At 67.5% G+C, this 57,671-nt stretch carries 42 protein-coding genes, 5 tRNA genes and 4 pseudogenes (2 of these 51 running past the window's edge); 37 read left to right on the top strand and 14 right to left on the bottom strand.

The annotated features are described in order from the left end of the window. Positions 1-88 (top strand): annotated as a pseudogene (locus JS528_RS11865) (helix-turn-helix domain-containing protein); its annotated part reaches 173 nt to the left of the window's first position; the annotation flags it as partial. A gap of 159 nt (positions 89-247) precedes the next feature. On the opposite strand, the gene JS528_RS03770 reads toward JS528_RS11865, so the two are convergent. Beyond that, positions 248-319 (bottom strand) — tRNA-Glu (locus tag JS528_RS03770). 68 nt (positions 320-387) lie between these two features. Next, positions 388-1,311 carry a tRNA (guanosine(46)-N7)-methyltransferase TrmB gene (gene trmB / locus JS528_RS03765; RefSeq protein WP_214357763.1) on the bottom strand — a complete coding sequence of 308 codons (924 nt, stop codon included), beginning with the start codon at positions 1,309-1,311 and terminating at the stop codon, positions 388-390. A gap of 340 nt (positions 1,312-1,651) precedes the next feature. Here trmB and galE point away from each other — a divergent pair, with 340 nt between their 5' ends. The 5 genes from galE to JS528_RS03740 all read left to right on the top strand — a co-directional run bounded on the left by galE (position 1,652) and on the right by JS528_RS03740 (position 5,918). Beyond that, positions 1,652-2,665: a UDP-glucose 4-epimerase GalE gene (galE, locus tag JS528_RS03760; protein ID WP_214357762.1), complete on the top strand. Its 1,014-nt coding sequence runs from the start codon at positions 1,652-1,654 to the stop codon at positions 2,663-2,665. A 388-nt stretch (positions 2,666-3,053) separates the two neighbouring features. Beyond that, a tRNA-Asp gene (locus JS528_RS03755) sits at positions 3,054-3,127 on the top strand. A 22-nt stretch (positions 3,128-3,149) separates the two neighbouring features. Continuing rightward, positions 3,150-3,225, top strand: a tRNA-Phe gene (locus JS528_RS03750). 164 nt (positions 3,226-3,389) lie between these two features. Further along, positions 3,390-5,384, top strand: coding sequence for a beta-N-acetylhexosaminidase (locus JS528_RS03745; RefSeq protein ID WP_214357833.1), 1,995 nt, complete (start codon positions 3,390-3,392; stop codon positions 5,382-5,384). 108 nt (positions 5,385-5,492) lie between these two features. Next, a complete protein-coding gene (locus tag JS528_RS03740) occupies positions 5,493-5,918 on the top strand; it encodes a nucleoside 2-deoxyribosyltransferase (protein WP_338069764.1) in 426 nt (141 codons plus the stop codon). A 7-nt stretch (positions 5,919-5,925) separates the two neighbouring features. Here the strand turns inward: JS528_RS03740 and JS528_RS03735 are convergent, their stop codons facing one another. Further along, positions 5,926-7,230 (bottom strand): class I SAM-dependent methyltransferase, encoded by a 1,305-nt coding sequence (locus JS528_RS03735; protein ID WP_214357760.1) that lies wholly within the window; start codon positions 7,228-7,230, stop codon positions 5,926-5,928. A 426-nt stretch (positions 7,231-7,656) separates the two neighbouring features. Between JS528_RS03735 and fucO the strand changes: the two genes are divergently transcribed. Beyond that, positions 7,657-8,808 carry a lactaldehyde reductase gene (gene fucO / locus JS528_RS03730; RefSeq protein ID WP_214311581.1) on the top strand — a complete coding sequence of 384 codons (1,152 nt, stop codon included), beginning with the start codon at positions 7,657-7,659 and terminating at the stop codon, positions 8,806-8,808. A 228-nt stretch (positions 8,809-9,036) separates the two neighbouring features. On the opposite strand, the gene JS528_RS03725 is transcribed toward fucO, so the two are convergent. Continuing rightward, the gene (locus JS528_RS03725) at positions 9,037-9,969 is read right to left on the bottom strand and encodes a glycosyltransferase family 2 protein (RefSeq protein WP_214357759.1); all 933 of its coding nucleotides are present in this window, start codon (positions 9,967-9,969) and stop codon (positions 9,037-9,039) included. 64 nt (positions 9,970-10,033) lie between these two features. Here JS528_RS03725 and JS528_RS03720 point away from each other — a divergent pair, with 64 nt between their 5' ends. The 9 genes and pseudogenes from JS528_RS03720 (at position 10,034) to JS528_RS03680 (ending at position 21,253) form a co-directional block, all read left to right on the top strand. Beyond that, positions 10,034-11,590 (top strand): AI-2E family transporter, encoded by a 1,557-nt coding sequence (locus JS528_RS03720; RefSeq protein WP_214357758.1) that lies wholly within the window; start codon positions 10,034-10,036, stop codon positions 11,588-11,590. Position 11,591: 1 nt separating this feature from the next. Continuing rightward, on the top strand, positions 11,592-12,818 hold the full coding sequence (locus JS528_RS03715; RefSeq protein WP_214357757.1) for a glycosyltransferase family 2 protein: 1,227 nt from the start codon (positions 11,592-11,594) through the stop codon (positions 12,816-12,818). A gap of 31 nt (positions 12,819-12,849) precedes the next feature. Continuing rightward, positions 12,850-13,698, top strand: coding sequence for an ABC transporter ATP-binding protein (locus JS528_RS03710; protein WP_214357756.1), 849 nt, complete (start codon positions 12,850-12,852; stop codon positions 13,696-13,698). After that, a pseudogene (locus JS528_RS03705) lies at positions 13,695-15,357 on the top strand (ABC transporter permease). The gene JS528_RS03710 and the pseudogene JS528_RS03705 overlap by 4 nt, the downstream one beginning before the upstream one ends. A 55-nt stretch (positions 15,358-15,412) precedes the next feature. Beyond that, the gene (locus JS528_RS03700; RefSeq protein WP_420838176.1) at positions 15,413-16,870 is read left to right on the top strand and encodes a D-alanyl-D-alanine carboxypeptidase; all 1,458 of its coding nucleotides are present in this window, start codon (positions 15,413-15,415) and stop codon (positions 16,868-16,870) included. A 55-nt stretch (positions 16,871-16,925) separates the two neighbouring features. Next, on the top strand, positions 16,926-17,489 hold the full coding sequence (gene hpt / locus JS528_RS03695; RefSeq protein ID WP_214357754.1) for a hypoxanthine phosphoribosyltransferase: 564 nt from the start codon (positions 16,926-16,928) through the stop codon (positions 17,487-17,489). Next, complete coding sequence (gene ftsH / locus JS528_RS03690; RefSeq protein ID WP_214357753.1) at positions 17,486-19,582, top strand: ATP-dependent zinc metalloprotease FtsH; 2,097 nt, start codon at positions 17,486-17,488, stop codon at positions 19,580-19,582. Before hpt ends, ftsH begins: the two co-directional genes overlap by 4 nt. A gap of 667 nt (positions 19,583-20,249) precedes the next feature. Further along, a pseudogene (locus tag JS528_RS11510) lies at positions 20,250-20,717 on the top strand (2-amino-4-hydroxy-6-hydroxymethyldihydropteridine diphosphokinase); the annotation flags it as partial. Beyond that, complete coding sequence (locus tag JS528_RS03680; RefSeq protein WP_214357752.1) at positions 20,717-21,253, top strand: DUF3180 domain-containing protein; 537 nt, start codon at positions 20,717-20,719, stop codon at positions 21,251-21,253. The pseudogene JS528_RS11510 and the gene JS528_RS03680, both read left to right, overlap by 1 nt. Before the next feature lie 109 nt (positions 21,254-21,362). On the opposite strand, the gene JS528_RS03675 is transcribed toward JS528_RS03680, so the two are convergent. Then, positions 21,363-22,274 carry an acyl-CoA thioesterase gene (locus tag JS528_RS03675; protein ID WP_214357751.1) on the bottom strand — a complete coding sequence of 304 codons (912 nt, stop codon included), beginning with the start codon at positions 22,272-22,274 and terminating at the stop codon, positions 21,363-21,365. A gap of 192 nt (positions 22,275-22,466) precedes the next feature. Beyond that, a complete protein-coding gene (gene ettA / locus JS528_RS03670; protein WP_214357750.1) occupies positions 22,467-24,143 on the bottom strand; it encodes an energy-dependent translational throttle protein EttA in 1,677 nt (558 codons plus the stop codon). Between the two features lie 563 nt (positions 24,144-24,706). Here ettA and JS528_RS03665 point away from each other — a divergent pair. Both JS528_RS03665 and JS528_RS03660 read left to right on the top strand, forming a co-directional pair. Then, on the top strand, positions 24,707-25,597 hold the full coding sequence (locus JS528_RS03665) for a DUF1684 domain-containing protein (RefSeq protein WP_214357749.1): 891 nt from the start codon (positions 24,707-24,709) through the stop codon (positions 25,595-25,597). Positions 25,598-25,835: 238 nt separating this feature from the next. After that, a complete protein-coding gene (locus JS528_RS03660) occupies positions 25,836-27,353 on the top strand; it encodes an MFS transporter (RefSeq protein WP_214357748.1) in 1,518 nt (505 codons plus the stop codon). Positions 27,354-27,449: 96 nt separating this feature from the next. Here JS528_RS03660 and JS528_RS03655 read toward each other — a convergent pair whose 3' ends face one another. Both JS528_RS03655 and JS528_RS03650 read right to left on the bottom strand, forming a co-directional pair. Next, entirely contained in the window at positions 27,450-27,947 is a 498-nt protein-coding gene (locus JS528_RS03655) for a hypothetical protein (RefSeq protein ID WP_214357747.1), read from the bottom strand. 79 nt (positions 27,948-28,026) lie between these two features. Then, positions 28,027-28,359, bottom strand: coding sequence for a hypothetical protein (locus JS528_RS03650; protein WP_214357746.1), 333 nt, complete (start codon positions 28,357-28,359; stop codon positions 28,027-28,029). A gap of 146 nt (positions 28,360-28,505) precedes the next feature. Between JS528_RS03650 and rarD the strand changes: the two genes are divergently transcribed. Together rarD and JS528_RS03640 are read left to right on the top strand one after the other, a co-directional pair. Further along, a complete protein-coding gene (rarD, locus tag JS528_RS03645) occupies positions 28,506-29,483 on the top strand; it encodes an EamA family transporter RarD (protein WP_214357745.1) in 978 nt (325 codons plus the stop codon). Between the two features lie 187 nt (positions 29,484-29,670). Next, positions 29,671-29,747 (top strand) — tRNA-Asp (locus JS528_RS03640). A gap of 385 nt (positions 29,748-30,132) precedes the next feature. Here the strand turns inward: JS528_RS03640 and JS528_RS03635 are convergent. The 3 genes from JS528_RS03635 to JS528_RS03625 form a co-directional block, all read right to left on the bottom strand. Then, positions 30,133-31,083, bottom strand: coding sequence for an ROK family glucokinase (locus JS528_RS03635; protein WP_214357744.1), 951 nt, complete (start codon positions 31,081-31,083; stop codon positions 30,133-30,135). Between the two features lie 388 nt (positions 31,084-31,471). Continuing rightward, complete coding sequence (locus tag JS528_RS03630; protein ID WP_214357743.1) at positions 31,472-32,296, bottom strand: alpha/beta hydrolase; 825 nt, start codon at positions 32,294-32,296, stop codon at positions 31,472-31,474. 149 nt (positions 32,297-32,445) lie between these two features. Beyond that, the gene (locus JS528_RS03625; protein WP_214357742.1) at positions 32,446-32,850 is read right to left on the bottom strand and encodes a hypothetical protein; all 405 of its coding nucleotides are present in this window, start codon (positions 32,848-32,850) and stop codon (positions 32,446-32,448) included. A 385-nt stretch (positions 32,851-33,235) separates the two neighbouring features. Here JS528_RS03625 and JS528_RS03620 point away from each other — a divergent pair, with 385 nt between their 5' ends. From JS528_RS03620 to prmC, 5 genes are all read left to right on the top strand, one after another. Next, positions 33,236-33,928, top strand: a complete 693-nt coding sequence (locus tag JS528_RS03620) for a hypothetical protein (protein ID WP_214357741.1) — start codon at positions 33,236-33,238, stop codon at positions 33,926-33,928. A gap of 344 nt (positions 33,929-34,272) precedes the next feature. Next, positions 34,273-34,346: transfer RNA gene (locus JS528_RS03615), tRNA-Ile, on the top strand. 210 nt (positions 34,347-34,556) lie between these two features. After that, complete coding sequence (rpmE, locus tag JS528_RS03610; protein WP_214357740.1) at positions 34,557-34,769, top strand: 50S ribosomal protein L31; 213 nt, start codon at positions 34,557-34,559, stop codon at positions 34,767-34,769. A 138-nt stretch (positions 34,770-34,907) separates the two neighbouring features. Further along, entirely contained in the window at positions 34,908-35,996 is a 1,089-nt protein-coding gene (prfA, locus tag JS528_RS03605) for a peptide chain release factor 1 (protein WP_214357739.1), read from the top strand. Between the two features lie 197 nt (positions 35,997-36,193). Next, a complete protein-coding gene (prmC, locus tag JS528_RS03600; RefSeq protein WP_214357738.1) occupies positions 36,194-37,060 on the top strand; it encodes a peptide chain release factor N(5)-glutamine methyltransferase in 867 nt (288 codons plus the stop codon). 128 nt (positions 37,061-37,188) lie between these two features. On the opposite strand, the pseudogene JS528_RS11915 reads toward prmC, so the two are convergent. Next, positions 37,189-37,787, bottom strand: a pseudogene (locus JS528_RS11915) (sugar O-acetyltransferase). 394 nt (positions 37,788-38,181) lie between these two features. On the opposite strand from JS528_RS11915, the gene JS528_RS03590 reads away from it, so the two are divergent. The 3 genes from JS528_RS03590 (at position 38,182) to guaB (ending at position 41,660) form a co-directional block, all read left to right on the top strand. Continuing rightward, complete coding sequence (locus JS528_RS03590) at positions 38,182-38,829, top strand: L-threonylcarbamoyladenylate synthase (RefSeq protein ID WP_214357736.1); 648 nt, start codon at positions 38,182-38,184, stop codon at positions 38,827-38,829. Continuing rightward, the gene (locus JS528_RS03585) at positions 38,826-39,956 is read left to right on the top strand and encodes an MraY family glycosyltransferase (protein WP_214357735.1); all 1,131 of its coding nucleotides are present in this window, start codon (positions 38,826-38,828) and stop codon (positions 39,954-39,956) included. Before JS528_RS03590 ends, JS528_RS03585 begins: the two co-directional genes overlap by 4 nt. A 153-nt stretch (positions 39,957-40,109) precedes the next feature. Beyond that, on the top strand, positions 40,110-41,660 hold the full coding sequence (guaB, locus tag JS528_RS03580) for an IMP dehydrogenase (protein ID WP_214357734.1): 1,551 nt from the start codon (positions 40,110-40,112) through the stop codon (positions 41,658-41,660). A 115-nt stretch (positions 41,661-41,775) separates the two neighbouring features. On the opposite strand, the gene JS528_RS03575 is transcribed toward guaB, so the two are convergent. Further along, a complete protein-coding gene (locus tag JS528_RS03575; RefSeq protein ID WP_214357733.1) occupies positions 41,776-43,554 on the bottom strand; it encodes a glycoside hydrolase family 13 protein in 1,779 nt (592 codons plus the stop codon). Positions 43,555-43,826: 272 nt separating this feature from the next. On the opposite strand from JS528_RS03575, the gene orn reads away from it, so the two are divergent. The 9 genes from orn (at position 43,827) to JS528_RS03530 (ending at position 55,731) form a co-directional block, all read left to right on the top strand. Continuing rightward, complete coding sequence (gene orn, locus JS528_RS03570) at positions 43,827-44,474, top strand: oligoribonuclease (protein ID WP_214357732.1); 648 nt, start codon at positions 43,827-43,829, stop codon at positions 44,472-44,474. Between the two features lie 191 nt (positions 44,475-44,665). Next, a complete protein-coding gene (locus tag JS528_RS03565; protein ID WP_214357731.1) occupies positions 44,666-45,529 on the top strand; it encodes a Cof-type HAD-IIB family hydrolase in 864 nt (287 codons plus the stop codon). An 11-nt stretch (positions 45,530-45,540) separates the two neighbouring features. Beyond that, a complete protein-coding gene (locus tag JS528_RS03560; protein WP_214357730.1) occupies positions 45,541-46,956 on the top strand; it encodes a DEAD/DEAH box helicase in 1,416 nt (471 codons plus the stop codon). Between the two features lie 140 nt (positions 46,957-47,096). Further along, a complete protein-coding gene (locus JS528_RS03555; RefSeq protein WP_214357729.1) occupies positions 47,097-48,599 on the top strand; it encodes a polysaccharide deacetylase family protein in 1,503 nt (500 codons plus the stop codon). Positions 48,600-48,644: 45 nt separating this feature from the next. After that, positions 48,645-50,330 carry an AmmeMemoRadiSam system protein B gene (amrB, locus tag JS528_RS03550; RefSeq protein ID WP_214357728.1) on the top strand — a complete coding sequence of 562 codons (1,686 nt, stop codon included), beginning with the start codon at positions 48,645-48,647 and terminating at the stop codon, positions 50,328-50,330. Positions 50,331-50,361: 31 nt separating this feature from the next. Beyond that, on the top strand, positions 50,362-51,444 hold the full coding sequence (gene amrS / locus JS528_RS03545) for an AmmeMemoRadiSam system radical SAM enzyme (protein WP_420838179.1): 1,083 nt from the start codon (positions 50,362-50,364) through the stop codon (positions 51,442-51,444). A gap of 143 nt (positions 51,445-51,587) precedes the next feature. Next, a complete protein-coding gene (locus tag JS528_RS03540) occupies positions 51,588-53,393 on the top strand; it encodes a proline--tRNA ligase (RefSeq protein WP_214357726.1) in 1,806 nt (601 codons plus the stop codon). Positions 53,394-53,558: 165 nt separating this feature from the next. Then, a complete protein-coding gene (locus JS528_RS03535) occupies positions 53,559-54,710 on the top strand; it encodes a hypothetical protein (RefSeq protein WP_214357725.1) in 1,152 nt (383 codons plus the stop codon). Positions 54,711-54,966: 256 nt separating this feature from the next. Next, entirely contained in the window at positions 54,967-55,731 is a 765-nt protein-coding gene (locus JS528_RS03530; protein ID WP_214357724.1) for a single-stranded DNA-binding protein, read from the top strand. Between the two features lie 146 nt (positions 55,732-55,877). Here JS528_RS03530 and JS528_RS03525 read toward each other — a convergent pair whose 3' ends face one another. Beyond that, a protein-coding gene (locus JS528_RS03525) for a M13 family metallopeptidase (RefSeq protein ID WP_214357723.1) crosses the window boundary here: on the bottom strand, positions 55,878-57,671 show its 3' portion. The gene runs 438 nt beyond the window's last position; the window shows 1,794 of its 2,232 coding nt (coding positions 439-2,232); its start codon lies beyond the right edge, outside the window — the gene reads right to left on this strand; its stop codon occupies positions 55,878-55,880.

The raw sequence follows: 57,671 nt of genomic DNA, 5'->3' as shown, positions 1-57,671 counted from the left end.
TTCCTGGACCATCCAGGACATCGCCGCAGTGGCGGAATTCTTCAACGTCCCCCCGCTCTCCCTGCTGGATGCGTCGATGTACGAGCAGATGATGCGCGGAATGAACAGTGACGGAGGTGCATCTTTGGTGGCAGTGGCCACCGCCGGGTTTCCTGTGCGAGCAACTGAAGGCCAAGCTGGCGGCCTGAAACCGTTGGAAACAAAAGGCTCCGGGCCACGATACCTCGTGGAGCCCGGAGCCGGTGAGTACCCCCAGAGAGAGTCGAACTCTCGTTGTCAGATTGAAAGTCTGGTGTCCTAACCGTTAGACGATGGGGGCTGACAACTTGAGCAACATTACACAAGCCGTCGCGGTTGGGCAAGTCGGCCGGTGTGGCCGGCGTGTCGTCACGCCCTGCGGTAGGTGAAGTCGTGGATCACGCGTCCCGCGGCGATGCCCTTCTTCTCGAAGTTGGTCAGGACGCGTCCCTCGAAGCGCGCGGATTCGGCGAAGTCGGCGTGCGGCATGTCGGCGGCGAGGTCGGCGTTGCCCTTGCCGACGTGGCCGGTCGGCAGGCTGACCGTGACGCCGCCCTCGTTGCGCCAGCCGTCGAGGCCGTCCATCACCTCGTGCACGTGCAGCGCGTAGTCCTCGATGTCGGTCGCGATGCGCCAGACGCCGCCGTCGACCAGCGCGCGACGCACCTCGCCGGCGAGCTCGGGCTGGACGATGCGGCGCTTGTGGTGCTTCTTCTTGGGCCAGGGGTCGGGGAAGAACGTCCACACCTCGGCGAGGATGCCGTCGGCGCACACCTTGAGCAGCTCCGGCGCGTTGACCTGCGCCACGCGGATGTTCGTCAGACCCTGCTTGCCGGCGAGCAGCAGCGTGTGGGCGACGCCCGGATCGTAGACCTCGAGCGCGAGGAAGTTCTCGTCGGGTCGCGAGGCGGCAGCGGCCACGACGTTCTCGCCCTGTCCGGTGCCGATCTCGACGATCAGCGGGTTGTCGTTGCCCCACGTCCGGCGCACATAGTCGCGGTCGAGCGTGAAGCCGGGACGCACGTCGAGCGAACCCGCGCCGGCGTTGATGTCGAGCAGGTAGTCATCGGCGTAGTTGTCCCATGCGCGCTGCAGCCGTGCGTCGAGCCGGCCGGAGCGACGCACGAAGGACAGGACCTTGTGCATCGGATGCGCCGGGTGCGCGGTGTCCGTCGTGGAGGAGTCCGAAGTGGGGGCGGCATCCGTGATGGTCGTGTCCGCGGCGGTCGGGGCGATGCCGGAGGGCGATGCCGTCGTCGTTTCCGTCGTTGCCGTCGTCGTGATGTCGGTCATATGGTCGTGGTTCCTTTCCGTTCGTCGTTCGCCATGCGCCGCCGTGCGCGGCCGGTGGTCGAGTCCGTGTCTTCGGGGCCGTGGCCCCGACCTGCGGGGCCTGCGGTCCGCGCGTCGGCCTGGTCCGATGTGGCGTTGCCGCCGCCGTCGCGCCGGGTGCCCCGATTCTTCATATAAGTCCGTTCCATTATTCATCACGATTGCCGACGAATCGCGTGTGTTCGGTCCTGTTACGTGTTATACTCAAATTGTTCGAAAAGATAACAAATGTGAGCAGAAGCGAACAGCGGCTCGCGTCGTCGGACCGCACGCCACTCTCTCATCAAAGGAAAGGTCAGACATGACTGTTCTCGTCACTGGTGGGTGCGGCTACATCGGCGCCCACGTCGTCCACGCGCTTCATCAGGCCGGTGAAAAGGTCGTCGTCGTCGACGATCTGAGCTACGGCAAGCCCACCCGCATCGAGGGCTCCCGCCTGTACGGCATGGACATCTCCGCCCCGGGCGCCGGCGAGCGCCTCGCCGAGATCCTCGACGCCGAGGACGTCGACGCCGTCATCCACTTCGCCGCCCGCAAGCAGGTCGGCGAGTCCGTCGAGAAGCCGCTGTGGTACTACCAGCAGAACATCGGCGGCATGCTCAACGTCCTGACCGGCATGAGCAAGTCCAAGAAGACCAAGAAGCTCGTCTTCTCCTCCTCCGCCGCCACCTACGGCGTCCCGCCGGTCGACGTGGTGCCCGAGGACGTCGTCCCGATGCTCCCGATCAACCCGTATGGCCAGACCAAGCTGTTCGGCGAGTGGATGGCCCGCGCCTGCGAGGGCCGCTACGGCATCCGCTTCTGCGCGCTGCGCTACTTCAACGTCGCCGGCTGCGGTCCGGTCGAGCTCGAGGATCCGGCCATCCTCAACCTCATCCCGATGCTGCTCGACCGCCTCAAGAAGGGCAAGGCCCCGCTGATCTTCGGTGACGACTACCCGACCCCGGACGGCACCTGCGTGCGCGACTACATCCACGTCTCCGATCTGGCCGACGCCCACATCGCCGCCCTGAAGTACCTCGACCGCGACGAGCGCAAGTACGACGCGTTCAACGTCGGCACCGGCGAGGGCACCTCCGTGCGCCAGATCGTCGACGAGCTCAAGAAGGTCACCGGCCTGCCGTTCCAGGAGCACGTCCAGGGCCGTCGCGCCGGCGATCCGCCGCACCTCATCGGCGACCCGACCCGCATCAACACCGAGATGGGTTGGCACGCCAAGTACAACGTCGAGGACATCGTCGAGTCCGCCTGGAAGGCGTGGCAGGCGAACCCGGAGCACCACATCGACGTCGAGTCCTGGAAGCAGGCCGACTGAGACCGCTCGTCGCCGAATGTGACGCATGCGGTGATATGACGTCGTGATGGCATATGGAGACGCGACCGGCTTGTCCGGCCGCGTCTTCGTGTATTCGGGCGCGATGCGGGTCGGTGTGATGGGCGCGCCCCGGTTGGAGTGGATTCATCGGGTTCCGATTCGAATCGGTGTGATGGACGCGTTCCGGATTGGGGCCTGGCGGGAGTGATTCGGGGCTGGCGGGGAGGCTGTTTGAAACCCGCTTTGCCAAATGCTGGGAATCCTTGTGATTCCAACGATTTTCGGCATTGTCCAGTCGATGCGACCGGCGCGACACGCCGAGGATTTGCGTCGGTCGCCGATACGAGTAATATATCTACTCGTTGCCTCACGGAAACGCGAGAAACACGGCCCCGTAGCTCAGTTGGTTAGAGCGCCGCCCTGTCACGGCGGAGGTCACCGGTTCAAGTCCGGCCGGGGTCGCTCGAATGGGAAACCATTCACTGGCTCTGTAGCTCAGTTGGTAGAGCGAGCGACTGAAAATCGCTAGGTCAACGGATCGACGCCGTTCGGAGCCACCAAGCGGAACCCCGCAAGCGTAATGCTTGCGGGGTTTTCTGGTTTTCGTACGCCGACGGCGGAGGGTCGGCATCGCCGCGTCGCCTACGATGGTGCGTGACGTGCGATGACGCACCGTGACGGCGACATAGGGAGGAATCCGATGACGGATGCGATGGACGACCCGATGATTTCCGGTGGCGGCGAGGGCCGCGGCGGCGAGCGGCGATGGGTGCTGATTCCCGAACCGAAATCGATGCGCGAAGGGCGGGGTGCGTTGCTCCTGCCCGTGATCGGTCGGATCAACGAGTCGCGTGCGGTCGGCGACGAACGATACGTATTCGCCGGGCAGCTCGTCGACGACATCCGTGCGGCGACCGGGCTGGAATGGGATATCGTCACGGGCGATCGATGGCCCGGGTGCATCACCCTGACCGTCGATGGCGGCGAGGGCACGTCATGCGGGGAAACGACGTCCGGGGGCGACTCGGCCGCGCCGTCGCCGGGCGGGCTCGATGCACGCGCTTCCGGCGCGTACACGCTCGACATCACCAAGGACGGCGTGACCGTCAGGGGTGCGGACTTCGAGGGCGTGCGCAACGGCGTGCAGACCCTGCGCCAGCTCATCCGCCAATGCGGCGCCGCCCTGCCCCGCCTGCACATCGAGGACCAGCCCGCCTTCGAAACGCGCGGCTACTACCTCGACGTCACCCGCGGGCGCGTCCCCACCCTCGACTGGCTCAAGACCTGGGCCGACAAACTCTGCCTCTACAAATACAACCAGCTCCAGCTCTACGTCGAACACACCTTCGCGTTCGACGGGATGAGCGAGACCTGGCGCGGCTCCAGCCCGCTCACCCCGCGCGACATCCTCGAATTCGACGACTACTGCGCCGAACGCGGGCTAGAGCTCGTACCGTCCGTCTCCACGTTCGGCCACCTCTACATGGCCCTGCGCACCCAATCCCTGCGCGACCTCGGCGAATTCCCCGAAAGCGCCGACGAGCCGTTCGGATTCATCGACCGCATGCGCCACCACACGCTCAACATCAGCGACGACCGCGCCTTCGACCTATCCTGCCGGCTCATCGACGACTACCTGCAGCTGTTCCGCTCCGACAAATTCAACATCTGCGCCGACGAGACCTTCGACCTCGGCAAAGGCCGCTCCAAACCCCTCGCCGAGAGGATCGGCGTCGCCGCCATGTACGCCGACTACGTCACCCGCCTGTGCCGCCACCTCGAAACCCAAGGCAAAAAGCCGATGATGTGGGGCGACATCACCCTCGAACACCCCGAAATCCTGAAAAGACTCCCCGAAACCGTCACCCTGCTCAACTGGCAGTACGACCCGCAAGTCACCGACGAGAAGATCCGCACCGTCGCCCGATCCGGCGCCACGCAGATCGTATGCCCCGCCGTATGGTGCTGGAACGCGCTCCTGCCGCGCATCGACGACGCCTGGAACAACATCACCCGCATGGCCCGCTACGGCACGCAATACGGCGCGCAGGGCATGCTCGTCACCGACTGGGGCGACCTCGGCCACGTCAACGACCCGCGCATGGCCATCCCCGGAATGATCATCGGCGCGCAGGAATCATGGAACCCCGGACGCATCCCCGACGAAACCGACATGTTCCGACGCATCTCCCGACTCGAATACCACGACGTCGACGGCGGGCTCGTTTCGGTCCTCGCCGACGCGGATCGCGACGTGCGATTCGGCTGGGGCGATCTGGTCACATGGCTGGAGACCGGTGGGGCTCCGTCGGTCGCCGAAGGCTCGGCCGGAGGGGGACCGGGCGCCGCCGATGCGGCGCTGCGCGACCGCATGATCCGCATCGCCCCGATGCTCGCCCGGACCGGCGCATGCGGGGCGACGGGCATCGCCGCCGCCGGCGCCGTCATACTGCTCGCGCTCGAAGGCCAGCGGCTGCTCGAACGGGTCGGACGGCATGTCGCGCTCGCCGCCGGAACGACGGCGGGGGAGACACGCGGTGGCGGGATCCCGGTGCCGTCCGACATGGACCCGGACCGTCTCGCCGGCGAACTCGAACGGTGGATGGAGGCGTATGCGGCGCAGTGGCGTACGGTCAGCCGTGAATCGGAGCTGCGGAGGATCGAGGCCGTGGTCTGGCGGACCGCGGATCGTCTGCGTCGCGGCGTGTGGCGCGTGTAGCCGGCCAACTACCCCGCGCCGTTTCACATAGTGGCCATATCATGGCTGTCCGTCCGAACAGTGAACCTGCGGGGCGTGGTCGAGCCGCCCCGATGTTCAATGGTGCGCGTGAGTGAAAAGCAGTATGACTTCTACGTAGCAGGACCGTTCTTCGACCCCGAGCAGGCGCATAGCATGGAGCAGTTGGAGGGTGTGCTGGAACGTCACGGCAGGACCCTGTTCAAGCCCCGTTTCGCCAGCCAGATCGAGGAGGTCGGGCCGGAGGGGTGCTTCGAGGACGACATCCGGGGCATCCAGGCGTCGGACGCGGTCATCGCGAACCTCATGGACGAGGACGCGGGGACCATGTTCGAGATCGGCTACGCGCATGCGATGGGCATGCCGGTGTACGGCTATTCGGAGGGACTGACCCCGATGGGCCGCGTCAATCTGATGGTGGCGCAGGCCGTCGAGATGGTGTTCTCCGGCCCCGAGGATCTGGCGAAGTGGCTGGAGACCGGGGAACACGAGGAAATCGACTACATCCAGTTCTGAAGGCGGCTCAGGCCCTCCACCACGGACGCAGCGGGTACCACCTGCCGTCCGGGTGGCCCACGCGGTCGGGGCGGACGGCGAGGAACTGGTGGATCTGGATGCCGTCCAGCTCGAAGTTGAGCGCGCATGCGGCCATGTACAGGCCCCACACCTTCGCGCGTTCGAACCCGACCTGTCTGACCGCGTCGTCCCAATGCACGGACAGGTTGCGGTTCCAGTGGTGCAGCGTCAGCGCGTAGTGCTGGCGCAGGTTCTCCTGATGCACGACGTTGAACCCGGCGTCGTGGATGCACGACTCGATGAAGCCGGGGGCGCCGAGATCGCCGTCGGGGAAGATGTAGCGGTCGAGGAACTCGTCGGTGCCCGGCTTGCCGTTCGGCTTGTCGTGGCTGATGGTGATCTGGTGGTTGAGCAGACGTCCGCAGGGCTTCAGGAGCTTGTGCATCTCCTCGAAGTAGCTCCGGTAGTTCCTCACGCCCACGTGCTCCATCATGCCGATCGAGCTGATGCCGTCGAAATCGCGTTCGGGCACCTCGCGGTAGTCCTGCACGCGCACCTCGGCCAGATCCGTCAGGCCCTCGCGGGCGATCCACTCGTTCGCGTACGCGGCCTGCTCCTTCGAGAGCGTGACGCCGAGCGCCCTGATGCCGCGCCGCGCGGCCGCGATGACCATCGAACCCCAACCACAGCCGATGTCGAGCAGTCGCTGGCCGGGCTCCAGGCCCAGCTTGTCGAGGATGAGGCGCAGCTTGTTGGCCTGTGCATCCTCGAGACTCATGTCCTCGTCCTCGAACACCGCGCAGGTGTAGGTCATCGAGGGGCCGAGGAAGTCGGCGTAGAACTCGTTGGACATGTCGTAGTGGAAGCTGACCGTCTCGGAATCGGCCTTCTCGGTGTGGGGAAGCAGGCCCTCCTTGATGCGGGCGAACTTGCTCGGCCCCTCGGTGGCGGGCGCAGGCGGCCTTCTGAACCCGTGGCTCAGGATGCCCGCGGAGACGCGCGCCAGCGAGACCGGGGTCATCGGCTTGACGTATTTGGCCATCGACACCATCGCGCGCATCGCCGGGTACGGATCGGCGTAGTCGATGCCCTCCACGTCGAAGTCGCCCAGTACGTACGCGCGCACGACGCCGATCTCGTTCGGATGCGCGAGCAGCTGGTACATGCAGCGCGGGCTGGTGATGCGCACCTTGAGATCGGCGTCGGGCGAACCGAAGTGCGATCCGTCGAACGCATCCACGCGCACCGGTGCGTCGTCCCAGAGAAACAGTCCCACCATCTCGCCGACCGTCATAGCCCTGCCGTTTGCCATAGGTGAATCCCTCCCTGCTTTTTCCGTGTAGGGCATGTGCGTACCGTGGCGTGGGCATGTGCGTAGGCCGTTCGGCGTCCGTGGGCGTGCCCGCGCGTGCGTCGGCAGTCGTCGCGCGGAATGTGTGTGAACCCCAATTTTCCGTTTCATTGTAGTATCGTCCGTGTTATGGGGGAACGCCGTCGCATTCCCTCCCACACGCCGATGCCATGGTTTCGTTGCCATCGTTCGTATGGGTGGGTTTCGCCGGTATGGAGCCGTTTTCGCCCGATGACCGCTCATTATTCGAAGGAAAATGCGAAAATTTCCAACGCCGTGCTGGTGAACGCTCACAAGCGCGAGTACACTGGGGGAATGTCGGGAGATGCGACGAGCGCATCGGCCCTACGTACAATGACAGACACGAGCTTCAAAGGAGAGCTGCATATGGTCTACCGCATGATTTTCAACCAGACTGCCTACTTCGGTCGCGGTGCGATCAAGGAGATCCCGGCCGTCGCGAAGCAGCACGGCTTCACGAAGGCGTTCATCGTCACCGATCCGGTCCTGCTGGAGACCGGTACCGCCGAGAAGGTCACGAAGGTCCTGGATGAGGCCGGTCTGCCGTACGAGGTCTTCTCCAACGTCAAGCCGAACCCGCCGGTCGAGTGCATCAAGGACGGCGTCGAGAAGTTCGCCGCCTCCGGCGCCGACTTCCTGATCGGTCTGGGCGGCGGCTCGCCGCAGGACACCTGCAAGGGCATCGGCATCATCACCGCCAACCCGGAGTTCTCCGACGTGCTGTCCCTCGAGGGCGTGGCGGACACCAAGAACCCGTCCGTGCCGATCTTCGGCGTGCCGACCACCGCCGGCACCGCCTCCGAGACCACCATCAACTACGTGATCACCGACACCGCCAACAAGCGCAAGTTCGTGGCCGTCGACCCGCACGACATCCCGATCGTCGCGTTCGTGGACCCGGATCTGACCGACTCCATGCCGCGCGGCCTGAAGGTCGCCACCGGTCTGGACGCCCTGACCCACGCCATCGAGGGCTACATCACCCCGGGCGCCTGGTCGCTGTCCGACTGCCTGTCCATGCAGACGATCCGCATGATCGCCAAGAACCTCGCCAAGTCCGCCGACGGCGACGTGCCGGCCGGCGAGCAGATGGCGTACGCCTCCTACATCACCGGCATGGCCTACTCCAACGTCGGCCTCGGCCTGGTCCACGGCATGGCCCATCCGCTGGGCGGCCGTCTGGGCGTGGCCCACGGCGTCGCCAACGGCATCCTGCTGGCTCCGGTCATGGAGTACAACAAGGACTACACCGGCGAGAAGTACCGTGACATCGCCGACGCGTTCGGCGTCGAGGACGCCTACACCGGCGATCTCGAGAAGGTGCGCGAGGAGGCCGTCCAGGCCGTCCACAAGCTGACCGTGGACCTCAAGAACCCGACCACGATCTCCGAGGTGGGCGCCACCGAGGCCGACCTCGAGCCGCTTGCCCACGACGCGTTCAACGACGTGTGCACCCCGGGCAACCCGCGCAAGGCCACCGAGGAGGACATCCTCGCCATCTACAAGAGCCTGATGTGATCCGAACGGGTCGGGCGGGGGCGTCTCCGACCGACCCGCCGGTCCCTCGAAGGGGTGCGGAAGACCGTGATCCGGCCGCCGGGCCAAACCCGCGTACGACCTGATGCAATGCGATGTCCCGCGCCGATTCCAGGTCGACCGGACCACCGATGACAGGAGCCTGATCGGAAAAGTCGTCATGACCTTCCGATCAGGCTCCTTGTCGTTTCGCGCCGTTGTCCGGTTTCGCTACGCCCGATCCTCGTGCCGCTCGTCGTAGGTCTCGTCCGTGGGGGTCTCGTCGTACAGTTCGCGGCCCTCCTTCTCGGCGAGCTCCATCTGCTCGTTGATCCACGCGGCCTCGGCCGGGTTGATGTCGGCGGTGTTGAGCACCTTCTGCCAGACCGGATAGAAGAGGTGCATCGCCGGGTACATGGCCGTGAACAGGATCTCCGGCTTGTGCTTGCGCCAATGCTGCGGATGCGCGTCGAACGTGTTGCGGAAGCGGCGCATGTAGTTGAGGAACGAGGAGAGCGACGTGTCCATGCGGCGCGCGCTCATGCCGGCGATCATGCGCGGCGAGTACACGGTCTTCAGCCCCTTGCCGATCAGATGCAGGGAGATGTCGATGTCCTCGTGCATCACGTCGGCCCTGTCGCGGCACACCTCGCCGGAGATCTCGCGCCATGCCGAGGCGCGCAGGGCCATGTTCGAGCCGAACAGCAGCGGCTGGCCGCCGTCGGCGCGGTAGATGCGCTTGCGGATGCGGTTGTCGCTCTTGAGGCCGAAATGGCGCGACGGCATGTCGTAGTACATCACCGGGCCGGTGGCGCCCATCGCGTTCGGATCCTCGGTGAAGATCCCGGAGACGACCTCCACCCAGTCCGGCTTGATCATGCAGTCGGCGTCGAAACGACCGAGCACATCGCCGGTGGCGTGGTCCAGACCGTAGTTGCGGGTGGGGATGAGCCCCTGTTCGGCGTCCTGATGCAGCAGCTTGACCGGGGCCTCGGGGTGGTCGGCCATGAACCGCTCGACGACCTCGCAGGTGTCGTCGGTGGAGCGGTTGTCGACCACCAGTATCTCGTGTGGCATCACGGTCTGCCTGATCGTGTTGAGCAGACAGTCGGCGATGCGTTCGGACTCGTTCCAGGCCGGAATGACGATCGAGACGTTCAGCATGCCTTCAGGATAAATGGGTGGGCGTACACCCCTCCCGCACGCCCCGTCGCTACAATGGGGATCCATGAGCGAAAGCGCGCGTACGCACAACGAAACGGACGACACGGAGCAGCGGTGGGATTTCGGCACCCTGTTCCCGATGAAGGGCGATAGCCGCAGACCTCCGGATTGGTTCGGCAGGGGCATTCTGTACGTCGCGATCGGCGTCATCGTGTTCGCCTTCTGCTGGCGTTCGTGGGGCAAGATCGACTATCTCGTGCTCGACATCATCATCTCCCTGTTCATCGCGCTGGCGATCGAGCCGCTCACCCTGGCGCTGGTGCGCCACGGCTGGAAGCGCGGCGTCGCCTCGGCGTTCGGCATGACGCTGCTCGCCGTGGTCGTGGTCGTGCTGCTGTCGCTGTTCGGCAGCATGTTCGTCCAGCAGGTGATCGCCATGCTGTACGGCATGCCCGCGATGTACGAGCAGATCAGGGACCTCGTGGCGCAGTACACGTCGTTCGATCTGCCCGAGATCAACAGCCTCGGCACGGAGATCCTCAAGAACATCCAGACCTCGTGGGTCACCGACTTCGCCGGCACCGCGATGAACACGGTCGGCGGCCTGTTCTCGTTCCTGCTCAACCTCATGACCGTGGTGATGACCACGTACTACATCTCCGCCGCCGGCCCCAAGCTGCGCCGCTCCTTCTGCCAGTGGATGGCGCCCAGCATGCAGCGCCGCTTCCTGCTGGTGTGGACCGTCGCGCAGGACCAGATCTCGTCGTTCCTGTTCTCCCGCTCGATCCTCGCCCTGATCAACGCGGCCTGCACCGCGATCTTCCTCGAAGTGCTCCACGTGCCGTACTGGATGCCGCTGGCCCTGTTCTGCGGCGTCGTCTCCCAGTTCATCCCGACCGTCGGCACGTACATCGGCGGCGCGCTGCCCGTCCTGTTCGCGCTCGGCAGCCGCGGCTGGATGTACGGCGTGGGCGTGCTGGTGTTCATCATCGTCTACCAGCAGATCGAGAACCTGATCCTTTCGCCGAAGATCTCCCAGCGCACGATGGACATCAACGCGGCCATCGCGTTCCTCGCCGTGCTGGCGTTCGGCTCGCTCTTCGGCGCGCTCGGCGCGTTCCTCGCCCTGCCGGTCACCGCCTCGCTGCAGACGATCTTCCGCGCGTACACGCGTCGCTACGAGCTGGTCGATTCGCCGCTCATGTACGATCCGGAGACGGAGAGGAAGTCGAAGGTCGTCGAGGCGTCCGAGGCGTTCAGCGAGCACGTGCTCCACCCGATCGGCGACCACATGCCGCGCGCCGCGAAGGGATCGACCAACCGCGTGCCGATGAACGACGAGATCCGCCGCCTGCAGGAGCAGATCTACGCCATCCCGTCCGACTCCGCGGGGGAGGGCGACGCCGACGATTCGGCGACCGTCGCCATCCCCAAGGGCGTGCTGGGACGCGACGCCGCGGCCGGGACCGGGGTCGACGGCCTCGTCGGGACCGGTCCGGCGAGGGACGGGTCCGACGGGTCCGCCGAACCGGGCGGGTCCGCCGAACCGGACGAACCGGACGGGGCCGGATCCGCGACGGACGACTCCCCGTCCGACAACCCGCGTGCGAGGTGGCGCTGACATGGTCCTGCTCACCGTACTCGACGTCCTCATGTTCATCGTCGGCGCCGTCGGCATGGTCTACCAGGTCGCCTGCGTCGTGATGTCGCTGTTCTCCAAGCCCGTGCGCTTCCCCGACGCGCCGATGGACAAGCGCTACGCCGTGCTCATCTCCGCGCGCAACGAGGAGCAGGTCATCGGCAACCTCATCGGCTGCATCCGCGACCAGACCTACCCGTCCGATCTCATCGACATCTGGCTCGTGGCCGACAACTGCACCGACCACACCGCCGATCTCGTGCGCTCGCTCGGCTGCAACGTCGTCGAACGCCACAACGACCAGCTGATCGGCAAGGGGTACGCGCTGACCTACCTGCTCGACCACATGATCGACGCGGGCCTGTCCGACACGTACGACGCGTACTTCGTCTTCGACGCCGACAACCGCCTCGACAGGCACTACTTCGAGGAGATGAACAAGGCGTTCCAGTCCGGATTCAGGATCCTGACCAGCTACCGCAACTCCGTCAACCTCAACGACAACTGGGTCTCCTCCGGCTCGGCCCTGTGGTTCATCCGCGAGTCGCGCTTCCTCAACAACTCGCGCATGCTCTTCGGCTCCAGCTGCCACGTCGGCGGCACCGGCTTCATGTTCTCCAAGGAGGTCATGAAGCGCAACAAGGGCTGGAAGTTCCACCTGCTGACCGAGGACCTCGAGTTCACGATGGACTCCGTCCTGCACGGCGACCGCGTCGGCTACTGCGGCACCGCGATCCTGTACGACGAGCAGCCCGTCACCTTCGCGCAGAGCTGGCGCCAGCGTCTGCGCTGGAGCAAGGGCTTCCTGCAGGTGTTCCGCTTCTACGGCCCGTACCTCGTCAGACGCGCCGTGCGCGAACGCGACTTCTCCGCCGTCGACTTCACGCTGCTGCTGTGCCCGTTCACCGTGCTGAGCGTGTGCCGCATCGCGCTGGGCATGCTGTTCGCCGCCTTCGGCTTCGTCACGTGGAGCAGTCAGATCGGCGCGCTGACCAGTTGGTCGAACGGCATCGTGCTCGCCGTGCTCGGCATGATGGCGCTCGCGGGCCTGACGATCGTGGCCGAACGCGACCAGATCGGCGCCACCAACAAGGAGCTGTTCGCCTACGTGCTGAGCTTCCCGATCTACATGCTCTCCTACGTGCCGATCTCCTTCCAGGCCATCTTCTCCAAGGCGCAGTGGAAGCCCATCGCGCACAAGGGCGCGTGACGCCGCGTGCCTTCGGGTGTATGCTGGCGGCATGAGTTTCGACATACAGGCGCCGAATGTCGATTTCCCGCGGCCGGCGCCGGGATTCGTGCCCTTCGACCCCGCCGCTGCGGTCTCCATCCGCGGCCTGTACAAACGCTTCGACGGCAGGACGGCCGTCGACGGCCTGTCGCTCGACATTCCCGTCGGCTCGTTCTACGGACTCGTCGGCCCCAACGGCGCGGGCAAGACCACCACGCTCAACATGGTCACCGGACTGCTCGTGCCCGACGCGGGCGGTGCGATGATCCTCGGCCGCGACGTGTGGAGCGACGTCAACGCCGCCAAACGGGCGATCGGCGTGATGCCGCAGCCCGACCAGATCTTCGACCGTCTGACCGGCCTGCAGCTGCTGGTCTACTCCGGCATGCTGCGCGGCATGCACCGCGCCGAGTCGACGGCCCGCGCGCGCGACCTGCTCGCCGCGTTCGATCTCGTCCGAGCGTCGAACACGGTGGTCGCCGACTACTCCGCCGGCATGACCAAGAAGATCTGTCTGGCCTGCGCGATGATCCACAGTCCGCGACTCCTCGTGCTCGACGAGCCGTTCGAGTCGGTGGACCCTGTCTCCAGTGCCAATCTCAAGGACATCCTGATCGAATACGCGGCGACCGGCGGTACGGTGATCATCTCCTCGCACGTGATGGCGCTGGTCGAGCGGATGTGCACGCACGTGGCCGTCATCGACCACGGCCGGGTGCGCGCGGGCGGCACCGTGGAGGAGGTCGCCGCCGGAGAGGACCTCGAGGACCGCTTCCTCGAGCTGGTCGGCGGACGCCACGAAGCCGCGCGCATCAGCTGGCTCGACGGCGGCGCGCCTGCGGCCGGAGCGGCGCGATGAACGCCGCGTCCACGCTGGTGCGGTTGCGCTGGGCGCTCACCATGGCCGCCCTGCGCCGGTCCCCATGGCAGATCGTCGCGTTCGTCTTCGGCGTCGTCGCGGCTGTGGGCACGATCGCGGCCGGCGGGCACGGCCGCCTGGTTCCTCGGCGGGCTGCCGCCGCTCCTCCGGCCGCCGCGCGGCGGCGCGCCGATCACCATCCTCGGCCCCGGCGGCATCGTGCACATCGCCACGATCCTGCTCGGCGCGTTCCTGATGGCGATGGTGGCCCTCGTCCAGCTCATGCTGGTCGGCGAGGGATCCGTGATGAACCCGCGCGCGCTCGTGCTCTACGGCATCCCCGACCGGCAGCTGCAGCTCGGCCTGCTGGCCGCCGGCTGCTGCGGCATCCCGGCCATGACCGGGCTCGTCTCCATGCTGCTGTGGTCGCTCGTCTACCGGCGGATGGGCGTCGCGGCCGTCGTCGCGGCCCTCGTCGCCGCGCCGTTGTTCGTGCTCACGATGACGAGCCTGTCCAAGCTGCTCGTCTCGCTGTCCACCTCGCTGGTCACCTCCAAACGGGGCAAGGCCGCGTTCTACGTCGTCGTCACCCTGCTGTTCGTCGCCGTCTGCCAGCTGCCCAGCATCCTCGCCAACTCGGGCCTGTCGGCCGGGATCGACCCGAGGCTGGCCGCACGGTCCGCCTCGATCATCGCATGGACGCCGCTCGGGGCCGCCTTCCAGCTGCCGTACGACGCGTTCCTCGGCGACTGGGCGGCCCTCGCCGGACGGATCGCCGTGCTCGTCGCGACATGGACCGCGTGCCTCGCCCTGTGCGTGTGGTGCCTGAGGCGCGAACGCCTCGTCCACGGCGCCGCCGCGCGCGCCGCAGTCGCCAAGGGCATCGGCGCGTTCGCCTGGATGCCGGACGACGTCTCCGGCGCCGTCTCCGCGCGCCTGCTCACGTATCTCGTGCGCGACCCCCGTCGGGCGATGCTGTTCGTCATGCCGCCGTTCATCGTCGTCGTCTTCGCGCTGCAGGCGCGCGGCAACTCCGTCATGGTCTGGCTGGCGCTCGTGGTGTCGGGGTGGACGTTCGCCATCGCCGAAAGCAACGGACTGGCCTATGACGGCCGCGGCTTCGCGATGCAGGCGCTCGCGGGCGTGCCGGGACTGGCCGACCGCATCGGACGCGTGCGCGTGTACGCGGCGCTCGTCGTCGCCTACACGCTCGTCCTGTTCGTCGTCGTCGCCGTCATCACCGGCGACTGGCGGCGTCCGGACGGTCTGCTGTTCGGCGCGTTCATCGCCGCGCTCGCCATCGCCCTCGGCCTCACCGGACTGGGGGTGGCGGAGATCACCTCCTGCACGCTCCTGTACCCCGTGCCCCCGATGGACAAGCCGTTCTCCTCGCCGCAGGGGCGCGCCGCGGCCCAGGGCTTCTTCCCGTTCGTCTATCTGCTCGGCGGCATCCTGCTGCTGGCGCCCACCGGCGTCGTCGCGCTGGTCCTGCTGGCGGTCGGTGCGATCGCCGATCTGTACTGGGTGCTCATACCGGTCGCGCTCGTCAACGGCGTGGCCGCCCTCGCGCTCGGTTCATGGCTTGGCGGTAAGCTGTTGGACGCGCGGACGCCCGCCATCCTGCACACGCTCGACGGATTCGCGTCGCTGCAGCGCTGACGGACGGAACGCGGCGGGTCACACGGACCCGCAGACAAGACGCAAGACGTAAGGGATGGTGCCCATGGCGGCGAGAAGGTCCACGGTTCGGCGGAACGGTACGCATCGGGTGCTCGTATGCGCCGTCTGCGTCGCGCTGACGCTCGCCGCGGGACTCGGATACGCCGTCGCCGACGTGGCCGACGCCGCTCCGGGTCTGCTCACCCTCCAGTCGGTCGAAACGCGCCGATACACCGATCCCGCCTCGTCGCGAACCGCCGGGATCGTCTCGGGCGCGACGACCGGCGCCGCCGACGTGGACAAGGCCAAGGTCGACGCGCTCATCGCGACGCTCGGCCAGGCGCAGGGCGTCGGCACCGACTTCTCGGTCGTCGTCGCCGACGTGAACGGCAAGGTCATCGCCGAGCACGAGGCCGGAACCGTGCGCGAACCCGCATCCACCACCAAGACGCTCACCGCGTTCGCCGCCGCCTCGACGCTCGAGATGAGCTCCACGCTCGACACCGACGTCCACCTGACCCACACGGGCGGCGACGGCGTCCCCACCATCGTGCTCAAGGGCCACGGCGACATGCTGCTGTCGGCCGGGCGGAACGACCCCACGCACATCAACGGCCGCGCCGGACTGGCCACGCTGGCGGACAGGACCGCCGAGGCCCTCAGGGACAAGGGCATCACCGCCGTCGCGCTCGCCGCGGACGACACGATGTTCGGCGACGACCGCGAGCCGGCGAACATCGCCGAGAACAACAACGAGAACCGCTACTACACCCCGATCTCCACGATGGCGGTCGACGGCGGGCGCGACTGGACCGGACTCGAGGCGCAGGACCGCGACTCGTTCACCGAATACCCTATGCTCTCGCAGCACACCGCCGCCGACGCCGCGAACACGTTCAAAACGCTGCTGACCGAACGGGGCATCGGCGTCACCGATTCCGACGACGTGAGCGGCCAGAAGACCTCCAACCGCATCGCGCGCGTCAGCTCGGCACCGCTCAACGAGGTGATGGCGTTCATGATGCGCCACTCCGACAACACGCTCGCCGAGCTGTTCGGCCGTCTCACCGCGCTCAAGCTCGGCACCGGCAACTCGATCAAGGGCGACACCGAGGCCGTCGAGCAGGTGCTCGCGAAGCACGGCGTCTCCACCGAAGGGCTCACCCTGACCAGCTGCTCCGGACTCGCGCCCGGAACGGGACTGACCGTCACCACGCTCGTCGGCGTGCAGGAGCGCCTCGCCGACCCCGACGGCGGCGCGGCGGCCGCACTCGAGGGCCTGTCCGTGCCCGGATTGGTCGGCACCGCGCGCAGCCGCGTCGCCGACGACTCGACGCGCGGGCTCATCAGGGTCAAGACCGGTTCGCTCGACCACGTGCGCTCGCTGGCCGGCAACGTCTCGCTCGAGAAGGGCGGCGTGCTCACCTTCGCCGTGATCGTCAACAGCACCACCGACATCTGGGCCGTCAACACGGCGGTCGACCAGTTCGTGGCGGCACTGGCAAAACTCTGAATTCATTCAGGTTTCACCCAGAAACACGTCATTCGCGTGTGCCAAGATGGTGGGCATGCGAATCGCTGACGTACAAGACGACATCGACCACGAGCTGGTCAGCAAAGAGGAAATCCAGGCCATCATCGACCGCGCCGCCGCACAGGCGAGCGAGGACTACCGCGACAGGAACCCCCTGCTCGTGGCGGTGCTCAAGGGCGCGGTGAACACCTTGGCCGCGTTCTCGCAGGCCCTGTCCATCCTCTGCCAGATCGACTTCATGAGCCTGTCGAGCTATGGCTCCGGCACCGTGTCCAGCGGCACCGTGACGATCCGCCAGGATCTGTCGACCGATGTTCGCGGTCGGCACATTCTCATCGTCGAGGATATCGTTGACTCAGGTCGTACGCTCGCATGGCTGGTCGAGGAGCTGAAGCGCCGCGGCGCCGCGTCCGTCGAGATCTTCGCCCTGCTGGAGAAGCCCGCCCGCCGCGAGGTGGAGGTGGACGTGAAGTACAAGGGCCTCGAGATCCCGGACGAGTTCGTCGTCGGCTTCGGCCTCGACTATGACGAGCGCTACCGCAATCTCGACTCGATCGCGGTGCTGAAGCCGGCAGTATATCAAGGAGAACACGCATGAGCTTCCCCCAGGGGCCCGGGCAGCCGAACAACAACGGCGGCAATGGCGGCCCGTTCAACAACCCGTTCCGTCGCAACGACGGCAACGGCAATAACGGCAACAGGTCCAACAACAACGGCAAGGGCAACGGCAACAGGCCGTTCTGGCAGTCGCCGTGGCTGTGGGGCGCCGTGATCGTCGTGATGGTCGCGCTGATGTTCCAGATGTTCGCTGGCACCGGCGCGCAGACCATCGACACGAAGGACGGCCTGCAGCTGCTCAAGAACGGCCAGGTCGACTACGCCAAGATCGTCGACAACAAACAGAAGGTCACCCTCGACCTCAAGTCGGACTACGCCAAGCAGGACTCCGACACCGGCAAGGAGCACAACTACGGCCAGAAGGTGCAGTTCTACTACACCTTCGCGCAGGGGCAGGATATCCTCAAGGCCGTCCAGAGCGCCGATCCGTCCAAGGGTTGGAGCGCCGACATCGAGCAGACGAGCATGATGAGCTACCTGCTCACCTCGATCCTGCCGTTCGTCATCTTCTTCGTGCTGCTGTGGTGGATGATGAGCCGCATGGGCGGCGCGTCCGGCATGCTCGGCATGGGCGGCAAGAAGAACAACGGCAAGCTGCTCGAGGGCCAGACCCCGAACACCAAGTTCTCCGATGTCGCCGGCGAGGACGAGGCCTTGGCCGAGGTCGAGGAGATCAAGGACTTCCTCAAGGACCCGTCCAAGTACAAGGCCCTCGGCGCCCGCATCCCGCGCGGCGTGCTGCTGTACGGCCCTCCGGGCACCGGCAAGACGCTGCTCGCGCGCGCCATCGCCGGCGAGGCCGGCGTGCCGTTCTACGCGATGGCCGGCTCCGACTTCGTCGAGATGTTCGTCGGCCTCGGCGCCTCGCGCGTGCGCGACCTGTTCGACGAGGCGAAGAAGAACGCCCCGGCCATCATCTTCATCGACGAGATCGACGCCGTCGGCCGCAAGCGCGGCTCCGGCATGGGCGGCGGCCACGACGAGCGCGAGCAGACCCTGAACCAGCTGCTCGTCGAGATGGACGGCTTCGACAACGACACCAACCTCATCATCATCGCCGCCACCAACCGCCCCGACGTGCTCGACCCCGCCCTGCTGCGCCCGGGTCGTTTCGATCGTCAGGTGGGCGTCGCGGCCCCGGATCTCGAGGGCCGCGAGGCGATCCTCAAGGTCCACGCCAAGGGCAAGCCGTTCGTGCCGGACGTCGACCTGCACATGGTCGCCGTGCGCACGCCGGGCTTCACCGGCGCCGATCTGGCCAACGTGCTCAACGAGGCCGCGCTGCTGTGCGCCCGCGCCGGCGCCCAGCTCATCGACAACCGCGCCATCGACGAGGCCATCGACCGCGTCCAGGCCGGCCCGAAGCGCAAGTCCAAGGGCATGGCCCTCGACGAGCTGCGCAACACCGCGTACCACGAGGGCGGCCACGCGCTGGTCGCCGCCGCGCTGCACAACACGGACCCGGTCACCAAGGTGACGATCCTGCCGCGTGGCCGCGCGCTCGGCTACACCGCCGTGATGCCGACCTCCGACCGCTACTCCCAGTCGCGCAACCAGCTGCTCGACCAGATGGCGTACGCGATGGGCGGCCGCACCGCCGAGGAGATCGTGTTCCACGACCCGACCACCGGCGCGTCCAACGACATCGAGAAGGCGACGAACATCGCCCGCACGATGATCACCCAGTACGGCTTCTCCTCGCAGCTCGGCGCCATCAAGTGGGCCGACGACGAGGACCAGGGCGGCGATCTCAACGGTCTCGGGCCCCACAAGTACTCGAACAAGACCGCCGAGGTCATCGACGACGAGGTGCTCAGGCTCGTCGAGACCGCGCACACCGAGGCGTGGGAGATCATCAACAACAACCGCGACATCCTCGACGAGCTCGTCCGTCAGCTGCTCGTCAAGGAGACGCTCAACGAGAAGGAACTGGCCGAGATCTTTGCGCCGATCCGCAAGGCTCCGGAGCGTCCGGTGTGGCTGTCCGACCAGCGTCGTCCCGATTCGGACCTGCCGCCGGTCGAGATCCCCGAGTCGCTCAAGCGCTCGGTCGGTATGAAGCCCGGCGAGTGATTCGCATGGAAGGCCGCCGCGATCGCATGGTCGCGGCGGTTTTTCTTCGCCCGCAACCGTGAACAGTCGAAGGAACGAAGTGAACAACGAAATGGACAGTGCGCACGACGCCTATGACGTCGTCCGTCTGACCGGCGTGCGCGCCGGGGACGCGGACCGGTTCCGCGCCGACGTGACCCTGCGGGTCGCATATGCCGGTCGCGGGCGGGCCGATGACGGACCGTTCGGATCCGAGCCCGCCGTCGACGGGGCATCCGCCCCGGTGATTCCCTGGAATCGCATCGCACGAACCATCGCCGATGCCATCGGGGGAGCGTCCGTCGAATGCGGCGGGGACGGCGCGGACGCGGACGACGGATCCGTCAACGGGGCCGACATCCACGGACTCGCCCGGGACGTCGCCGATCGTCTGCTCGCGATCTCGGACGGCACCGACGCGGTGCGCGCGGTCGAGGTCACCGTGCGCGACCTGCGCCCCGACGTGGGCGTGCCGTGCGAGGGCGTCTCCGTCACCGTCACGCGCGTGCGGGAGACGGATGACGCATCACGCACACGCGCGGAGGACAACGGAACGGCTGCACCGGAGGCGGACGACGCGATCGCCGGCCGCCCGGATGCCGCGGAACCGCCGTCGACGGACGACGTCCCCGACGGGGCCGCGACCCACCGCCATGCCGTGATCTCGATGGACTCGACCTCGACGGACGCCGAACGGCTGTTCCGCGAGTCGATCGTCGCGCTCGAGGGCGTGCCCGGCACCCAGGTCGAGGGCATCTCGCCTCTCTACCATGTGAGCAACTTCGACGGGCCGGACGCGATGGCCGCCGTCATCCAGATCGAGACGACGATGGGCGCGCGGGCGCTGATCGGCGCGCTCGGCACGATCGAACGGTCGCTCGACGGCACCATCGACCTGGACCTGATCGACATGGACGGCGTCGCGCTGGACGAGCCGGACTGCCGCGTGCCGTGGCCGTCCGCGCGCGAACACGCCGCCGTGCTCGCCCCGTGGATGGATATGGACCCGAACGCGACGCTCGGCGGGGACCCGGTCTCCTTCCTGCTGGCGATGGCGCCCGACGCGGCGCGCGTGGGACTGCTGTCCGACAACTGGATTCTGGGAGGAACGGTCTGATGAGCGCGAAACGCACACCCTGGTGGCAGCCGGCCCTCGCCATCGCGCTGGGCGCCGTGGCGGGCGCCGTCGTCGCGGAGCTGGGGGAGCGGTTCGGCCTCACCCTGATCGGCGCGCCATGGTTCGTGGCCGTCCTGCTGATCGCGATCGGCGTCATCGTGCTGGTTCTGGCGCTGAACGTGCACAAGTATGCGACCACCGATCCACGCAAACGGCCCAGCACGTTCGTCAATCCGCGCCTCGCGTTCGACACGCTGGTGCTCGCGAAGGCGCTCGCCCTGGCCGGGGCGATGCTCGCCGGATGGTACGGCGGCCAGATCATCCCGACCATCGGGCACATCGAGGCCGACTTCTACTCGCAGGCCGTGCTCGAATGCGCGGTGACCGCCGTGGTGTGCCTCATCGACATGGTCATCGGACTCGTGGGGGAGTGGTTGTGCCAGCTGCCGCCCACCGAAGGGCCGGAGAACCCCAAGATGAAGCAGGCCGCGCAGGAACGGGGCGTCGCCTCCGCGGCCGCCAAGACCCGCCACTGACGACGGACTGACGACGATGAGGCCGGGCCCCTCTTGAAGATGGGTCCGGCCTGCGCAAGATGGAGTCAGCTCCTTAGCTACAAGGAAGACGAGTCGGGCGTCATGCCCACTACCGTTGCGGTTGCTGCGGGACGCGGATCATCGCCTCCTGGGCGATCGCGGCGACCAGCTCGCCGTCGCGCGAATACACCTTCGCGACGCCCAGACCGCGTCCATGCGCGGCCGTGGGCGTGTCCTGCACGTACAGATGCCACTGGTTGACGTCCACGTCGCGGTACCACCACATCGAATGGTCGATCGACGCGTACGAGATGCCCGGCGTGGCGATCGACAGCCCGGCGCGGCGCAGCACCGGCTCCATCATCACCTGATCGCAGCCGAGCGCCAGCATCGCGCGGTGCATGAGCTGCGGGATCTCGACCTCGCCGTCGGCCCTCATCCATACCATCTGGCGGCCCGAATCGGCTTCGGCGGAGGCCTTGTCGGGGCCGAGCATGATCGTGGGCGTGATGTGGCGGATGTCGAACGGCGACTTCTCCGCATAGTAGTTCGCGAACGGCGACTTGCCGGCGTACGGCGCCATCAGGTCCTTCGCGCTGGTCAGGGATTCGGGATCCGGCAGATCGGACGGCATCGGATCGGCGAACTCCACGCCCTCCTGACCGACCGTCTGGAACGACGCGATCGCCGTGAGGATCGCGCCCTCCGCCTGCGTCACGTTGACGCGTCGCGCGGAGAAGGAACGTCCGTCGCGCAGCTTCTCGACGTCGAAGAGCAGGTCCTGACGGATGTCGCCGGGGGCGACGAAATAGCCGTGGATCGAATGCGGCAGACGGTTCGCCGGCACCGTCTTGGCCGCGGCCATCAGCGACTGCGCGATGACCTGGCCGCCGTAGACGCGTCCGGTGGGGAAGTACAGGCTCTCGCCGTTGACGTACGTGTGGTTGCGGTAGTCCGAGGGCTTGCCCAGCTTCAGCACCTTCACCAGATGTTCCAATGGTGTCATAGTGGCGTCGGTCATGTTCGAACCCCTTAGATGATCTCGGTTGTTCATCGTTGCGTTGTGCGTTGCCCACACTGTAACGTCCGGGCGTTAAGCAGGGCAGAGACGATTGTAACGAGCATGTGAGCCGTGTGAACGACCGGTTATGGAATGTGGAAGGGGCTTCCGCCGACGCGGAAGCCCCTAGGACAGTTGCTGCACGGATGCCTATCAGCGAGTCAGCTTCCTATGCAGGCGGTGCGGGCGGGCGGCGTCCTCGCCGAGGCGGGCGACGCGGTTCTCCTGGTAGGCCTGGAAGTTGCCCTCGAACCAGTACCACTTGGCCGGGTTCTCGTCATCGCCCTCCCATGCGAGGATGTGCGTGGCGACGCGGTCGAGGAACCAACGGTCGTGGGAGATCACCACGGCGCAGCCCGGGAAGCCGAGCAGCGCGTTCTCGAGGGACTCGAGGGTCTCGACGTCGAGGTCGTTCGTGGGCTCGTCGAGCAGCAGCAGGTTGCCGCCCTGCTTGAGGGTCAGGGCCAGGTTCAGACGGTTGCGCTCGCCGCCGGAGAGCACGCCCGTGAGCTTCTGCTGGTCGGAGCCCTTGAAGCCGAAGCTCGCCACGTAGGCGCGGGTCGGCACCTCGACGCCCGCGACCTCAATGAAGTCGAGACCGCCGGAGACCGCCTCCCACAGGTTCTTGTTCGGATCCAGGCCCTCGCGGTTCTGGTCGACGTAGCTGATCTTCACGGTGTCGCCGATCTTGAGCTCACCGGAGGTCAGCGGCTCGAGGCCCACGATCGTCTTGAACAGCGTGGACTTGCCGACGCCGTTCGGGCCGATCACGCCGACGATGCCGTTGCGCGGCAGCGTGAAGGACAGATCGTCGATGAGCACGCGGTCGCCGAACGCCTTGTGGAGGTGCTTCGCCTCGAGCACCAGCGAACCCAGACGCGGGCCGGCCGGGATCTGGATCTCGGAGAAGTCGAGCTTCTTGTTGTTGCGGGCCTCGGCCTCCATCTGGTCGTAGCGCTCCAGACGGGCCTTGTTCTTGGCCTGACGGGCCTTCGGCGAGGAGCGGACCCAGTCGAGCTCGTCCTTGAGACGCTTGGCGAGCTTGGCGTCCTTCGCGCCCTGGATCTCCATACGCTTGGCCTTGGTCTCCAGGTAGGTGGAGTAGTTGCCCTTGTACGGGTACAGGTGGCCGCGGTCGACCTCGCAGATCCACTCGGCCACGTTGTCCATGAAGTAACGATCGTGGGTGACGGCGATGACGGCGCCCTTGTACTGGTGCAGGAACTTCTCCAGCCACAGGATCGACTCGGCGTCGAGGTGGTTGGTGGGCTCGTCGAGCAGCAGCAGGTCCGGGGCCTCGAGCAGGAGCTTGCACAGGGCCACGCGGCGGCGCTCGCCACCGGAGCACACGGAGACCGGGGTGTCCGGATCCGGGCACTGCAGGGCGTCCATCGCCTGATCGAGCTGGGAGTCGAGATCCCAGCCGTTCGCGGCGTCGATCTCGGTCTGGAGCTTGCCCATCTCCTCCATCAGCGCGTCGAAGTCGGCGTCCGGGTTGGCCATCTCCTCGCCGATCTGGTTGAAGCGGGCGACCTTCTGGGCGATGTCGCCGAACGCCATCTTGATGTTCTCGCCCACGGTCTTGGTGTCGTCCAGCGGCGGCTCCTGCTGCAGGATGCCGACCGTGAAGCCCGGGGTCAGGGTGGCCTCGCCGTTGGAGACGGTCTCGAGGCCGGCCATGATCTTGAGCAGCGTGGACTTGCCCATGCCGTTGGGGCCCACCACGCCGATCTTCGCGCCGGGCAGGAAGCTCAGCGTCACGTCGTCGAGGATGACGCGGTCGCCGAACGCCTTGCGGGCCTTAATCATCTGGAATACGAATTCTGCCACTTGCAGTTACTCCTTAAAAGGTTGGAATTCCGCCGTTCCCTGGTTTGCGCATGTCGGCCGCCCCGTGCGGCGTCGTTGTCGGTACCCGTCCGCATAGCGGTCGATCTCATGCCAAACCACCGCCCACCATGCTATCGGAAGGGCTGGAATGCCGGCGATCGCCACGGGACTGCGTGGCGGGACGATGATGCCGGTTGATGGCGGGATTCTCTCGCCGGGGCGTCCCTACGCGAGAGATACATGCCACAGACCGGCGGCGATGTCCTGATTGGTGATGGCAGCGAGAGGTTTTCGCCGGTCGCAGGCAGGAATCTCTCGACAGACATGCCCTTGGAGAGAGATTTCCGCCACCACATGGCAGGAACGGCTCGGAATGCGGGCCGCGGCGCGGCGGTCGTAGGCGTCCGGGGCGGTCGTGGTCGTTCTGGGGCTTCCGGGGCCGTCTATGGTCGGTTATCGCCATTGGCTATAGCCTCGTCCGGCGCGGCGGGTCTCGGGCTGCCGGTTCCGCCGGTATGGTCGGATCATGAATGATGCTGCGCGATGAGCGGAAGGAGTGCATGATGACCGATTCCACGACGAACGAGGCCGCATGGCTGGACTGGCGGCGTCGGCGCGAGGAGGATCTTAAGGCGCCGTACGGGTGGCTCTCCCAGACCGGGCTGTACTGGCTGCAGATGCTCGGCGGGTTCAAGGCGCGCGTGCCGGGCATCGCCGGCGAATGGGCGCTGCGCGACGGCGCGGTGACGTTCACGCCCGCCGCTCCGGCAGTGCTGGACGGGGAGGGCGAGCCGGCGGACGCGCCGGTGCTGGTGGATGCCCAGGGCGGTCGTACGTCGATCGCCGGCCCGGTCCACGTGCCGAGCGACGCCGAGGCGAACGGCGCGTACGTCGAGGTCGGGCGAATCCGCGCCTCGGTGATCGAGCGCTCCGGTCGGTTCGGCATCCGCGTGCGGGATCCCGAATCGGAGTTCCGCCGCGACTTCACCGGCATCCCGGCCTACGACTTCGACCCGGCATGGCGCATCGCAGGCCGTTTCGAGCCGTACGACGAGGCCCGTGCCACGTCGGTGGGCACGCGCGTCCCGGGGATGTCGAGCACGCTCGACGCCGTCGGCGAGGTGAGCTTCACGGTTCAGGGCGCCGAACAGCGCCTCATCGCCTTCGACGGCGGCGTGGCGGCCGACGGCTCGCGCGGACTGTTCATCATCTTCCGCGATCCCACGAACGGCGACACCACGTACGGCAGCGGCAGGTTTCTCGCGGCGACGGTGACGGGCGGCGGCGTGGCGGCGGACGATGTCACCGTGTCGGACCATGGCGCGCCGAACGTGCTGCTGGACTTCAACCGCGCCTACAACCCGCCGTGCGCGTTCTCGCCGTACTGCACGTGCCCGCTGGCCCCGGCCGGCAACGAGGTGAGCGTGCCCGTCACCGCCGGCGAGCGCCACTGAACGCGAGCGCATGACGCGGCGCATCGCGGGAGGAGAGCATACGGTCCGCCGGGCCTTGTCTCCCGGGCCTTCGGCATGCGACTCCCGGTGGCCGGCCTCCGGCCGCATTGCGCTCCGTGGGCTCCCGTGTCTTCCGTTCCCCGCGTCCCGAGTGAGTTTCGCGTAACATTCGCCGGTACGATGACATTGTTCGATATGCAACAATCATTGGCACGTACTGGACGGAGGATTCACGCGCATGGACGGACACGACACGCAGAACGCACGGGCGGCACGGGCGGGGGAGTCGGTGGAATCGGCCCCAACCCGCCGTGGCGGCGCCGCGCCGTCGGACGCCGGCAAGCGGCCGGTCGACAGGGCCGTCGTCGTGTGCGTGGTCGCGCTTGCGATCCTCACCTTCCTCGGCATCCTGTCCGAGACGTCGCTCAACATCGCCTACTCGACGCTGATGCGCGAGTTCTCGATCGACGCGTCCGTCGTGCAGTGGCTCACCGCCGGTTATCTGCTGTTGCTGTCGGTCGCGATCCCGAGCTCGCCGTTCATGGTGCGCCGGTTCGCCACGAAGACGCTGTTCGTGGCGGCCGTCTCGATCTTCGCGCTCGGCACGGTGATCGGCGCACTCGCCGTCAACTTCCCGATGCTGCTCGCCGCGCGTCTCGTCATGGCGCTCGGCACCGGCATCTCCCTGCCGCTCATCACCAACATCATCCTCGAGAAGGCGCCGCTCGAGCAGCGTGGCGCGATGCTCGGCATCGTCAGCCTCGTCACCTGCGCCGCGCCGGCCATCGGACCGGTGTTCGGCGGTGTCGTGATGGAATACCTCAACTGGCATTGGATCTTCTACACGATGCTGCCGTTCCTCGCCGTCTCGTTCGCACTGGGCGTCGCGACGATACCGGACATCCGTCATCAAGGCGACGCCGGGCGTGCGACGATCAGCGTGCCGTCCCTGCTGCTGGTCGCGCTCGGCCTGTCGGGGCTCATCGTGGCGGCGAGCTTCTTCGCCGAATGGAACGGTGACTGGCGGTTCTGGACCGTGCTGGTCGCGAGCGTCGCGGTGCTCGCGGTCTTCGCCGCGACCCAACTGCGGATGGAGAGGCCCCTGGTCGAGGTACGCGTGTTCGGCTACCCGGGATTCACGCTCGGCATGCTCGTCCTGCTCATGGCGTCCGGCGGCGTGCTGGGGCTCAACTTCATGCTGCCGATCCTGCTGCAGCGCGGCTTCGGCTTCGGTTCGCTCGTCGCGGCGCTCGTCCTGCTGCCGGGCGCGGTGATCGGCGCGATCGCGGCGCCGATGATCGGCAACGCGCTGGGGGGCCATTTCCCGCCGAAGTTCATCCTCTTCGGCTTCGCAGGCGTCACCGTGATGGACGTCATCCTCGTCGTCTCCTACGGCAGCGTCCCGACGATCGCCGTCTCCTACGCGCTGTTCATGGCCTGCTCCGGATTCGTGCTCGTGCCCGACCAGACCCACGCCCTCAACCAGCTGCCCGCCCGGCTCAACGCCGACGGCTCGGCCGTGATGAACACCATCCAGCAGCTCGCCGGCGCGATCGGCACCGCCGTCGCCAGCACCCTGCTCTCCGAGTTCTCGGCTCTGGCCGCGAGGGGCGGCGCCGACGAGGCTGGCGCCTACCTGCAGGGCTTCTCGTGGAGCATGTGGGTCATCGCCGGCATGGCCGTATGCGGTGCGGTCTTGGCCGCGCTCATGTTCCGCTTCTCCACACGCCGTCCGCCCGAACTGGTCGAGGCGTAGGAGTCGGTGCCGTGGTGTCGTGGGTCGACCGGCGACGCCACGGCGCGGAAAGGGAAGGACATCCGCGGGCGGCCCGCGTCCGCGGATCCGCGGATATCAATGGGCGCGGCGCACGCGTGCGACGATCCGCCTCGTCAGCCACACCGCGCCGAACCCGAGGAACGACGCGACCGCGAACCTCACGGTGAACACCCACACGTCACCCATCGCGCTCCAGCTCCAATAGCCGCCGCCCAGCGGCGAGCAGGTCGACGCCACCGGGCAGACGTCGTCGTACGGCATGATGAGCGCGACCAGCAGCGGCACCGGAATCAGCGTGCAGACCAGCGGGAAGCGCAACGCGCGCCACGGATGCGCGAGCGCGTCGTCACGCGAGGCGTACGCGCCGTTGACCACCAGCAGCACCGGCGGAATCATGAAGTTGATCATCACCGCGACGACCATCGCCGCCTCGCCGTTCACGGTGAACGTGACGATCAGCAGAACGAGCATCAGCCCGTACATCAACGCCGTCACGAGCCAGCAGGCGAGCTGCATCCCATCCGTGGGTCGCATGAGTCGACGGTTCTTGTCCGGTCTCGAAGCCGTGCCCATGGTGGCTGCCCTCCTCGGCAGGTAGGCGTCATCGTGATCGTGGATCGTCGTGACAGGGACGGTCCGGAACGGGTGGGGCTCAGTGACGGCCGTGACCCATCTCGCGTACGGCGTCCTTGACGGCCCACTTGGTCAGCACGTACTGCGCGTAGACGCTCAGCGCGACGGTGGCGGCCATGATGACGACGGAGACGGCCGCGCCGAGCGCGTTGCACGACTCGCCGTCCTTGCCGTTGCCCTTGAGCGTGAGCGCCTTGACCGGGCAGCGCCTGATCGGGCATCGCTTCGGCCCGTGGCCCTTGCAGCGGCATCCGTCCTTGCCGTCGCCCTTGCAGCCGCAGGCGTCCTCGACCGGCTCGGCGGCGGTCTCGTCCGTGGCGGTGATGGTGTTCTCGATGGCTTCGTCGCTCATGATGTCCCCGATTCGGCATTAGGTGTCCCGGTCCTCGTGACCGGGAACGGTTACCCGTCATTCTACCAAAACCGACGTGTCCCGGGGCTTTGCCCGCGCAGCCCGCCCGCCTCGATGCGGCCGCAATGCCGCGTTAGAATCATCCGGTGAGATCTGAAGCAGAAGCATCGAAGACACCTCCGGAGCGGATGACGTCGGGCGACGGCACCCGCGTCGTGCAGACCCCGAAGGGCGTGGCGGCGACGCTCGCTCAGGCGTTCGTGTACGGCATGTTCCCGCTGTACTGGGCCGCGCTCGCCTCCGTGCCGTCGATGAACGTGATGCTCTACCGCATCGTCACCGCCGCCGTGGTCATGGTCGCGTTCATGCTGCTCACCCGCCGGTGGAGCGGATTCGTCGACGCGGTCCGTGCGATGCGGCGCACGCCGAAGGTCTTCGCGATGGCCGTCGTCGCGGCCGTGCTCGTCACCATCGACTGGGTCGTCTACATCTACCTCGTCTCGATCGGACGCACCTCCGAGGCCAGCGCCGCGAACTTCCTCATGCCGCTCATCAACATGCTGCTCGCCCTGGTCATCCTGCGCGAGCGCGCCACACGGCTCGGGCTCGTCTCCATGGTGATCGCCGCGCTTGGCGGCGCGCTCTACGTGCTCGACACGGGCGCGTTCCCGGGGCTCGCCCTGTGCATGACGTTCAGCTATTCGGGCTACTGCCTCATCAAACGCTTCGTGCCTCTCGACCCGTTCCAGTCACTGACCTTCGAGACCGGCGTGCTCACGCCGATCGCGTTCGTCGCGCTCGCCGTCCAGCCCCGGTTCGGCGTGCCTGCGGGGGAGCCGTGGTGGGTGTGGGCGCTGCTCGCCGGCTGCGGCGTGCTCACCGTGATCCCGCTTGTGCTCACCTCGTACGGCGTCAAGCACGCCGCGTTCCTCACGCTGAGCTTCACCCAGTACATCACACCTACGATCCAGCTGATCCTCGGTATCGTCGTGCTTGGAGAACGGGTGCCCGCGCACCGGTTCGTCTCGTTCTCGGTGATCTGGATCGCGCTCGCCGTCTACACGTTCGACATCGTGCGCAGGCATCGCCGACATGGGGAGGGGCGATCGGGGGAGCGTGTCTAGGCGACGGCTGCATGGGCGTTTCGTTGACGTTGGGCCGACGATGCTGTTGCGGGGTCTGAAAACCAATGATTCCAACGGTTTGCGTAGGGCGTTGGTGACGATCGTCCAACGCGACACGCCGATGGTTGACGTTGCTGTGGATTCGAGTAATATATCCACTCGTGCCTCACGGAAGTGAGAAACACACGGCCCCGTAGCTCAGTTGGTTAGAGCGCCGCCCTGTCACGGCGGAGGTCACCGGTTCAAGTCCGGCCGGGGTCGCCACCACAAGCTCCCGAAACGATTCGGGAGCTTTTTGTTTTCCAACGATCCCGACCCTCAGGCGGACTCCGTCCGCGTTGAGCACCACCGACGGGACTATGGGCCAAGTGTGCGGTTATGGGCCAAATGGTGTGTCCTGTGGTCTAGTCGTTTGACGGCCATTGGGCTCGGGTGTGGAAGTCGTTCCAGTCGGGGCCGGTGTCGTATCGCATGGGGATGCCGAACGCCCCGTATTGGTCCTGCGAGCGGTACATATTCTCGGAATTTCCCCCATGCGCGCGAAAAAGTACCGCTGATGCGCAATCAGGGGCACCTTTTCGCGCGCAATGGGATGATTTCGCGAAAAGGTACCCTTGAGCGATGTTGGATCGGACTTTCGATATGCGGGTCAGTGCAGGGCGAGGTTCGCGGCGCCGATCAGGCCGGCGTCCTGGCCGGCGGTGGCGGCGACGATCTTCGCATGGCCGCGGTAGGCGCTGCCTTCGAGGAAGCGAGCGTAGTTGTAGCGGGCCGGGTCGAGCAGGATGTCGCCGACGGCCACCACGCCGCCGCCGATGACGAACAGATCCGGGTCGAGCACGGCGGAGACGGCGGCCATCGTGCGGCCGAGCCACTCGCCGATCTTGCCGAAGGCGTACAGGCCGAGCACGTCGCCCTCCTGAGCCGCCTGAGAGACCATCGGGCCCTCCAGCTTGTTCACGTCGCCGCCGCACAGCTCCAGCAGACGCTTGGCGTCCTGCGGACGACGGCGCACGGCCGCCTTCGCGAAGTGCTCCAGCGCGCTGCCGGACGTGTAGCGCTCGGCGCAGCCGCGCAGACCGCAGCCGCAGGTGTCGCCGTCCGGGACCATCGGCAGGTGGCCGAGCTCGGCGGCCATGCCGAAGGAGCCGCGGTAGAGATGGCCGTCGACGACGATCGCGCCGCCGAGACCGGTGCCGACGGTCAGCGCCACCATGTTGCGGCTGCCCTGGCCGGCGCCATGCACGTACTCGCCCCAGCCGGCGCAGTTGGCGTCGTTCTCGACAATGACCGGCACGGCGTGATCGATGAGCGCGCCGACGTGCTCGGACAGGTCGTAGTTGATCCACGCTGGGATGTTCGCCGAGAAGGTGAGGGTCCTGCGGTCGCTGCCGACGTTGCCCGCCGCGGAGATGCCGATGGCCTCGATGTCGTCGTGGCCGGAGGCGATTGCCTCGCGGTAGATCTCGGCGATGTTCTGGTTGATGGCGTCGGCGTCCATCGGGGTGGGAACGCGCCAACGCTGGATAATGCTATCGTTTGCGTCGCACACGGCACCCGCGATCTTGGTTCCTCCGATATCGATTGCCAGCGTGGTCATGGCTTCTCCTTTGATTGCTCCATAAGGCTGTTTCGATAGCGGAATACTAGCGAACAGGCGGGATAACAGGGTGTCGTCCGTTCATATTCTGTCGCCTGCGACGCATGGATTGTCGTCGGTGCGATGAATGCTCATCGCACCGAAACGCATTGTTCCCATCGGAGATGCCTTGCGTATACGGCACTGTTAGCGCAAACGTTGGCATTCGTCGCCATGTGCGCCCGCCGGTTCCCGATTTCGGGGCTGGGAAAATCGGGAACCGAAACCGCACGGAATCGAACACGGCCGGAATCGGGTTTCCGCACGGTTCCGGGATTCGGCATGTGCGAATGAACAGGGCTCCGGTTCCCGATTTGCCGAGGTCGAAAATCGGGAACCGGAGGAGTCGTCAGGCGAAGGTCCTGCGCAGCCAATCGACCGCCAGACGCGGCCAGATCTGCAGACAGGGGACGACGTTGTCCGTGGAGCCGGCGCGCGCGGTCTCCTCGGTGCCGAGCGAGAGTCCGTGGCGGCCTTCGGGGAACAGGTGCGCCTCGACGCTCACGCCGGCGGCCCGGCATGCGCCGACGAGCATCAGCGTGTTCTCGACCGGCACGGTCTCGTCGGTCATCGTATGCCAGACGAACACCGGCGGGGTCGTGGCGTCGATGTGCCTCTCGATCGAGACCTCGTCCAGCATCGCCGCGTCGTGCCGGCGGTCCGCCCCCAGCAGCGTGCTGATGCTTCGGCGGTGCGCGAACTTACCGGCGGTGATCACCGGATAGGAGAGCATCAGCGCGTCCGGCTTGACCTGCGCGGGCTCGATGCCGTGCGCGGTGAGCGCCGCGTCTCCGGCTGACGTCGCCAGATCGGCGGCGAGATGTCCGCCGGCGGAGAAGCCGATGACGGCCACGCGGCTCGCGTCCACGTGCCACGCGTCGGCGTTCGCGCGGATGAGCCGCATCGCCTCGGCCGCCTCAAGCAGCGCGACCGGGTACCGGCTCGGTGCGCACGAGTAGCGCAGTACGAACGTCTGGAACCCCTCGGCGGCGAAACGCAGCGCGATCGGCTCCGATTCGCGGTCGGAGGTCATCGCGTAGGCGCCTCCCGGCAGGATGAGGATCGCCGGACGGCGCCTGTCCGGATCCATCTCCGGACTGTTGTCGATCACGTAGCCGGTGAATCGGGCCTCGGTGCCGTCCGTCCCGGCGATGGTGCGTTCGATGATGCGCATGATGCTCCCTCCTTGGATGTGCTGTGGCCATTCTAGGCGGTTGCGCGTCCGGAAGGGGCGCCGCGATATGCGAAGGGCCTGAAACCGGTGCGTTCCGATTTCGGGCCCGTGTGCGTCGTGTGGAGCCGGTGCGGCCGTTCCGTCCGGCGTCAGACGGCGGTGACGCGGAGCAGGTCGGCCAGCTCACGCTCGAGTTCGTCGATGCGGTGGAGCTGGCGGGCGATGAGCAGATCGCGCGGATCCGCGCCCGCCATGTTCGGCAGGTCGTCGGCGAACGGCGACGAATCGATCTTGGCCGTGGCGGCGTCGGGGGAGTACTGCGGCACGTCATGGCGGTTGCGCCAGCGGGCGAAGCTGCGTTCGATGCGCTTGTATCCGACGAGCTTGGGATCGAGGCCCGCCTCGCGGAACAGGGCGGTCGGGCTGGCGCTGCTGCTGTAGCGCTCCAGGCACTGCCGTTTGAACGCGTCCGCGTAGGTGATGCGGGTCGCGGTCGCGTGCTCGACCGCGGGGAGCGATTCCAGATACTTGATCTGCTCCTTGGTGAACGTCATTCCTGCCGTCCTTTCTGCGTCGGTATTCGGGCGTTGTGGGCGTATCGTCCGTTGACAAGATGTCAATTGACGAATTGGTCATCCATATGCTACACGCATTCACGCGTATGTCATTCGCTGTTTCATAACAATTCCATATCAATGTGCGGAATGCAATATGGACCGATCCATATGTCGGACATCGTGCCGGAATGCGTCGATGGGTGGTGTGCCTCGCGCGACGGACCTTCCGCCGCGCGCCGGAATCCGCGTTATCCACCGGTTCATCCACACGTGCGCGACGGTTGCACACAGGGGTTGCCCGAGGCGGAGCCCGACGCCTAAGGTGGCGTGCACGAGGAGGACGACGGCGTTCTCCGGCAAGACCCCAAGGAAGGGGACGACCATGACGATGAGCGAAGCGACGACGATCCGCGGATGCGACGACTGGGGAGAGGCGGTGACCATCCCCGCGTTCCATGTGGCGAGCATGTTCCGTCGGGCCGATCCCGAGTCCTACGACGACGCCCGGCGGGAGTTCTTCATCCAGATCAGTCTCAATCCGTTCCGCACCCGCAGCGAGGAGTTCCATCGCAGGATCGAGGACGCGTTCGACCAGTGGTTCACGTTCGACTACCACATCGACCAGCTGGGGTTGACGCCGTTCGCGGTCGCCTCCGCGTACGCGCGCGACGAGAACGAGAACGTGGGGGAGCGCGGTTATGCGGAGCTGTGCGAGACGGCGAAGACGAACTTCGCCTCGTGGTTCTGGGTGCGCGAGGCGAGCGCCGTCGAGGCGCGCATCGTGCTCGAGGACGTGATCAACGGCGGCATCTACGGCGTGAGGGACTTCCCGACCGCGGCCGCGTTCGACGGCGCGACCGGCGGCGCCGTGGTGGCGCGCATCGCGCGCGTGCACGGCGCGTGGCGGATGGTCGGCGACCCGCTGTTCCAGGCGCGCAAGCCTGACTCCGAGCGGTTCCGCCTGCATCTGGCCTCATGTCTGCGCACGTGGAACCCGAAGTTCATCGACCTCGTACGCGTGCTGTTCGGGTGCGATCCGTATCTCAAGCTTGATCTGAAGGACATGCGCTGGTAGCCGGCCGACGCCGGCCGCCCCGCCGGTCCGTTCCATGGAGGAACGACGGCCCCGTCGGATCAGCGTCGATCCGACGGGGCCGTCGTCCGTCGCGGGGCGGGTCGCGGTCAGTACTTGTTGGCGCGGCGTGGCGTGCGTCGCTCGGGATGGTTCGCGCGTTTCGTGTGTGCGGGCGCATGCGTCGCCGTCGGCGGACTTCCGTGAAACATTGCGTGAAACGGTCGTGGAACATGTCGTGAAACACTTTCGGGGCGATCGTGCGCCAGGTGCGGCCCGATTCCGTGTGCGGGTGCGGGCGTTTCGCGGCGATGCGCGTCGGGGCGGCCGGTACAATATGTGGGTCCGCCCCCGTAGCTCAGTCGGTTAGAGCAGCACCCTTATAAGGTGTGGGTCCTGGGTTCAAGTCCCAGCGGGGGCACTTCGTGCCCCAGGTTGTTGGCTCACTGTCGTTCGCCTTCGCCTGAAAACGCCTCTGGCGTTTTCTTCACGGCTCAGCCAGCGGGGGCACTTCGTGCCTCCTCCGCGTGTCGGGGCTGTCGGGGGACGTGCCTACAATTTCGAAGGTTCCGGTTCACGCCAGCCAGAGGGGCGTGGCGACCCGGGTCACCTGAATTCCTTAGGAGACATTATGAAGCAGGGTATCCATCCCGATTACCATGCCGTCGAGGTCCTGTGCTCGTGCGGCAACACCTTCGTCACCCGTTCCACCTACAAGGGTGATCACATGACGGTTGACGTGTGCTCGAAGTGCCACCCGTTCTACACCGGCAAGCAGAAGATTCTCGACACCGGCGGCCGCGTGGCCCGCTTCGAGAAGCGCTACGGCAAGAGGACCAAGTAGCATTCTTGACGCCAGTCCATGGGGCCCGGCGCGCGCCAGCGCGCCCCGCCCGGGACTGGCGTTTTTGTATCCAAACGCATATCGCGTCGTCGTTAGCAGTGTTTCAGTCGTTGTTTTCAGGATTCTAAGGAAGGCGTCATGGCAGACGAACAGTTCCCCGCGGCCGCGACCGCGCTGGAGGAATACCAGTCCATCGAGGAGCAGATGGCCAGTCCCGAGGTGGTGACCAACCCCGACAAGATGCGCAAGCTCGGCCGCCGTCACGCCGAACTCGGCGCCATCGTCTCCGCGTACAAGACGTACCTCGGCATCAGGGACGACCTCGAGGCCGCCCGCGAGATGGCCGGCGAGGACCCCGACTTCGCCGACGAGGCCAAGCGCCTCGAGGCCGAGCTGCCGGCCGCCGAGGAGAAGCTGCGGACCGCGCTCATCCCGCGCGACCCCGACGACGCGCGCGACGTCATCATGGAGATCAAGGCCGGCACCGGCGGCGAGGAGGCCGCGCTGTTCGCCGGCGACCTGCTGCGCATGTACACCCGCTACGCCGAGAAGCGCGGCTGGACCGTCTCCATCCAGTCCGAGAACGGCACCGAGCTCGGCGGCGTCAAGGACGTGCAGGTCGCCATCCGCGCCAAGGGCACGCCCGCCCCGGAGGACGGCGTGTGGGCCTCGCTCAAGTACGAGGGCGGCGTGCATCGCGTCCAGCGCATCCCCGTGACCGAATCGCAGGGCCGCATCCAGACCTCCGCAGCCGGCGTGATCGTCTTCCCGGAGGCCGACGAGGACGACGACGAGATCGAGATCGATCCGAAGGACCTGAAGATCGACATCTTCATGAGCTCCGGCCCCGGCGGCCAGTCCGTGAACACCACGTACTCCGCCGTGCGCATGACCCACCTGCCCACCGGCATCACGGTGAACATGCAGGACGAGAAGTCGCAGATCCAGAACCGCGCCGCCGCGCTGCGCGTGCTCAAGTCGCGACTGCTCGCGATGAAGCACGAGCAGGAGGCCGCCGAGGCCGCCGACATGCGCCACTCGCAGGTGCGCTCGCTGGACCGCTCCGAGCGCATCCGCACGTACAACTTCCCGGAGAACCGCATCGTCGACCACCGCACGAACTACAAGGCGTACAACCTCGACCAGGTGCTCGACGGCGACCTGCAGGCGGTCATCGACTCCGACATCCAGGCGGACGAGGCGGAGAGGCTCGCGAATCAGCAGTAGTAAGGATGACTGCGCCATTCGTCCGGCGGGAATCGGTCCATGCGATGCGCGACACGCTCAAGGCCGCTCGGCCAAGCCTACGGTCGCGCATCGCATGGACCGATTCCCGCCTCGTTGGGCGGTTTCGTTGCGATTGATTCGCGAGATGGTGTGAGAGCGACAGAGAGCGATGGGAGGGTGGTTTGTCCCTAGGGGAGATGATTCGTGGGGCGGCGGAGACGCTGCGCGCGGCGGGCGTGGATACGCCGGAGCATGACGCGAAGCTGCTGATGGCCGAGGCCGCGGGCGTGGAGCTGCGTGATGTGGACAAGGCGCTGCTGATGGGCGAGACGCTCGCCTATGACACGGCGCGCTTCGACGAGATGGTCGCGCGGCGGGCCAAGCGCGAGCCGTTGCAGCACATCGTCGGGCATGCGCCGTTCCGCTACCTCGACCTCGAGGTCGGTCCGGGCGTGTTCATCCCGCGGCCCGAGACCGAGACCGTCGTGCAGGCGGGCCTCGACTGGCTCACGCGCAACCGCATCGCGACGCCCCGCGTGGTCGATCTGTGCGCGGGCTCCGGTGCGATCGGCCTGTCCGTCGTCACGGAGGTGCGCGGCGCCGAGGTGTGGGCCGTCGAACTGTCCGACGAGGCGTACGCGTGGACCGAGCGCAACCGCGAGCTGGTCGCGAGGCGGGACCCTCTGGCGGGCTACAACTACCATCTCGAACGCGGCGATGCCACCAGCCCGCTGACGCTGCCGCAGCTCGACGGCACCATCGACATCGTCATCACCAATCCGCCGTACGTGCCGCTCGCCGCGATCCCGGAGCAGCCCGAGGCGCGCGACCACGACCCGGACATGGCCCTGTACGGCGGTTCGGCCGACGGCGCGCTCATCCCCGAGCGGATCGTCCTGCGCGCGGCCGGGCTGTTGCGCGCGGGCGGCGCGCTCGTCATGGAGCACGACATCTCGCAGGGCGACCGTCTCGTCGCCTACGCGCGCGCCAACGGCTTCACCGAGGCGCGCACGGAGAACGACTGGACCGGTCGGCCCCGCTTCCTGTTCGCCGTCAGGGGCTGAGCCGTGAAGCGAACGGTCCTGTGGACCGTTCGTGGGCGAAGGGCGGCGACAGCCGCCGTGATCCCCCGCCCGTCGACTTCCCTCGGTCGGCTACGCTGATGGCCCCTGCCGGAGGGAGCGGGGACGGCCTACTCGGCGTACTGCTGGTAGACGCTGGCGTCCTTGTCGGTGATGGTCTTGATGACGCGGGCCGGGTTGCCGACGGCGACCGAGTTCGCGGGGATGTCCTTGGTGACGACCGCGCCGGCGCCGATCACGCAGCCGTCGCCGATGGTCACGCCGCCGAGGACGGTCACGTTGCCGCCGAACCAGCAGTTCGAGCCGATGTGGATCGGGCGGCCGTATTCGTAGTCGTAGGCGGAGCCGTCCTCGCGCTTGCGCGTGTTGCGGTCCTGCCAGCGCAGCGGGTGCATCGGGGCAGCAGGGAGACGTTCGGGCCGAACAGCACGTCGTCGCCGATGGTGACCGGCGCGCAGTCGAGCACGGTGAAGTTGAAGTTCGCGAACACGCGGTCGCCGATCGTCGTGTGGCATCCGTAGTCGAAGAACACCGGTCCCAGCACGTCCAGCGACTCGCCGTGGCCCGGCAGCAGCTCGTCGAGGATCTCGGCGCGGGCGGCGCGGTCGGCGCGCGAGGTGGCGTTGAATCGCGTGCACAGGTCGGCGGACCTGTCGCGCAGCGCGACCAGCTCCGGATCGGACACGTCGTACAGCTTGCCGTCGAGCATCTCCTCGCGCTCGGAGCGGCGCGGGGTGCGCAGCTCGACGGGCGGCACGCGGAACGGGTCGTCGTCGGTACCGGCGGCGTCGGACGGGGTGTTGGTCTGGTTGGTCATGGTGGCTCCTTTGCGTGTATTCGGGCGGTCCGTCATGCGCACACTGTATGTGTACGACCGTACATAACGGGCCTCGTCGCCGATCGGCTGCGATGCCGTCAGGTTCGGGCCTTCGTGCGACGAAAAGTTATTCGAACAACTTTCATTGTACTGCCCGCTGAGACGAAAACGCCGCGGTCCGTGTGCAATGATGCAATGATAGGTTGTGTCGCGTCCGCCGGCCGAGGCCGAAGCGAACGGTCCGGCGCCACGGGCGGACGGCGATGATGAACGGAGAGGACGGACGATGAGCGAGATTCGCGCTATCGACGACGAGGCATTGGCCGAGGCGGCCGGGATCATCAGTGACGGGGGACTCGTGGTCATCCCCACGGACACCGTGTACGGCATCGCGGGCGATCCACGCAACCAGAGGGCCATCGACCGCATCTACGAGCTCAAGCGCCGCCCGAGGTTCAAGGCGCTGCAGGTGCTGCTCGCCGACGTCGACCAGATCGACGGGCTGGGCATCGAACTGCCGGCGCCGCTCAACAGGCTCGCCGCGCAGTTCATGCCCGGCGCGTTCTCGCCGATCGCCGTGGCGGGGGAGGGATGCACCCTGAGGACCCTCGCCGTGGACGGCACGCAGGGCATCCGCGTGCCCAACTCGGTCCTGTGCCTCAAGGTCCTGCGCGCGCTCGGCCCGCTCGCCGCGTCCAGCGCGAACCGGTCCGGCGACGAAAGCGCGCAGAGCGTGTACGAGGCCGTCGAGGCGTTCGGCGACGCCGTCCCGCTGTATCTGGACGGCGGCAGCACGCCCGGTCACGTCTCCAGCACCGTCGTCGCCGCCGATCCGCACGAGCGCGACGGCATCAGGATCCTGAGGGAGGGCGTGATCCCGCAGACGACGATCCGCCGCGCCCTGCACATGAACGGAGGGGGACTGGGCGCATGAGGATCTACCTGTTCGTCGCCGCCATCGCCGGCGGCGCCACCTACCTGCTCACACCGCTGATCCGGCACGTCGCCATCGAGATCGGCGCCGTCGGCGAGGTCCGCGCGCGCGACGTGCACACCATCCCCACCCCGCGCATGGGAGGCCTCGGCATGATGCTCGGCTTCGCCGTCGCGATGCTGTTCGCCAGCCGCATCCCGTTCATCCAGGGGCTGTTCGAGACCACGCGTCAGGCGTGGGTCGTGCTGCTCGGCGCGATCATGATCTGCCTGATCGGCATGGCCGACGATCTGTGGGACCTCGACTGGATGCTCAAGATGTCCGGACAGCTCCTGACCGCCGTGTTCGTCGCGTGGGGCGGCCTGCAGATCATCTCGCTGCCGCTCGGCTCGCTCGTCACCGCGAGCCCGAGCATCTCGATCACGATCACCGCGTTCCTCATCGTCGCGTCGATCAACGCCGTCAACTTCGTCGACGGCCTTGACGGCCTGGCCTCCGGCATCGTCGCGATCGGCGGCATCGCCTTCGCGATCTACTCCTATATCCTCGCGCGCACGTCGCCCTCGTACGCCTCGATGGCCACGCTCATCGACGTGGCGCTCGTCGGCATCTGCGTCGGGTTCATCCTGCACAACTGGCATCCGGCGAAGCTGTTCATGGGCGACTCCGGCTCGATGCTGCTCGGCTACCTCATCACCTGCGCGTCGATCGTCATGACCGGACGCATCGACCCGGCATCCGTGCACACCAGCGTGTATCTGCCGGTCTTCATGCCGATCCTGCTGCCGATCCTCGTGCTGTTCCTGCCGGTGCTCGACATGTGCCTGGCGATCACCCGGCGCCTCGCCAAGGGGCAGTCGCCGATGCATCCGGACCGCATGCACCTGCACCACCGCATGCTCAGGATCGGGCACACCGTGCAGGGCGCCGTCGCGATCCTGTGGGCGTGGGCCGCGCTGATCGCCTTCGGATCGCTCATGATCCTGTTCTTCAAGGCCTGGCAGGTGTTCATCGGCATGGCGCTCGTCGGCGCGGTGCTCGCCGTGATCACGATGTACCCGTACCTCAAGCACCGCATCCCGGAGATCCGCGCGGAGAACGAGGGCGCCAAGCACGTGCGCGGCTGACCGGCGCCGGCCGGGATCCGGGATCGCGCGAGCCGGCCGGCCGGTGGGATGAACGCGGGCGGAACGGCGGGCGAACGCTTGGGAAACGGCCGTTCGCGACGCACATAGTCGATATCCGTGTCCAACGTCAACGCACATTCATATAGTGGTCATATGGCTACAAACCTCGATATGAACGCAGAATCCGCGTACGCTCCCCTTCCGCCGATTTTCGCGAAGCTCGGCCTCGCCTATGACGATGTGCTGCTGCTGCCGAACGAGACGGACGTCATCCCCTCCGAGGTGGACACCACCACCCACCTGACCCGCAAGATCACCATGAAGGCCCCGGTGCTCTCCGCCGCCATGGATACCGTCACCGAGTCCGAGATGGCCATCGCCATGGCCCGCAACGGCGGCATCGGCGTCCTGCACCGCAACCTGTCCATCGACGATCAGGCCGCCCAGGTCGACGTCGTCAAGCGCTCCGAGTCCGGCATGATCACGGACCCGCTGACCGTCAGCCCAGACGTCACCCTCGCCGACCTCGACAAGCTGTGCGGCAAGTTCCACATCTCCGGTCTGCCGGTCGTCGACAAGGACAACAAGCTCGTCGGTATCATCACCAACCGCGACATGCGCTTCATCGCGTCCGAGGACTACGACCACCTCAAGGTCAAGGACGTCATGACCAAGGAGAACCTGGTCACCGGCCCGTCCAACATCTCCAAGGAGGACGCGCACCGTCTGCTCGCCGAGCACAAGGTCGAGAAGCTGCCGCTCGTCGACGCCGAGGGCCACCTGACCGGCCTGATCACCGTCAAGGACTTCGTCAAGACCGAGCAGTACCCGGACGCCACCAAGGACGAGCAGGGCCGCCTGCGCGTCGCCGCCGGCGTCGGCTTCCTCGGCGACGCCTGGCAGCGTGCCTCCGCCCTGATGGAGGCCGGCGTCGACGTGCTCGTCGTCGACACCGCCAACGGCGAGGCCCGTCTGGCCCTCGACATGATCTCCCGCCTCAAGCACGACTCCGCCTTCGACGGCGTGCAGATCATCGGCGGCAACGTCGGCACCCGCTCCGGCGCCCAGGCCATGATCGACGCCGGCGCCGACGCCGTCAAGGTCGGCATCGGACCGGGCTCCATCTGCACCACGCGCGTGGTCGCCGGCGTCGGCGTCCCGCAGCTGACCGCCGTGTACGAGGCCGCCCAGGCCTGCCGCGCGGCCGGCGTGCCCTGCATCGCCGACGGCGGCATCCACTACTCCGGCGACATCGCCAAGGCCCTCGTGGCCGGCGCGTCCTCCGTCATGCTCGGCGGCACCCTCGCCGGCTGCGAGGAGGCCCCGGGCGAGAAGGTCCTGCTGCACGGCAAGCAGTACAAGCTGTACCGCGGCATGGGCTCCCTCGGCGCGATGGCCCCGCGCGGCAAGAAGTCCTACTCCAAGGACCGCTACTTCCAGGCCGACGTCACCTCCAACGACAAGGTCGTGCCGGAGGGCGTCGAGGGCGAGGTCCCGTACCGCGGACCGCTCAACGCCGTGCTCTACCAGATGCTCGGCGGCCTGCACCAGTCGATGTTCTACATCGGCGCGCACAACATCGCCGAGATGCCCGAGAAGGGTCGCTTCATCCGCATCACCGACGCCGGCCTGCGCGAGTCGCACCCGCACGACATCGTGATGACGGCCGAGGCCCCGAACTACTCCGGCTTCCACAACAACTGATCCGCCGCGTGATCGGCCGGTCCCGTGATCGGCCGATCCGCTTCGTCGGCATCGGAACATGAAGAAGGCTCCCCGCGGGGAGCCTTCTGTCGTATGAGGGGTACGGTGCGTCGGATCAGTCGAGCCTGATCCAGGCGGTCACGTCCTGCGGCAGACGCCCGTCGGCGGTCAGCGGGGCGGACGTGAGCAGCAGCTCGCCGTCGGGCAGGGCGACCGGTTCGGCGCCGAAGTTGGTGATCGAGGCCCAGCCGTTGGAGCGGCGGTAGGCGATCACGCCGCCCGGATAGCCGTTGGTGCCGTCGTGCAGGTCCGAGGGTCGGTCCTCGGGGAGCCACTCGACGTCGATGTCCTGATTGCGGTACTCCCTGCGGATCGCGAGGGCGCGACGGTACAGGTTGAGCGTCGAATCGGGGTCGGCGTCCTCGACGTCGACGGCCATGTCCTTGAACCACTTGGGCTGCGGCAGATGCGGCTCCTCGCTCGGGGTGCCGTCGGCCTTGGTCCTGGGGGAGAAGCCGAAGGATCCGCCGGTGCCGAACTCGTCGTCCTCACAGGCGAGCGCGGGCGCGTCGGCGGCCGTCCACGGCAGCGGCACGCGGCAGCCGTCGCGGCCCTTCGTGCTGGCCTCGCGGACGGTGTGGAACGCCTCCGGATCCTCGAGGCGATCCCACGGGATGTCCGCCACTTCGAACAGGCCGAGCTCCTCGCCCTGATAGATGTAGGCGGAGCCGGGCAGCGCCAGCTCCATGAGGGCGGCGGCGCGGGCGCGGCGGGTGCCGAGCTCGCGGTCCTCGACGTAGGTGGAGGGGCCGGCGGAGCGCAGCAGCCAGTCGAGCGCCAGCTGATGGTAGTTGGGCGTCCTCACCTGCGGCAGGGCGTAGCGGCTGGCGTGGCGGACCACGTCGTGGTTGCTCATCACCCACGTGGCCGACGAGCCGGAGTCGCGGGCGGTGGCGAGGCCCTGCTCGATGGCGCGGTGGAAGTCGTCGCGGATCCAATCCATCTTCGCGAACTCGAAGTTGAAGGTCTGTCCCATCTCCTCGGGGGAGGCATACAGCTTGAGGCGCTTGGGGTTCACCCATGCCTCGGCCACGGCGAACGCCGGCGGCTCGTGTTTGTCGAACACCTCGCGGCGCCACTCCCTGAAGATCTCGTGGGACTCGTTGCGGTCGAGCACCGGATGCGAGCCGTCGTCGGGCATGAAGTTGTCGGCCCACACGTGGTAGTCGTCGAGGTCGTCGCGCTCGAGATCCTTGGCGAGACCCTGCGCCACGTCGATGCGGAAGCCGTCGGCGCCGTGGTCGAGCCAGAAGCGGAAGGTCTCGAGGAACTCCTCGTGCACGTCCGGGTTCTTCCAGTTGAAGTCGGGCTGCTCGACGGTGAACATGTGCAGGTACCACTGGCCGTCGGGCACGCGGGTCCATGCGGGGCCGCCGAAGTGGTTCTCCCAGTTGGTCGGCGGCAGGTCGCCGTTCGGGCCCCTGCCGTCGCGGAAGATGTAGCGGTCGCGTTCGGGCGAGCCGGGGCCGGCGGCGAGGGCGGCCCTGAACCAGCGGTGGCGGTTGGAGCTGTGGTTCGGGACCACGTCCACGACGATCTTGATGTCGCGCTCGTGCGCCGCCCCGGCGAGGGCGTCGAAGTCGTCCATCGTGCCGAGCTTCGGGTCGACGGCGCGGTAGTCGTCCACGTCGTAGCCGCCGTCGGCGAGCTGCGAGGGGTAGAACGGATTGAGCCAGATCGCGTCGATGCCGAGTTCGGCCAGATAGTCCATCTTCTCGGTCACGCCGGCGAGGTCGCCCAGGCCGGAGCCGGTGGTGTCCTTGAAGCTGCGCGGGTAGATCTGGTAGACGGCGGCCTGCTTCCACCACAGCGCGGGATCGGTTGCGTCGGTCATGTCCGTTCCTCCTTGCATCGTGAATCGTCGGGATGATGACGGTTGCATACAAACGACGAATTGCTGGTTGCGACGCTTGCAATGCTTTGCGTTACTCGAATGATAACGCTTGCATTACCCGTAGCCGCGACCGCGACGCGCCCGGTCGGCCGGGGCCGCGGTCCGCGCGTCCGGCACGGCCGGCGGCCCCGGATGCGCACGCCCGTCGAGGTGTTGTAGGTGCCGCGCTATAGTCTGAACTGTTCTTGAAACCCACGGAAAAGAGGAACGACATGGTGGATGCGCATGACGCCGAAACCTACACGGCGGAGGGATCCCGCCTCATCTGGATCGACTGCGAGATGACCGGACTCGACATTTTCGGCGGCGACGAGCTCGTCGAGGTGTCCGTCGTGCCCACCGACTTCGACCTGAACGTGCTGGACGAGGGCGTCGACTACGTCATCAAGCCGAGCGACAAGGCCGTGGCGCACATGAACGACTTCGTGCGCCAGATGCACACCCGCTCCGGCCTGATCAACGAGTGGGAGCACGGACTGAGCCTCGAGGAGGCCGAGAGGAAGGTCACCGAGTACGTGCTCCGCTTCACCCCGGACGGCGTCAAGCCGCTGCTTGCCGGCAACACCATCGGCTCGGACAAGAAGTTCCTCGACCACTACATGCCGAACCTCATGAGCCACCTGCACTACCGCAGCATCGACGTGAGCACGTTCAAGGAGCTCGCCCGCCGCTGGTACCCGGCCGTGTACGAGAACCGCCCGCCGAAGAACGGCGGCCACCGTGCGCTCGCCGACATCATCGAGTCGCTCGACGAGCTGCGCTACTACCGCGCGGCCGTCATGGCGCCGGCCCCCGGCCCCGATGCGGCCGAGGCCGCGCGCATCCGCGATGAGATCGTCGCGACCAGCATCAACAGGTAATCGATCGCTTGCAGAGAACCGTTCTCAATAACAAACGTGTGAGCCCCCGGCCTTCGGAATCGAACACGGAAATCGGCGAAATCGCCGGAAACACGCCGAAACCGTCGATGTTCGGTTTGTGAGGTCGTGTGCGTATGGTGCGCACGTTTCGTAATGAGAACGGTTCTCTGCGCAACAGAGAGGTAAGCAACATGACCGCAAAGGACTGGACCGCCATCTCCCGGGGGCCGCACGACATCCGCCTCGTCGTGGCGGACATGGACGGCACACTGCTCGACGGCGAGAGCCGCATCCCCGACGACTTCTGGCCGCTGCTGGCCGACCTCAGGACGCGCGGCGTCGAGTTCGTGCCCGCGTCCGGCCGCCAGCTCGCCACGCTCCGCTCGATGTTCGAGACCGAAGCCGCTGACGGCAAGGCCATGTCGTTCGTCGCCGAGAACGGCAACGTCGTGGTCGCCGACGGCGAGATCGTCGACGTACACGGCGTCGGCTGGGACCTCACGCGCGACCTCATCGACATCGTAGACCGCGCCGTCGAGGCCGGATCTCACGACATCGGCCTGGTCGTGTGCGGACTCAAGACCGCGTACATCCAGCGCACGGACCAGCCGTTCGTCGACGAGTGCGCGAAGTACTACAAGGCGATGAAGATCGTCGACGACCTGCACGAGATCCTCGGCACGCCCGGCGAGACGGTCCTCAAGCTCGCGATCTTCGACTTCGGCGACGCCGAGTCGATGGCCGGCGACCTGCTCGGCGACGTGGCGCGCGAGCATGCGGTCGTCGTCTCCGGCGCCCACTGGGTCGACATCATGGACCTGGACACGAACAAGCGCCAGGGCGTCGTCGCGCTGCAGCGCCATCTCGGCGTCACCCCGGCGCAGACCGCGGTGTTCGGCGACTACCTCAACGACCTCGAGATGCTCGAGGCCGGCGAATGGTCGTTCGCGATGGCCAACGCGCACGACGACCTCAAGGCCGCGGCGCACTGGATCGCCCCGGCCAACACCGAGCACGGCGTCATCACGGCCGTGCGCCGGCTGATCGGCGAGTAGGAAGCGGGTCGATGAGGCAGAGCGAGGCTTTGGCGATCCTGAACGCCGGCGCGAACGTGTTCCTGACGGGCGCGCCCGGTGCGGGCAAGACGTACGCGTTGAACGAGTTCATCCGGCAGGCGCGCGCCGATGGCGCCGACGTGGCCGTCACCGCGTCCACCGGCATCGCCTCCACGCACATCGACGGCCAGACCATCCACTCGTGGAGCGGCGTCGGGCTGGCGAACGTGCTCACGCCGAACCTGCTCAAGACCATCAAAACCCGCCGTCGCCGCCGCATCCAGGCCGCCGACGTGCTCGTCATCGACGAGGTGTCGATGCTGCACGCCTGGCTGTTCGACATGGTCGACCAGGTGTGCCGGGCCGTGCGGCGCGACCCGCGCCCGTTCGGCGGCCTGCAGGTCGTCCTCTCCGGCGACTTCTTCCAGCTGCCGCCGGTGTCCGTCTCCGGACGCAACCGCGACGTGCTGCCGCCCAGCGCCGAATTCACCGCCTCGCGCGAACGCTACGCGCGTGCCGGCCTCAACCCGGAGGGGTTCGTCACCGAGTCGCTCGTCTGGGCGGAGCTCGACCCGGTCGTGTGCTATCTGACCGAACAACACCGCCAGGACGACGGCAGGCTGCTCACCGTGCTCACCGACATCCGCGAGGGGCGCGTGAGCGACGCCGACCGCGACGTCCTCGTCACGCGCCTCGGCGTCGAACCGGCCGGGGACGAGGTCGCGGTCCACCTGTTCCCCGTCAACCGCCAGGCCGACGACCTCAACGACGCGCGGCTCGCGCGCATCGAGACCGACCCGCACGAGTTCCACGCCGAGCAGGCGGGGCCGGCGAACCTCGTCGAACGCCTCAAGCGCAACATGCTCGCCCCCGAACGCCTCGTGCTCAAGGAGGGCGCGGCCGTCATGGCGCTGCGCAACGACGCGGACCGGCAGTTCGTCAACGGCTCGCTCGGCACCGTGCGCGCCTTCGCGGCCGAGAGCAAGGGCGGATGGCCGATCGTCGAGTTCGAGAACGGCAACATCGTCACGATGAAGCCGGCCACGTGGGAGATGATGGACGGCGACGAGGTGCTCGCGTCCGTCGCGCAGGTGCCGCTGCGCTGCGCGTGGGGCATCACCATCCACAAGTCGCAGGGCATGACGCTCGACCGCGCCGTCATGGACCTGAGGCGCACGTTCGCGCCCGGCATGGGCTACGTGGCGCTCTCGCGCGTCGAATCGCTCGACGGCCTCTACCTGGAGGGCGTCAACAACCGCATGTTCCTCGTCTCGCCCGACGCGGTCATGCTCGACGGCGACCTGCGCGAGGCGTCCGCCGCCGCAAGCGACCAGCTGGCGCGCGACGGCGCCTCCGCGTTCAAACCGTCGCTCTCGTTCCCCGCGGGCGATCCCGACGACGAGTTCGCCCAGACCGCGCTGTTCTGAGCGCCGATCGTCGTGCCGGCCGACGTTCATCGACGGCGAAAGCCGGGGGATCCGCCGGACGGGAGCGATGAACTAGGCTGGAGGAGTGGAGACCGCCGCATCGGCGTGGGGATGCGACCGAAACGGAAGGATGGGGCGTCATGACGGGGAATCCGATGGAACGGGACGGCGACGGCGACGAACATTACGGCGGTGACGTCGACGCCATCGACGATCCGACGCTGCTGGACGGATTGACCGGGGACGGCGGCGGCATCGACGGGGAACGTCATGGCCACGGACCCGCCCGCGGCCGTCGTCGCGCCGTAAAGCCGATCGTCGCCGCGGTGATCGCGCTGTTCGCGGCCGGACTGGTGTTCGCCGGATGGACGGTCGCGCGCTCGGTGCTCGACTCGCGCCGGCAGGCGCACGAGACCGCGCTCGCCTCATGCCGCTCATCGCGCCGCACGTACACGGAGACCGCCACGACGTTCACCCCGACCCTCGCCAAGTCGAAGACGCTGCTCGAGAAGACCAAGGGATTCGACGCCAGCGAGACCCGCGCACGGCTGCAGCAGAAGGTCAACGGCACCTCCGGCATCGACTTCGCCGCGCTCGCCGCCGCCGACTGCACGGCCGGCATGTCGACCGCCGAACTGACCGACCTGGCCGACCGGTACGGCAGCTCCGAAACCCAGATGGAGACCGCCATGATCTCCATGCCCTATGACGCGCAGAACCTCGAGGGCATCCTCGACGGGCTCACCGTACGGGACGCGCGCGCGAACCTCACGACCCTCCTCGACAAGGCGCGCACCGCCTACTCGCGTTCCGACGGCAAGGCCGACGACGCCCTGCGCGCCACGCTCCAACAGGCCATCGACACCGCCCAGCGCGTGCTCGACACCACCTCCACCACCGACGCCGCGACCGTCGCCGCACAGGCCGGCCCGCTGACCCGGGCCACGGACGCGGTCATCGCCGCGATGCCGCTCGACTGCCACTTCGCCGACTGTGTGGCGCTCACGTTCGACGACGGCCCCGACAAACGGCGCACGCCCAAGGTGCTCGCCGCGCTCGCGAAGGCCAAGGTCCCCGCCACGTTCTTCCTGCAGGGGCAGTTCGTCAACGGCTCCAACGTCGATCTCGTCAAACGCATGGTCGCCGAAGGGCATTCGGTCGGGTCGATCTCGTGGCGTCACACGCAGATGCACGCGATGGGTGCCGACCAGCTCGCCAAATGGTTCAAGGACACCGACGACGTGATCGCCGGGGCGTCCGGCAGGCCCGTAACCCTGTTCCGCCCGCCGGACGGCGCATGGAGCGACGCGCTGCGCACCGCCGCCAGGGACAACGGGCAGGCGATGATCATGTGGAGCGTCGACTCGGGCGACTGGGACGGCAAGGTCACCGCCTCCACGATCGCCAAACGTGTCGTCTCCGATGCGGCTCCGGGCGCGATCGTCGCGATGCACGACGGCAACGCGGCCACCGCCAAGGCGCTGCCCGAGATCGTCAAGGGCCTCGAGGCCAAGGGCTACCACCTCGTCACCATCGATACCCTGCTCGCCGGCGCGCTCGATCCCGTCCAACCCGGAGACATGGTCTACGGCCTCGACAACATCCAGCGGAACAATCAGGGAACGGACGCCGCCGCGCAATAGGCGGAGCGGCCGCGCGACTACCATGGGAGTCAAGAGGTGGTCGTTATGATGCGTTCCCTTTCCGTGCGTCCGGCGGCGGTGGCCGGCGCCTTCTATCCCGACGATCGCGTCGTATTGCAAAAGATGATCGACCGGCAGCTCGGCTACGGGCGTGGCCTCGTCGCGAAACTCGCCGACGCGTTGCCGCAAGGCGCGCCGAAGGCGGTGATCGTGCCCCATGCCGGCTACGTCTACTCCGGCACGACCGCGGCGCTCGCCTACGCGCTGCTCGAACGCGGGCGTGGCACGATCCGCCGCGCGGTGATCGTCGGGCCCACGCACCGCGTGGCCGTGCGCGGCGTCGCCTGTCCGACGGCCGCCGCGTTCGCGACCCCGCTCGGCGAGGTGCCGGTCGACGTCGCGTCCGAACGCCGCGCGCTGGGACTGCCGGATGACGCTCCGTTGCGCTCCGGCATGCGCGCCCTGCCGGACGCCCCCGCGCCGGCGCTCATCGTCCACGATCCGACCCATGCGCGGGAGCACGCGGTCGAGGTGCAGATCCCGTTCCTGCAAACCGTGCTCGGTCCGGACCTCGAGATCGTGCCCCTCAACGCCGGGAACGCGAGCCCGAGCGAGGTCGGCGACGTGCTGCGCGCCCTGTGGGGCGGACCGGAGACCGTCATCGTGATCAGCTCCGACCTGTCCCACTACCATCCGCAGGAATACGCGCGCGAACTCGACGACGAGACCATCGACGCGATCGGGCGGCTCGACGGGCCCATCCACCCGCGTCGCGCCTGCGGCGCCTACCCGATCAACGGCCTGCTCGACGTGCTGACGCGCGGGCTACGGCCGTCGTCCGATGGGCGGCACGGCGACGCCGGCGACGTCGCGTTCGACCTGCGGCTGCTCGGCCGCAGCACCTCCGGCGACGACGGGATCGTCGCGCCCGCCGGGGCGTCGCGCCCGGCGATGGACGACCCGGACGAGGCCGTCGTCGGCTACTCATCGTTCGCCGTCTGGCAGACGACCGTGCCGTCCGACTCCAGCCGTACGGCAACGGACCGGTCGGGTCTCACGACCGATGCGGGGGATGGAACGGATAGTCGGAACATCGGGGAATCGGCTGAATCGGCAGACGAATCCCACGCCGACGAATCACGCGGCGATGTGCTGCTGCGCCTCGCGCGCGCGGCGATCCGCGAGCATCTGGAACTCGACGATGACCCCGCGAACCGGCCGAACGCGATCATCGAACGCCATCCGTGGCTCTACGAATCCGGCGCGAGCTTCGTCACCCTCACCGAAAGCGGACGGCTGCGCGGCTGCATCGGCACCCTGCAGGCGTACCGGCCGCTCGGCTGCGACGTGACCGCCCACGCGGTCGACGCGGCCAGCCGCGACCCGCGGTTCGCGCCCGTCACCGCACGCGAATACCCGCTGCTCGAGATCGAGGTGTCGGTCCTGGGCAGGCCGGAGCCGATCACGACGTCGGACGGCGCCCCCGTGCGCTCGCGGACGGAACTCGAACGCGTGCTCAGGCCTGGAACGGACGGGCTCATCCTCACCGAGCGTGCCGGCCGCGGACTGCGCGCGACGTTCCTGCCGCAGGTGTGGGAGCAGCTGCCGGACGGCCACGACTTCGTCTCGCACCTGCTCGCCAAGGCCGGCATCGCGCCGGACCTCGATTGGTCGAACGGCGAGATCGAGTGCGAACGCTACGGGGTGAGCGCCTATGCCGACCATGAGTGAGACGACGACCGGCGCCGCGACGGCCGAGGTCATGACGGGCAGGGAGGCGCGGGCCGCGTTCGGTCCGGCCTTGGGCCGCTGGCAGACGCGGCTTCACGACGGCACCGGACGGGCCCGCTGCGACCTGTGCCCGCGCCGCTGCGTGCTGCGCCCCGGACAGCGCGGCTTCTGCTTCGTGCGCTCCAACCACGACGGCGTCATCGTGTCCGACACGTACGGGCGCAGCTCCGGCTTCGCGGTCGATCCGGTCGAGAAGAAGCCGCTCAACCACTTTCACCCCGGCTCGAGCGTGCTGAGCTTCGGCACGGCCGGATGCAACTCCGGATGCCGGTTCTGCCAGAACTGGGACATCTCCAAGGCGCGTGACTTCGACCGGCTCGGCGTCGAGGCGGGCCCGGAGCGGATCGCGGCCGTGGCCGCCGACCGCGGCATCGACTCGGTCGCGTTCACCTACAACGACCCGATCGTGTTCGCCGAATACGCGATCGACACCGCCGCCGCCTGCCGTGCGCGCGGCATCCACCCGATCGCCGTCACCGCCGGATACATGTCCGCCGAGGCGCGGCCCGACTTCTACGACGCGATGGACGCCGCCAACATCGACCTGAAGGGCTTCACCGAGGACTTCTATTGGAAGGTCACCGGCACGCATCTGCAGGACGTGCTCGACACCATCGACTACGCGGTCAACGGGGCGCGCACCCCGGACGGGCAGCACGTGTGGGTGGAGCTGACCACCCTGCTCATCCCGGGGCTCAACGACGACGACGCGCAACTGCACGCCGAATGCGCATGGATCCGGGAGCACTGCGGCCCCGACGTGCCGCTGCACTTCTCCGCGTTCCACCCGGCATGGAGGATGACCGACGTGCCGCCGACCCCGCACGCGACGCTCACCCGCGCGCGCCGGATCGCGATGGGGGAAGGGCTTCACTACGTGTACACCGGCAACGTCCACGACCGCGACGGCGACACCACGTTCTGCCCGAACCCGGCCTGCCGGGCGAGGCTCGTGGAGCGCGACTGGTACCGCATCGTCGCCGACCGGCTGAGCGGCCAAGGCGATGACGCGCGCTGCCCCGAGTGCGGCACCCCCATCGCCGGGGAATGGTGATCGAACCGCGAGACGGACGGTCCGGCGGGCCGTTCGTAGGTTCGGCCGAGCGGGTCGTGCCGTGAAGTGGCGTCGGGCCGGCCCGCAGGGGCGCCCGTAATCGCGAACGGGCGTTGTCGGTTGACGCGAATATCTTGGAGCCTATGACTTCCAATACCCTTCGTATGTCTACCCTGTTCCTGCGCACCCTGCGCGAGGACCCCGCCGACGCGGACGTCGATTCCGCCAAGCTCCTGCAGCGCGCCGGATACATCCGCAAGGCCGCGCCCGGCATCTGGACCTGGCTGCCGCTCGGCCTGCGCGTGCTCAACAAGATCGAGGCCATCATCCGCGAGGAGATGAACGGCATCGGCGCCCAGGAGGTGCACTTCCCGGCCCTGCTGCCGCGCGAGCCGTACGAGGCCACCCACCGCTGGGAGGAGTACGGCGACAACATCTTCCGTCTCAAGGACCGTCACCAGGCCGACTACCTGCTCGCGCCGACGCACGAGGAGATGTTCACCCTCCTGGTCAAGGACATGTACTCGTCCTACAAGGACCTGCCGGTCGTCCTCTACCAGATCCAGACCAAGTACCGCGACGAGTTCCGCCCGCGCGCCGGCCTCATCCGCGGCCGCGAGTTCGTCATGAAGGACGCCTACTCGTTCAACATCGACGAGGAGGGCATGCGCAAGGCGTACTACGACGAGCGCGGCGCGTACGAACGCGTCTTCCAGCGCATCGGCCTCAAGTACGTGCCGGTGTTCGCGATGTCCGGCCCGATGGGCGGCTCCGCGTCCGAGGAGTTCCTCGCCCCGATGCCGATCGGCGAGGACACCTTCGCGCTCGCCCCGTCCGGCAAGGCCTGGAACGTCGAGGCCCTGCACACGCCGGAACTGCCGGAGATCGACTGCTCCGCCACCCCGGCCGCCACCAAGGAGGCCACCCCGGACGCCAAGACCATCGACAAGATGATCGAGCGCGCCAACGCCGACCATCCGCGCACCGACGGCCGCGAATGGGCCGCCTCCGACATCCTCAAGAACGTGGTCATCGCCGTCAAGCATCCGGAGGACGCGGAGCACGACGAGCCGTGGCGCGAGCTCATCGTCGTCGGCGTGCCGGGCGACCGCACGGTCGACATGAAGCGTCTCGAGGCGCAGTTCGCCCCGTCCGAGCTCGAGGAGGCCACCGAGGAGGATCTGAAGGCCCACCCCGAACTGGTGCCGGGCTACATCGGACCGATGGTGCTCGGCCCGCAGGGCCAGGCCGCCGGCGTCGAGGAGCCGCTGCGCTACTTCGTCGACGCGCACGTCGTCAAGGGCTCCGCATGGTTCACCGGCGCCGACGAGCACGAGGTCGACTACTACGATCTCGTCTACGGCCGTGACTTCGAGGCCGACGGCACTGTCGAGGCCGTCGAGGTCCGTCACGGTGACATGAGCCCGGACGGCTCCGGCCCCTTGAGCTTCGAGCGCGGCGTCGAGATCGGCCAGGTCTTCCAGCTGGGTCTGAAGTACTCCAAGGCGCTGGATCTCAAGGTCCTCGACCAGAACGGCAAGGCCGTCCCGGTGTGGATGGGCTGCTACGGCATCGGCGTGAGCCGCGTGCTCGCCTGCGTCGCCGAGACCCACCACGACGAGCGCGGCCTCGCCTGGCCGACCGTCATCGCGCCGGCCCAGGTGCACGTGGTCGCCACCGGCAAGGACGAGAAGGCGTTCGAGGGCGCCGAGCAGCTGGTCGCCGAGCTCGAGGCCAAGGGCGTCGAGGTCATCTACGACGACCGCAAGAAGGTCTCCCCGGGCGTCAAGTTCAAGGACGCCGAGCTCATCGGCGTGCCGGTCATCGCCGTGGTCGGCCGCGACTACGTCAACGACGGCACCATCGAGGTCCGCGACCGCGACGGCGAGAACAAGGTCGCCGTGCCGGCCGCCGAGGCCGCCGCCACCATCGTCGACCGTCTGGCCTGATCGATTCCGGTGACTCACCGCATACGCCCCTTCCACACGGAAGGGGCGTTCTCGTTTGCGACGCCATGATGGGCGCGTCGTGAGATACGCGGACGCGGATGGTGGTCCGACGGCGGATGAGGGCATAGTCTTGGAAATACGTCTGCATGCATAGAAAGGACCATCATGGCCAATGAAGACAGGACGAACGCCGGAGCGGCGAACGAGAACGCGCAGGACGGCAAGGACGGCGAGCCGCGTATCCTCGGCTGGTTCTACGCGTTCGACGCCGACGACGATCCCCACGACCCCGACCGGCTGATCTGGATGTCGCTCGAGGAGGCGGACGACGGCGGCCGCGAGACCAGCATCCACGCCGACAACCTCCTCAGACTGCACGCGGAGAACCGTCCGCTGCTGCTCGCCGACGTCAAACTGCTCGGCGAGGCGCTCGCCGGGTACGAGGACGCGGAGGCGAAGGGCGTCACGTTCCGTCGCTACGCCTTCTCCTGCGCGGACGAGCTGCCCGAGGGCGTCATGCCGATCGCGCGGTTCACCGCCGAAGTCGGCAGGAACGAGGAGGGCATGACCGTCACGCATCGTTGCGCCGTCAACGACCGGCTCAAGCCGGAGCTGCTGGTCGGCGCGCAGCGCCTCGTCGCCGGCATGATCGAGAACCTGCCCCGGCTCTTCGATCAGCTCGAGGAATCGGAGCGAAACGACGAGCCCTCCACCGACGCGATCGCCGACATCGCGTCCGATCTCTTCGATAAGGCCGGCGGCGCGGGCGCAGGGAACGCCGGTGAGGACGCCGCCGACTCCGGTGCCCCCGCCGGGACCGCCGAACCCGCCGCCTCCGATACGGCCCGCGAGTCGAAGGTGTTCGGCTACTTCTACGCGTACGACGAGAGCACGACCGTCGACGATCCCGGCATGATCGCGAGGATCAGCGCCGAGCCGGACGACGACGGAGGGATGAAGCTCGGATTCTCGCTGTCGTCGTTCCTCACCGACAGCGTCGACAACTGCGGCGCGATGCTCGCGTTCGTCTCCCAGCTGTACGACGTGCTGCCCCGGTCCGATGACGGCGGCAGCGTCTATCGCCGCTATGCGTTCACGAACCGTTCCGAACCGCCGGAGCACACGCTGCCGTTGGGCCGCATCGTCGTCGAATTTGAGGACGGCAGGCCGGTCGGATCCCATTGCGAGGCGGCCGGGGACGAGAGGCTGCACGACGCCCTGATCGGCGCGTCGCACATCATCGGGGAGTTCGGTCCGTACATGCGCCAGGTGCTCGACCGGAAGCAGACCGAGTCCGGGGCGCACGGCGACGACTGATCGCCCCGCACGGATCGGAGCCCCGATTGTGGATAAGTCGTCGGTCGTGCACAGACGGTCCACAACGCGCCGACCGATCGGGGCTCCGTCCACATCGGTCTGAATCGTTGCGTGCGGCCGTGGTCCCGCCGCACGCTGGTGTCACCGGAAGGCCGTTCGCGCGTCGTTCGCGCGGGGCGGCCCTCCGGTCCATCGATCACGACAATCGACGGTCGGCCAACGGCGGCCGGCCGTGTCAAGGAAAGGACCAATCGCCATGGGCATCCAGCAGATCCAGGTGACCGTCACCGGCAATCTCGGGGCGGACCCCAAATCATTCGGCAGGAACATCGACGCGCCAGCGTGCTCGTTCCGCGTCGGCGTGACGCCGCGCTACTTCGACGGCAACCTCCGTCAATGGCGCGACCGCGAGACGACGTGGATCGGCGTGCGCGCCTACCGCACGCTCGCCACGAACGTCCTCAACTCGCTGCACAAGGGCGATCCCGTCATCGTGACGGGCATGCTGCGGACCGAACGATGGCGCAAGGAGGGCGAGCCGGTCGACCGCATCACCCCGGTGGTCGACGCCGTCGCGGTCGGACACGACCTGAGCCAGGGCGTCGGACGGTTCCGTCGTGCGGGGCGCGAGCAGCCCGCCGCGAACGGACAGGGCGATGGAGCCAACATCGGCGGAACCGGAGCCAGCGGGAACGGATACGGCGGCAGCATGCCGGGCGGGACCGGCGCTGACCCGTACGGCACGCCGCCCAGCAACGACCCCGTGCCCGGTGCGGGAGCGGCCGCCCCGCCGGTCGACCTCGCCACCGGTGAGATACGGGACGACGAGGCGCCGGTCTACGGCGCCGTGACGGAGGACGGCGGCGAATCCGAATCCGCATCCGTCGACGTTCCGGATCCGGGGAACACGGTCGTTTCCGGGAACGCCGACGGACCGGAGGGCGGACAGGGAGACGAATCCTCCACCGTGGCCGAGGCCGATAGCGGAGCCGACCGTGAGTTCGGGGACCCGTCGATGTAGCGCGACGGAACGGGAACCACCGGACTCACGGATTCCGGACCCACGGATACGACGAGCGCCGTGCGGCATCGTGGAAACACGACGCCGCACGGCGCTCGTCGTCGCTCGCGCGTTCGATGCGTCCGCCCGGTCGGCCGACGCGGGGATCACCAGATGCGCACGCGGTCCTCAGGGGCGAGGTACATCGGATCGCCCGGCTGGACATCGAACGCCTTGTAGAACAGGTCCACGTTGCGCACGATGCCGTTGGTGCGGCACTCGGCGGGGGAGTGCGGGTCGATCTGCAGGTACTGCTCGGCCAGCTCGTCGCGGTTCTTCGTGCGCCAGATCGTCGCATAGCTCAGGAAGAAGCGCTGCACGCCGGTGAAGCCGTCCATCTCGGGGGCGGTCCTCAGCGACGCCTCGATGGCCTCGGCCGAGCCGTCCTCCGGGCGTCCGGCGGCCTTGTCGAGCGCGAACGCGTACGCCTTGAGGGCGATGTTCACGCCGCCCAGATCGCCGATGTTCTCGCCGATCGTCAGCGCGCCGTTGACGTGCGGGGCCTTGTCCGGCTCGTCCGCGTACTTCTCGGCGAGCTGCCTGGGGACGAACGCGTTGTACTGCTCGATGAGCGCCTTCGTGCGCTTCTCGAAGTTCTCCTTGTCGCCGGCCGTCCACCAGTCGTTGAGCTTGCCGTCGCCGTCGTACTGCGCGCCCTGGTCGTCGAAGCCGTGGCCGATCTCGTGGCCGATCACCGCGCCGATGCCGCCGTAGTTGGCCGCGTCCTCGGCGTCCGGATCGAAGAACGGCGGCTGCAGGATCGCGGCCGGGAACACGATGACGTTCATCGTCGGCTCGTAGTAGGCGTTGACCGTCTGCGGGTTCATCAGCCACTCGTCCTTGTCGACCGGCTTGCCGACCTTCTCCAGCTGGTAGCCGGTCTTGTACAGGGCCGCCGCCTTCATGTTGTCGGCGAGCACCGCGTCCTCGTGCACGTCCAGCGCCGCGTAGTCGCGCCAGTGGTTCGTGTAGCCGATCTTCGGCGTGAACTTGGAGAGCTTCTCCAGCGCCTTCTCCTTGGTGGCCTCGCCCAGCCAGTCGGAGTTCGTGATCGACACGCGATAGGCGTCGATGAGGTTCGCGACCAGCTGCTCCATGCGGCGCTTCGAGCTTTCGGGGAAGTGACGGCGCACGTACTCGCGGCCCACGTCCTCGCCGCAGATGCCGTTGACGAGGCTCACGCCGCGCTTCCAGCGGTCGCGCTGCTTCTTGGCGCCGGAGAGCACCTTGCCGAAGAAGTCGAAGTTCGTCCTGTCGAACTCGTGCGACAGGTAGGAGGCGGCGCCGACGATCATGTGGACGCGCGCCCAGAGCTTGAGGTCATCGAGATCGGTCGACTCCCAGAACGCGTCGAGACCCGTCAGGAAGCTCGGCTCGTGCACGATCACGCGGTCGAACACCCTGCGGAAGTCGAGCGGCTGGACGGTCGCGGCCGCGGTGCGGTCGTAGCCGACCTGCCAGGCGTCGATCCACGCGCCGAGATCGAAGTGGGGGAGCATCGCTGCCAGATCGGCGTATTCGGTGGGATTGTAGGTCTTCACCGAATCGCGCGTGGCCACGTTGTCCCAGTGGTTCGCGGCGATGCGGGTCTCCACGTCGAGGAAGCGGCGGGCCATGTCGAGGGCGGCCTCGCTCGGGGTCGGGATCGGGGAGTCGGCGGCGTCGGCGGTCTCGGCGTCGTCGGAGCCGCGGGTCGGCAGTTCGTCGCCGACGTTCGGGTTCTCCTCGGCGGCCGGGGCGTACCCGGCGTTGACGAGCTGGGTGGCGATCATGCGCACGTAGGCCTCGCGCACCGGCGCGTAGTGGTCCTCGCGGTAGTACGCCTCGTCCGGCAGCAGGATGCCGGCCTGCTCGATGTGCGCGATGTTGACCTCCGGGTCGCCCGGGTCGCCGTAGATGGC

It is taken from the genome of Bifidobacterium santillanense (assembly GCF_018555385.1).
In the GTDB taxonomy this organism is placed as follows: domain Bacteria; phylum Actinomycetota; class Actinomycetes; order Actinomycetales; family Bifidobacteriaceae; genus Bifidobacterium; species Bifidobacterium santillanense.
This window is presented reverse-complemented; position numbering and strand designations above follow the sequence as displayed.

Bases quoted from the DNA above. Each gene is read 5' to 3' on its own strand.
- trmB (WP_214357763.1), bottom strand. From the start codon at position 1,311: ATGACCGACATCACGACGACGGCAACGACGGAAACGACGACGGCATCG.
- galE (WP_214357762.1), top strand. From the start codon at position 1,652: ATGACTGTTCTCGTCACTGGTGGGTGCGGCTACATCGGCGCCCACGTC.
- JS528_RS03745 (WP_214357833.1), top strand. From the start codon at position 3,390: ATGATTTCCGGTGGCGGCGAGGGCCGCGGCGGCGAGCGGCGATGGGTG.
- JS528_RS03735 (WP_214357760.1), bottom strand. From the start codon at position 7,230: ATGGCAAACGGCAGGGCTATGACGGTCGGCGAGATGGTGGGACTGTTT.
- fucO (WP_214311581.1), top strand. From the start codon at position 7,657: ATGGTCTACCGCATGATTTTCAACCAGACTGCCTACTTCGGTCGCGGT.
- JS528_RS03725 (WP_214357759.1), bottom strand. From the start codon at position 9,969: ATGCTGAACGTCTCGATCGTCATTCCGGCCTGGAACGAGTCCGAACGC.
- JS528_RS03720 (WP_214357758.1), top strand. From the start codon at position 10,034: ATGAGCGAAAGCGCGCGTACGCACAACGAAACGGACGACACGGAGCAG.
- JS528_RS03715 (WP_214357757.1), top strand. From the start codon at position 11,592: ATGGTCCTGCTCACCGTACTCGACGTCCTCATGTTCATCGTCGGCGCC.
- JS528_RS03710 (WP_214357756.1), top strand. From the start codon at position 12,850: ATGAGTTTCGACATACAGGCGCCGAATGTCGATTTCCCGCGGCCGGCG.
- JS528_RS03700 (WP_420838176.1), top strand. From the start codon at position 15,413: ATGGTGCCCATGGCGGCGAGAAGGTCCACGGTTCGGCGGAACGGTACG.
- hpt (WP_214357754.1), top strand. From the start codon at position 16,926: ATGCGAATCGCTGACGTACAAGACGACATCGACCACGAGCTGGTCAGC.
- ftsH (WP_214357753.1), top strand. From the start codon at position 17,486: ATGAGCTTCCCCCAGGGGCCCGGGCAGCCGAACAACAACGGCGGCAAT.
- JS528_RS03680 (WP_214357752.1), top strand. From the start codon at position 20,717: ATGAGCGCGAAACGCACACCCTGGTGGCAGCCGGCCCTCGCCATCGCG.
- JS528_RS03675 (WP_214357751.1), bottom strand. From the start codon at position 22,274: ATGACCGACGCCACTATGACACCATTGGAACATCTGGTGAAGGTGCTG.
- JS528_RS03665 (WP_214357749.1), top strand. From the start codon at position 24,707: ATGACCGATTCCACGACGAACGAGGCCGCATGGCTGGACTGGCGGCGT.
- JS528_RS03660 (WP_214357748.1), top strand. From the start codon at position 25,836: ATGGACGGACACGACACGCAGAACGCACGGGCGGCACGGGCGGGGGAG.
- JS528_RS03655 (WP_214357747.1), bottom strand. From the start codon at position 27,947: ATGGGCACGGCTTCGAGACCGGACAAGAACCGTCGACTCATGCGACCC.
- JS528_RS03650 (WP_214357746.1), bottom strand. From the start codon at position 28,359: ATGAGCGACGAAGCCATCGAGAACACCATCACCGCCACGGACGAGACC.
- JS528_RS03635 (WP_214357744.1), bottom strand. From the start codon at position 31,083: ATGACCACGCTGGCAATCGATATCGGAGGAACCAAGATCGCGGGTGCC.
- JS528_RS03630 (WP_214357743.1), bottom strand. From the start codon at position 32,296: ATGCGCATCATCGAACGCACCATCGCCGGGACGGACGGCACCGAGGCC.
- JS528_RS03625 (WP_214357742.1), bottom strand. From the start codon at position 32,850: ATGACGTTCACCAAGGAGCAGATCAAGTATCTGGAATCGCTCCCCGCG.
- JS528_RS03620 (WP_214357741.1), top strand. From the start codon at position 33,236: ATGACGATGAGCGAAGCGACGACGATCCGCGGATGCGACGACTGGGGA.
- rpmE (WP_214357740.1), top strand. From the start codon at position 34,557: ATGAAGCAGGGTATCCATCCCGATTACCATGCCGTCGAGGTCCTGTGC.
- prfA (WP_214357739.1), top strand. From the start codon at position 34,908: ATGGCAGACGAACAGTTCCCCGCGGCCGCGACCGCGCTGGAGGAATAC.
- prmC (WP_214357738.1), top strand. From the start codon at position 36,194: ATGATTCGTGGGGCGGCGGAGACGCTGCGCGCGGCGGGCGTGGATACG.
- JS528_RS03590 (WP_214357736.1), top strand. From the start codon at position 38,182: ATGAGCGAGATTCGCGCTATCGACGACGAGGCATTGGCCGAGGCGGCC.
- JS528_RS03585 (WP_214357735.1), top strand. From the start codon at position 38,826: ATGAGGATCTACCTGTTCGTCGCCGCCATCGCCGGCGGCGCCACCTAC.
- guaB (WP_214357734.1), top strand. From the start codon at position 40,110: ATGGCTACAAACCTCGATATGAACGCAGAATCCGCGTACGCTCCCCTT.
- JS528_RS03575 (WP_214357733.1), bottom strand. From the start codon at position 43,554: ATGACCGACGCAACCGATCCCGCGCTGTGGTGGAAGCAGGCCGCCGTC.
- orn (WP_214357732.1), top strand. From the start codon at position 43,827: ATGGTGGATGCGCATGACGCCGAAACCTACACGGCGGAGGGATCCCGC.
- JS528_RS03565 (WP_214357731.1), top strand. From the start codon at position 44,666: ATGACCGCAAAGGACTGGACCGCCATCTCCCGGGGGCCGCACGACATC.
- JS528_RS03560 (WP_214357730.1), top strand. From the start codon at position 45,541: ATGAGGCAGAGCGAGGCTTTGGCGATCCTGAACGCCGGCGCGAACGTG.
- JS528_RS03555 (WP_214357729.1), top strand. From the start codon at position 47,097: ATGACGGGGAATCCGATGGAACGGGACGGCGACGGCGACGAACATTAC.
- amrB (WP_214357728.1), top strand. From the start codon at position 48,645: ATGATGCGTTCCCTTTCCGTGCGTCCGGCGGCGGTGGCCGGCGCCTTC.
- amrS (WP_420838179.1), top strand. From the start codon at position 50,362: ATGACGGGCAGGGAGGCGCGGGCCGCGTTCGGTCCGGCCTTGGGCCGC.
- JS528_RS03540 (WP_214357726.1), top strand. From the start codon at position 51,588: ATGACTTCCAATACCCTTCGTATGTCTACCCTGTTCCTGCGCACCCTG.
- JS528_RS03535 (WP_214357725.1), top strand. From the start codon at position 53,559: ATGGCCAATGAAGACAGGACGAACGCCGGAGCGGCGAACGAGAACGCG.
- JS528_RS03530 (WP_214357724.1), top strand. From the start codon at position 54,967: ATGGGCATCCAGCAGATCCAGGTGACCGTCACCGGCAATCTCGGGGCG.